General features: G+C 66.2%; 45 protein-coding genes (1 of these 45 cut by a window edge). 16 read left to right on the forward strand and 29 right to left on the reverse strand.

The window, feature by feature from the left end:
* Window positions 1-275 precede the first annotated feature (275 nt).
* The 11 genes from JOF55_RS21045 to JOF55_RS21095 all read right to left on the reverse strand — a co-directional run bounded on the left by JOF55_RS21045 (window position 276) and on the right by JOF55_RS21095 (window position 13,766).
* Window positions 276-2,093: an IucA/IucC family protein gene (locus JOF55_RS21045; RefSeq protein WP_310277186.1), complete on the reverse strand. Its 1,818-nt coding sequence runs from the start codon at window positions 2,091-2,093 to the stop codon at window positions 276-278.
* Window positions 2,090-2,683, reverse strand: a complete 594-nt coding sequence (locus tag JOF55_RS21050) for a GNAT family N-acetyltransferase (protein ID WP_310277189.1) — start codon at window positions 2,681-2,683, stop codon at window positions 2,090-2,092. The genes JOF55_RS21045 and JOF55_RS21050 overlap by 4 nt, the downstream gene beginning before the upstream one ends.
* Window positions 2,680-4,005, reverse strand: coding sequence for a lysine N(6)-hydroxylase/L-ornithine N(5)-oxygenase family protein (locus JOF55_RS21055; RefSeq protein ID WP_310277192.1), 1,326 nt, complete (start codon window positions 4,003-4,005; stop codon window positions 2,680-2,682). The genes JOF55_RS21050 and JOF55_RS21055 overlap by 4 nt, the downstream gene beginning before the upstream one ends.
* A gap of 28 nt (window positions 4,006-4,033) precedes the next feature.
* Window positions 4,034-5,575 (reverse strand): pyridoxal phosphate-dependent decarboxylase family protein, encoded by a 1,542-nt coding sequence (locus JOF55_RS21060; protein ID WP_310277195.1) that lies wholly within the window; start codon window positions 5,573-5,575, stop codon window positions 4,034-4,036.
* A gap of 373 nt (window positions 5,576-5,948) precedes the next feature.
* The gene (locus JOF55_RS21065) at window positions 5,949-7,313 is read right to left on the reverse strand and encodes a 2-hydroxycarboxylate transporter family protein (RefSeq protein ID WP_310277198.1); all 1,365 of its coding nucleotides are present in this window, start codon (window positions 7,311-7,313) and stop codon (window positions 5,949-5,951) included.
* A gap of 94 nt (window positions 7,314-7,407) precedes the next feature.
* Window positions 7,408-8,274, reverse strand: coding sequence for a hydroxymethylglutaryl-CoA lyase (locus JOF55_RS21070; protein WP_310277201.1), 867 nt, complete (start codon window positions 8,272-8,274; stop codon window positions 7,408-7,410).
* Between the two features lies 1 nt (window position 8,275).
* On the reverse strand, window positions 8,276-9,505 hold the full coding sequence (locus JOF55_RS21075) for a CaiB/BaiF CoA transferase family protein (RefSeq protein WP_310277204.1): 1,230 nt from the start codon (window positions 9,503-9,505) through the stop codon (window positions 8,276-8,278).
* 165 nt (window positions 9,506-9,670) lie between these two features.
* Complete coding sequence (locus tag JOF55_RS21080) at window positions 9,671-10,336, reverse strand: IclR family transcriptional regulator (RefSeq protein ID WP_310277207.1); 666 nt, start codon at window positions 10,334-10,336, stop codon at window positions 9,671-9,673.
* A 67-nt stretch (window positions 10,337-10,403) separates the two neighbouring features.
* Window positions 10,404-11,678 carry a dihydrolipoamide acetyltransferase family protein gene (locus JOF55_RS21085; protein WP_310277210.1) on the reverse strand — a complete coding sequence of 425 codons (1,275 nt, stop codon included), beginning with the start codon at window positions 11,676-11,678 and terminating at the stop codon, window positions 10,404-10,406.
* Complete coding sequence (locus JOF55_RS21090; RefSeq protein ID WP_374727573.1) at window positions 11,675-12,646, reverse strand: alpha-ketoacid dehydrogenase subunit beta; 972 nt, start codon at window positions 12,644-12,646, stop codon at window positions 11,675-11,677. Before JOF55_RS21090 ends, JOF55_RS21085 begins: the two co-directional genes overlap by 4 nt.
* A 16-nt stretch (window positions 12,647-12,662) precedes the next feature.
* Entirely contained in the window at window positions 12,663-13,766 is a 1,104-nt protein-coding gene (locus JOF55_RS21095) for a thiamine pyrophosphate-dependent dehydrogenase E1 component subunit alpha (protein WP_310277216.1), read from the reverse strand.
* A gap of 134 nt (window positions 13,767-13,900) precedes the next feature.
* On the opposite strand from JOF55_RS21095, the gene JOF55_RS21100 reads away from it, so the two are divergent.
* Window positions 13,901-14,341 carry an Lrp/AsnC family transcriptional regulator gene (locus JOF55_RS21100; RefSeq protein ID WP_310277219.1) on the forward strand — a complete coding sequence of 147 codons (441 nt, stop codon included), beginning with the start codon at window positions 13,901-13,903 and terminating at the stop codon, window positions 14,339-14,341.
* Between the two features lie 68 nt (window positions 14,342-14,409).
* Entirely contained in the window at window positions 14,410-15,039 is a 630-nt protein-coding gene (locus tag JOF55_RS21105) for an L-threonylcarbamoyladenylate synthase (protein WP_310277222.1), read from the forward strand.
* 66 nt (window positions 15,040-15,105) lie between these two features.
* Here JOF55_RS21105 and hrpB read toward each other — a convergent pair whose 3' ends face one another.
* Window positions 15,106-17,586: an ATP-dependent helicase HrpB gene (gene hrpB, locus JOF55_RS21110; RefSeq protein ID WP_310277225.1), complete on the reverse strand. Its 2,481-nt coding sequence runs from the start codon at window positions 17,584-17,586 to the stop codon at window positions 15,106-15,108.
* Window positions 17,587-17,689: 103 nt separating this feature from the next.
* Window positions 17,690-19,108 (reverse strand): amidase, encoded by a 1,419-nt coding sequence (locus tag JOF55_RS21115; protein WP_310277228.1) that lies wholly within the window; start codon window positions 19,106-19,108, stop codon window positions 17,690-17,692.
* Window positions 19,109-19,237: 129 nt separating this feature from the next.
* Here JOF55_RS21115 and JOF55_RS21120 point away from each other — a divergent pair, with 129 nt between their 5' ends.
* A complete protein-coding gene (locus JOF55_RS21120; RefSeq protein WP_310277231.1) occupies window positions 19,238-19,594 on the forward strand; it encodes an Lrp/AsnC ligand binding domain-containing protein in 357 nt (118 codons plus the stop codon).
* Window positions 19,595-19,695: 101 nt separating this feature from the next.
* Here the strand turns inward: JOF55_RS21120 and JOF55_RS21125 are convergent, their stop codons facing one another.
* The 6 genes from JOF55_RS21125 to JOF55_RS21150 all read right to left on the reverse strand — a co-directional run bounded on the left by JOF55_RS21125 (window position 19,696) and on the right by JOF55_RS21150 (window position 27,138).
* Window positions 19,696-21,270, reverse strand: coding sequence for an amidohydrolase (locus JOF55_RS21125; protein ID WP_310277235.1), 1,575 nt, complete (start codon window positions 21,268-21,270; stop codon window positions 19,696-19,698).
* 227 nt (window positions 21,271-21,497) lie between these two features.
* A complete protein-coding gene (locus JOF55_RS21130; RefSeq protein WP_310277237.1) occupies window positions 21,498-22,958 on the reverse strand; it encodes an APC family permease in 1,461 nt (486 codons plus the stop codon).
* Between the two features lie 244 nt (window positions 22,959-23,202).
* Complete coding sequence (locus JOF55_RS21135) at window positions 23,203-24,492, reverse strand: flavin monoamine oxidase family protein (protein ID WP_310277240.1); 1,290 nt, start codon at window positions 24,490-24,492, stop codon at window positions 23,203-23,205.
* Between the two features lie 10 nt (window positions 24,493-24,502).
* Window positions 24,503-24,817, reverse strand: a complete 315-nt coding sequence (locus tag JOF55_RS21140; protein ID WP_310277243.1) for a cupin domain-containing protein — start codon at window positions 24,815-24,817, stop codon at window positions 24,503-24,505.
* 269 nt (window positions 24,818-25,086) lie between these two features.
* Complete coding sequence (locus JOF55_RS21145) at window positions 25,087-26,046, reverse strand: AraC-like ligand-binding domain-containing protein (protein ID WP_445352016.1); 960 nt, start codon at window positions 26,044-26,046, stop codon at window positions 25,087-25,089.
* Window positions 26,047-26,214: 168 nt separating this feature from the next.
* On the reverse strand, window positions 26,215-27,138 hold the full coding sequence (locus JOF55_RS21150; RefSeq protein ID WP_310277249.1) for an AraC-like ligand-binding domain-containing protein: 924 nt from the start codon (window positions 27,136-27,138) through the stop codon (window positions 26,215-26,217).
* 203 nt (window positions 27,139-27,341) lie between these two features.
* Here JOF55_RS21150 and JOF55_RS21155 point away from each other — a divergent pair, with 203 nt between their 5' ends.
* Both JOF55_RS21155 and JOF55_RS21160 read left to right on the forward strand, forming a co-directional pair.
* Complete coding sequence (locus JOF55_RS21155; RefSeq protein WP_310277252.1) at window positions 27,342-28,865, forward strand: GMC family oxidoreductase; 1,524 nt, start codon at window positions 27,342-27,344, stop codon at window positions 28,863-28,865.
* A gap of 51 nt (window positions 28,866-28,916) precedes the next feature.
* A complete protein-coding gene (locus tag JOF55_RS21160) occupies window positions 28,917-30,353 on the forward strand; it encodes an aldehyde dehydrogenase family protein (RefSeq protein WP_310277255.1) in 1,437 nt (478 codons plus the stop codon).
* A gap of 79 nt (window positions 30,354-30,432) precedes the next feature.
* Here JOF55_RS21160 and JOF55_RS21165 read toward each other — a convergent pair whose 3' ends face one another.
* On the reverse strand, window positions 30,433-31,071 hold the full coding sequence (locus JOF55_RS21165) for a TetR/AcrR family transcriptional regulator (RefSeq protein ID WP_310277259.1): 639 nt from the start codon (window positions 31,069-31,071) through the stop codon (window positions 30,433-30,435).
* Between the two features lie 309 nt (window positions 31,072-31,380).
* Between JOF55_RS21165 and JOF55_RS21170 the strand changes: the two genes are divergently transcribed.
* Window positions 31,381-32,835: an APC family permease gene (locus JOF55_RS21170; RefSeq protein ID WP_310277262.1), complete on the forward strand. Its 1,455-nt coding sequence runs from the start codon at window positions 31,381-31,383 to the stop codon at window positions 32,833-32,835.
* Between the two features lie 37 nt (window positions 32,836-32,872).
* Complete coding sequence (locus JOF55_RS21175) at window positions 32,873-34,843, forward strand: primary-amine oxidase (RefSeq protein WP_310277264.1); 1,971 nt, start codon at window positions 32,873-32,875, stop codon at window positions 34,841-34,843.
* Window positions 34,844-34,953: 110 nt separating this feature from the next.
* Here JOF55_RS21175 and JOF55_RS21180 read toward each other — a convergent pair whose 3' ends face one another.
* Window positions 34,954-35,499, reverse strand: a complete 546-nt coding sequence (locus tag JOF55_RS21180; RefSeq protein ID WP_310277267.1) for a MarR family winged helix-turn-helix transcriptional regulator — start codon at window positions 35,497-35,499, stop codon at window positions 34,954-34,956.
* A gap of 139 nt (window positions 35,500-35,638) precedes the next feature.
* Here JOF55_RS21180 and JOF55_RS21185 point away from each other — a divergent pair, with 139 nt between their 5' ends.
* Both JOF55_RS21185 and JOF55_RS21190 read left to right on the forward strand, forming a co-directional pair.
* Complete coding sequence (locus tag JOF55_RS21185) at window positions 35,639-36,601, forward strand: MBL fold metallo-hydrolase (RefSeq protein ID WP_310277271.1); 963 nt, start codon at window positions 35,639-35,641, stop codon at window positions 36,599-36,601.
* Between the two features lie 34 nt (window positions 36,602-36,635).
* A complete protein-coding gene (locus JOF55_RS21190) occupies window positions 36,636-38,297 on the forward strand; it encodes an FAD-dependent monooxygenase (RefSeq protein WP_310277273.1) in 1,662 nt (553 codons plus the stop codon).
* A gap of 82 nt (window positions 38,298-38,379) precedes the next feature.
* On the opposite strand, the gene JOF55_RS21195 is transcribed toward JOF55_RS21190, so the two are convergent.
* From JOF55_RS21195 to JOF55_RS21210, 4 genes are all read right to left on the reverse strand, one after another.
* A complete protein-coding gene (locus tag JOF55_RS21195) occupies window positions 38,380-39,516 on the reverse strand; it encodes an MBL fold metallo-hydrolase (protein WP_310277276.1) in 1,137 nt (378 codons plus the stop codon).
* A 188-nt stretch (window positions 39,517-39,704) separates the two neighbouring features.
* Window positions 39,705-41,465 carry an FAD-dependent oxidoreductase gene (locus JOF55_RS21200; protein WP_310277279.1) on the reverse strand — a complete coding sequence of 587 codons (1,761 nt, stop codon included), beginning with the start codon at window positions 41,463-41,465 and terminating at the stop codon, window positions 39,705-39,707.
* Complete coding sequence (locus JOF55_RS21205) at window positions 41,462-43,411, reverse strand: maleylacetate reductase and hydroxyquinol 1,2-dioxygenase domain-containing protein (protein ID WP_310277282.1); 1,950 nt, start codon at window positions 43,409-43,411, stop codon at window positions 41,462-41,464. Before JOF55_RS21205 ends, JOF55_RS21200 begins: the two co-directional genes overlap by 4 nt.
* A gap of 161 nt (window positions 43,412-43,572) precedes the next feature.
* A complete protein-coding gene (locus JOF55_RS21210) occupies window positions 43,573-44,445 on the reverse strand; it encodes an AraC family transcriptional regulator (protein ID WP_310277285.1) in 873 nt (290 codons plus the stop codon).
* Window positions 44,446-44,699: 254 nt separating this feature from the next.
* Here JOF55_RS21210 and JOF55_RS21215 point away from each other — a divergent pair, with 254 nt between their 5' ends.
* Window positions 44,700-45,719 (forward strand): 1-aminocyclopropane-1-carboxylate deaminase, encoded by a 1,020-nt coding sequence (locus tag JOF55_RS21215; RefSeq protein WP_310277288.1) that lies wholly within the window; start codon window positions 44,700-44,702, stop codon window positions 45,717-45,719.
* A gap of 136 nt (window positions 45,720-45,855) precedes the next feature.
* Here the strand turns inward: JOF55_RS21215 and JOF55_RS21220 are convergent, their stop codons facing one another.
* On the reverse strand, window positions 45,856-47,715 hold the full coding sequence (locus JOF55_RS21220; RefSeq protein ID WP_310277290.1) for a DUF8508 domain-containing protein: 1,860 nt from the start codon (window positions 47,713-47,715) through the stop codon (window positions 45,856-45,858).
* 498 nt (window positions 47,716-48,213) lie between these two features.
* Window positions 48,214-49,536 (reverse strand): alkyl sulfatase dimerization domain-containing protein, encoded by a 1,323-nt coding sequence (locus JOF55_RS21225; RefSeq protein ID WP_310277293.1) that lies wholly within the window; start codon window positions 49,534-49,536, stop codon window positions 48,214-48,216.
* A gap of 296 nt (window positions 49,537-49,832) precedes the next feature.
* On the opposite strand from JOF55_RS21225, the gene JOF55_RS21230 reads away from it, so the two are divergent.
* The gene (locus JOF55_RS21230; RefSeq protein ID WP_310277296.1) at window positions 49,833-50,477 is read left to right on the forward strand and encodes a TetR/AcrR family transcriptional regulator; all 645 of its coding nucleotides are present in this window, start codon (window positions 49,833-49,835) and stop codon (window positions 50,475-50,477) included.
* Window positions 50,478-50,527: 50 nt separating this feature from the next.
* Here JOF55_RS21230 and JOF55_RS21235 read toward each other — a convergent pair whose 3' ends face one another.
* Window positions 50,528-51,592 (reverse strand): Lrp/AsnC family transcriptional regulator, encoded by a 1,065-nt coding sequence (locus tag JOF55_RS21235; RefSeq protein WP_310277299.1) that lies wholly within the window; start codon window positions 51,590-51,592, stop codon window positions 50,528-50,530.
* A 55-nt stretch (window positions 51,593-51,647) separates the two neighbouring features.
* Between JOF55_RS21235 and JOF55_RS21240 the strand changes: the two genes are divergently transcribed.
* A complete protein-coding gene (locus tag JOF55_RS21240; protein ID WP_310277302.1) occupies window positions 51,648-52,901 on the forward strand; it encodes an MFS transporter in 1,254 nt (417 codons plus the stop codon).
* Window positions 52,873-54,141: an amidohydrolase gene (locus JOF55_RS21245; protein WP_310277305.1), complete on the forward strand. Its 1,269-nt coding sequence runs from the start codon at window positions 52,873-52,875 to the stop codon at window positions 54,139-54,141. The genes JOF55_RS21240 and JOF55_RS21245 overlap by 29 nt, the downstream gene beginning before the upstream one ends.
* Before the next feature lie 63 nt (window positions 54,142-54,204).
* Here JOF55_RS21245 and JOF55_RS21250 read toward each other — a convergent pair whose 3' ends face one another.
* Window positions 54,205-55,566 carry an MFS transporter gene (locus tag JOF55_RS21250; protein WP_310277308.1) on the reverse strand — a complete coding sequence of 454 codons (1,362 nt, stop codon included), beginning with the start codon at window positions 55,564-55,566 and terminating at the stop codon, window positions 54,205-54,207.
* A gap of 264 nt (window positions 55,567-55,830) precedes the next feature.
* Between JOF55_RS21250 and JOF55_RS21255 the strand changes: the two genes are divergently transcribed.
* The 3 genes in view from JOF55_RS21255 to JOF55_RS21265 are tightly spaced (at most 32 nt apart) and all read left to right on the forward strand, a layout consistent with a single transcriptional unit that may run on beyond the window.
* Window positions 55,831-56,700, forward strand: coding sequence for an MBL fold metallo-hydrolase (locus JOF55_RS21255; protein ID WP_310277311.1), 870 nt, complete (start codon window positions 55,831-55,833; stop codon window positions 56,698-56,700).
* A gap of 32 nt (window positions 56,701-56,732) precedes the next feature.
* Entirely contained in the window at window positions 56,733-57,548 is an 816-nt protein-coding gene (locus JOF55_RS21260) for an IclR family transcriptional regulator (RefSeq protein WP_310277313.1), read from the forward strand.
* A 9-nt stretch (window positions 57,549-57,557) separates the two neighbouring features.
* Window positions 57,558-57,671: the 5' end (the start) of a LacI family DNA-binding transcriptional regulator gene (locus JOF55_RS21265; RefSeq protein ID WP_374727320.1), read on the forward strand. It continues 1,029 nt past the right edge of the window; only the first 114 of its 1,143 coding nucleotides appear in the window; it begins with the start codon at window positions 57,558-57,560; the stop codon falls past the right edge of the window.

Genomic DNA, 57,671 nt, shown 5'->3' on the forward strand with positions numbered 1-57,671 from the left:
GTCGAGAGAGGTGGAATCCGCCGACCGACATATGCTCCACATCCTGTGATCCCAGCACAACCGACCATGCTCGTACCCCCCGTGGGTTGTGCTGAGGTCACCTTCTCGTACGTGATCTTGCCGTCGAAGATCATACCGCAACGGTTTGCGAGTTTTCCGGCACCGTCGAAGCACCCTCCACGGCCGCGGGACCGACGACGGACCCTGCTGATGAGTTGACTCCGAAGTGTGTGGTGTGACCGCCCTCTCTTCATTGCTGGAATATTCCACCAATGTTATTGGCGTATTCCACCAGTATCGTCTTCTCGTCTCGATTCGGAACCTGGAGCGAATCGGGCGATCGGGTTGTCCAGCCTGCCGACCAACTGGAGCGCTCCGGACGGGTCCTGAAGGTCGACCATCTGACTGCTGTCCCGTAGCTGCAGGCGGTTGAGGCAGGACAGGTCGAACTGCTCGGCGAACAGGTCGTAGCGTTCGAACTGCTCGGCCAGGTGGGGAACGGACTCCTGGTAGTCACGGACGCACGAGGCCACCGTGAACCAGAAGGTTTCCTCGTCCATGGCTCCGTCCGTGACCAGAACGGCACTGAGGAACCGGAAGAAGCAGTCGAAGACGTCGGTGAAGATCGACAGCGTGTGCAGGTGCTCCGGAACCTCCGCTCGGATCCGTTCCACCTCATCGGGCAACGGTGTCTGCCTGCTCATCACCGCCACTTCCTCGCCGATGTCCTTGAGGAGGACGCGCTTCGGCACTCCGTGTTCGAGGACGAGGATCACGTTCTCCCCGTGCGGCATGAACACCAGTCCGTAGGCGTAGAAGCAGTGCAGCAACGGCGCTAGATAGGCGTCCAGGTACTTTCGCAGCCATGCTTGCGGAGACAGTCCCGACTCGGCGATGAGCCTGCCGACGAAGGTGTCGCCCGCGCGGTCGACATGCAGCAGCGAGGCCATGGTGGCCGGCCGCTGACCCGGTTCCAGGAAAGGGGTCGGGCTTTGCCGCCACAGCGCCGCCAGCATCTTCAGGTAGGGTGATCCCTTGGCGGCGGCGGCTTCGTACTGCTCGGGGTGGTAGCCGAGCGCGGCCTTCTCGCGGAGGACGTCCACCGGATATTGCCGGAGAACCTCGTCTTCGGCGAACAGATCGCTCACCCAGTCGTTGATGGCCGGCGTGGCCTTCATGTACTCGGTGGACAAGCCCCGCATGAATCCCATGTTGAGCACGGAAAGCGATGTCTTGACGTACGAGCGCTGCGGGTTGCTGATGTTGAAGAAGGTACGAATGGACTGCTGCGCCAGGTACTCGTCGTCGCCGGTGCCCAAACACACGATATCGCGCCGCGCCACATCCGCGGCGAAGGTCACCGAAAGCTTGTTGTTCCACTGCCACGGATGCACGGGGATCAAGTGATACTCGTTCGGGTCGAGCCCGAACTCGCCGATGCGGGCGGTGAAACCGGCCAGGGTGCTCGTGTCGAGTTCGGAGCGGATCAACTCGTCGTAGCCCAGTCCTTCGGATGCGGAAAACGTCGAGCGATCCTGGTGCACCGCGAGCCAGATCAGCCGTACGGGCGTGGCCGCTTCGGGCGCGTAGGAAAGGTACTCGCTCACCCCGAACCCGATTCGTCCGCTGTTGGCGAGGAAACAGGGATGCCCTTCGGCCATGGCCGCCTCGATCGTTTGGAAGTCGGCCCGGGCGAGGTCGGCGGCAGGGCGCTCCGGCAGCGAGAGCTTGAACGCCATGCTGGCGAGAGTGCTGCTGATCTCTTCGAGGTACAGCGGTAATGTGTCCACGCCCAGGGTGCGATGGAAATCGACCATGAACTCGAGAGCGTCCAGGTGCTTTTCCACGCCGTCCTTGGTACGGGCGAGGCTGTCGGGGTCGACCTGCCAGTGGTTCAGAGCCAGTTTCCTGGCCGAGAACAGGTACTCGCTTCGTTGGTCGTCGCTGCGTAGGCAGTAGTGCCCCGGAGCCGGCTCCTCGGGGGAAAGCAACCTCTCATGGGAGAATTCGGCAATCGCCTTGCGAACCAAGAGTCGGTTTGCCCGATCCCAATACTGCGGGGCCAGGTGCGGCGGAGTGCTGTCGGAGTTCATGAATCCACGTCCTCGTTCGATTTCTGCTCGCTATGGTGGGATTTCCGGTACTGCTCCCGGGTGCACGTGCTGAGGTAGGCATCCTTGTCCCGCAGTGAGACCCGGCTGATCACCCGGAACCCCACGGCTTCGTTGAGTACGTGGACCGGATGGTTGCGGACGTCGGGCTCGACGACGATCCGCTCGTTGGACGGGTCCGCGAAGAGATGCTCCACCACGGTCCGCAGCACGGCGAGGGTGAACCCGTGTACCGGGTGTTCGGTGGGAGCGGTGAGGAAGTGCATCCCGATGTCTCCGGGGGCCGATTCGTACACCTCGGCCACTTCGCAGTTCGCGGGATCGTAGGTCTCGATCAGAAAGGCCGGTTGCCCGGCATGGCAGCCGAGAAAGGCATCGTGCCCCGTCGTGGCCGCGATGTCCCGGAACATGGATTCGACGTCGGCGAGCTGTGCTGCCTGCATCATCCAGAACACGGACTTGGGATGGGTCAGCCAGCCGTACAGCAACGCGAGGTCGGTGGGCAGTTCCACCCTGCGCACCGTGAACTCGCCGAGCGCCGGATCGGTGCGGCGGAACAAGCACTCGCTCATGCTCGGCTCACCTCGTCTTCGCGGGGATGGCCGAGGGGAGCCCCGAACTCCTGAAAAGCGATCGCGTCCTCCACGGGGTAGTATTCGCGTCCGAGCATTTCCCGGATGAGCACCGAATTCCGGTATGCCCCCATGCCCAGATCCGGAGCGACGAAACCGTGGGTGTGGGACTCGGCGTTCTGGACGAAGATCTCGTTTCCCGCCGTGTCGATGCTGTAGTTGCGCCCGACATCGAACCGTCCCGAGCCGTCCCGGGCGATTCGTTCCGCTACGGGATCCAGGAAATCGGGAACCGCGTAGGTGTGTCCGGTGGCGAGGACCAGTCCCCGGGTGGTGTGGGTGAAGTCCCGCTTCTGCTCCTCGTGGCGCAGGTCCAACGTGTACTGTCCGGTTGCCTCGTCATATCGGGCACCGGTCAGCGCGGAGTTGGTCATGAGCCTCGTCGAGCACGAGCGGTCCCGGTTTTTCAGATACAGCAGGTCGTAGATTGCGTTGATCAGATCCGAGCTGATCCCCTTGTAGAGCGGTTTCTGCGAGGCCAGTAGCTGGTCGCGGGTGTGCTCGGGCAGGGAGTGGAAGTAGTCGGCATACTCCGGGGAGGTCATCTCCAGCGTGAGCTTCGTGTATTCCAGGGGGAAAAACCGTGCAGAACGGGTGATCCACGTCAGCTCGTAACCGTACTTGTCGATGTCGGTGAGCAGGTCGTGGTAGATCTCGGCTGCGCTTTGGCCGCTTCCCACGACGGTGATGCTGCTTCGCGACTGAAGGGTGGGTTTGATTTCCAGGTAGCGGGAGCTGTGCACTGCCGCACCGGCGGGCAGGCCGCGGCAGGCTTCGGGGATGTGTGCGGGAGTCCCCGTTCCCAGGACCAGGCGACGTCCGCGGAGGGTGTGGCGCTGTCCCGATGGCAGGACCCGAGCGTGGACGATGTAGGACTTGTCGTCGATGTCGTACTCGATCTTGTCGACGTGGTGGCCGAACCGGACGCTTGTGAGCTGATCGGCCGCCCACCGGCAGTAGTCGTTGTATTCCGACCGCAACGGATAGAAACTTTCCCGGATGTAGAACGGATACAGACGTCGGGATTGCTTCAGGAAGTTCAGGAAGGAGTACGGCGAAGTCGGATCGGCCATGGTGACCAGGTCGGCCAGGAACGGTGTCTGTAGCGTGCTGCCCTCCAGCAGCATCCCTCCGTGCCAGTCGAAGTCCTGCTTTCTCTCCAGGAACACGCCGTCGAGTTCCGCCACCGGCTCGCTCAGACAGGCGAGACCGAGGTTGAACGGCCCCAGGCCGATCGCGATGAAATCGTGCGTCGTGGACAAGACGACCTCCAAACTGGTGAGACGGGAGTCAACTCGCTCGGGAGTGGCCGAACTCCTGTGGAACGTGGCCGGTGAGGTATTCCTCGGCGTGCTCGGCGAGGAGGTCGAGGACATGGGATATGTCGTTGACCGAGGTCTCGGGATTGAGCAACGTGAACTTCAGGTGGTTCCTGCCGTTCACGGTCGTGCCTGCCACCACGGCTTCACCGGAGTCGAACAGCGCTTGCCGGGCGTGCCGATTCATCCGGTCGCACAGTTCGGGATCGATCTCCTCGGTCGATACGTACCGGAACACCAGCGTGCTCAGCTGTGGCTCCGCAGCGAGTTCGAAGCGGGAGTCGGCGGCCAGGAGTTCCCGGGCTTCGGACGTTCGGTCCAGGACTTCGTCGAACAGCCCACCGAGAGCATCGGGTCCCAGGACTCGCAGCGTCATCCAGAGTTTGAGCGCGTCGAAACGCCGGGTGGTTTGCAGGCTTTTGTCCACCTGGTTGGGTGTGCGTTCCGCATCGGTGTCAGCGGGATTGAGGTAATCCGCGTGATACGTGATGTGGCGCAAGTGCGCCGTGTCGCGGACCAATATCGCGCTGGAGCTGACCGGTTGGAAGAAGGACTTGTGATAGTCCACGGTGACCGAATCCGCGCGCTCGATACCGGCAAGTAGTTCTCGGTGGCTGGAAACCAGCAGACCGCACCCGTAAGCGGCGTCCACGTGCAGCCACACCCCGTACTGCGCGCAGAGGTCGGCGATGCCGTGCAGGGAATCGATGCTGCCGAAGTCGGTTGTTCCCGCGGTGGCGACCACCGCCATCACGACGGCGTCCTCGGCGCTGCATCGCGCAAGCTCTTCGGCCAGGGCATCCACGCGCATGCGGCGACGTTCGTCGCACGGTACGGACCGCACCGCGTCATGGTCGAGACCCAGTAGTGCCGCGGATTTCGCGATGCTGAAGTGGCTGCACTCGGAAGTCAGCACGCGAAGCCGGGAAAGAGGCACCGTGTGGCCGAGGTGGTTCGTGCCGCTCTGCGCCTCGCGGGCCTCGTCCCGTGCGATCGCCAGTGCCTGCAGGTTGGACTGCGTCCCTCCACTGGTGAAGACACCGTCGGAGGCATCCCCGAGTCCGATGCGGTCCGCTGTCCATCGGATCATCCGCTGCTCGATCAGTGTCGCGCCTGCGCTCTGATCCCAGGTGTCCAGCGACGAGTTGATCGCCGACAGGATCGCCTCACCGGCCACTGCGGGAATCACCACGGGGCAGTTGAGGTGACTGAGATATCGCGGATGGTGAAAGTACACCGCATCGCGGAAGTAGATCTCCTCGAGCTCTTCGAGGGCCGTTGTCGTGTCCCGCACCGGCTCGTCGAGATCGATCGCCGAGACGCGCTTGCCCAGTGCGGCAGCGGATGTACCGGTGTGCGGACGATCGACCTCGGCGAACGTGCCTGCGATCCGTTCCACACACCGGTGCAGCGAAGCGCTGTACTGCCTCAGGTTCCGCTCGTTGAGCAGGTGTTCCGAACCGTCGGTGCCCGGACTTTCGTGATCCGAGAGCCGACGCGGGGGAGAAGTCATGCGTGTTCTCCATCAGTGCAGGACGCCAGTTACTTAGGAGAGGCTAACCTTATTGGATCAAGACGAACAATGTGACCGTGCTCATTCGAACTCCAGTGCGAATGAGCACGCGGATTGGGTGCTCGACCCGCTGTGCCTCTCCCTGCCTCGGTATTTCGAGGTCGATCGAAATCCCGGAGGGGCGTGCCGCGCCTGATCGACGGAGTCCTTTTCGGACACTCCTGGTGACCGGGTCGGCCGCAGGAAAGTCCTGGTGGCGGCCATGGTGGCGCAGGGCCTTCAGGGAGCGATTGCCGGTCCCTGTCTTCGGTAAGGCACCCCGTCCTCGTGGGAACCTCCGCGGTGCGGGGTTCCCACGAGGACGGGGTGCTGGTCACAGGATGGGAACCAGCAGTGAGGCCAGCAGGAGGGTGACCACCCCGCCGAGGCGGGTGCTCAGCTGCGCGAAGGGCATCAGGTGTAGCCGATCGGCGGCGCTGAGCACGGAGACGTCACCGCTGCCGCCGGTGTCGGCCATGGCCAGTCCGGGTGTGATGGAGGCTTCGACGAAGTTCATCTTGAGCAACCACCCGAGCAGACCGGCGACCACACCCGAGATCAGCACGGCACTGGCGGTCAGGAGCAGGAACAAGGGGTCGCGCAGAGCCGTGAGGACTTCTCCGATCTTGATGTAGGAAATGCTGACGCCGACGAGTAGGGTGGGGAGCCATGCGGTGGTTGCCAGGTCGTTCCAGGAGGAGGCGGCCTCCTCGAGTCGCGTGGGCAGCAACCTGAATATTTTGATCAATGCTGCCAGGATGATCGTCCACGCGAATTCGTGGATTCCGGGAACGAGGTCGCCGAGGAGGTTTCCGGCGACGAACAGGACGCAGGCTATGATCAGTCCTTGGGCCAGTGCTGCGAAGTCTCCGGTGCTGTGCTTCTGGGGGACTTCGAGGTCTTTGTCTCCGGTGAAACGAAGTAGTTGACCGTGGCCGTTGAAGCCCGCGAAGAGCTGTCGCCGTTTGCCGAGGCCGTTGTAGAGACCTGCGATGAGGATGCAGAAGATGTTGGCCAGCACGACGGCAGACATCAGACCGGCCAGGTAATTTCCGGGGGTTCCGCCGAATTGTTCGGCATACATTTCCGACATGGGAATGGCGCCGATCCCGATTCCACCGCCCATGGTGGGGGCGGCGATGTAGAGCAGGGCTTCGCGGAAGCCGAATCCGATGAGTGCGCCGAGCGCTCCGGTGCTGAAGAGCGCTAGGCTGATACAGCCGAGCAGTGGGAGTACGAATCTGGGACCGGCTTTGAGCAACAGTTGCCGCGGCATACCCAGCACGCTCCCGGTGATCAGGGAGACGACGAAGAAGTCGAGGAAACCGGCCTCGGTGGTGAAGGTTGTGACCACGTCGATCACGGATTGGGGCAGAACCTGCAAAAAGACCAGCACGGCCGGGACGAAGGTGCACAGGATGGTCGGCAGGCCGAAGTCCCGGATCACCGGAAGCAGATTGCCCAGCCACATCAGCAGTCCGCCGAGGAGCATCGCCGTGGCGAAGCCTGCGACCATGGGCACTGCCAGGTTGTCCGTGAGCGCGCCGGCGAGGACGATCGCGAGGGCCGTCAGGAACAGTGGGCCGGGTAGTCCCGCGATGGTGCCGATTCGGCTCGATCCGTGGGTGTCTGCGGGTGGGTGCGGTGGTTGGACCGTGGTGGATTGGCTCTGGGTGCGATTCGAATCGGAAGTGACCATAGCGCGTCCTTGAGCAATAGGTGGCTTCATTGATGATTCAAGAGCCGATTTCGAGAAGAGATCCGCGCATGCCGGACGGACTGCTGACGGTCGGTCAGGTCAACGTCCGGGCGCGGGTGAGAGCCTGCTTCACCAGGGTGATCGCGTCTGCAAGCGCACTCTCGTCGATCCCGGTGGGAATGCCACGGGAGTGCAGGTGGGCCACCAGGTCCTCGGTGGCGATGTTGCCGTGCGCGCCGGGGGCGAAGGGGCAGCCCCCGTAGCCGCCCGCGGCGCTGTCGAATCGTGTGATGCCCAGCTCGAGTGCGGCGTCGACCGTGCGCAGGGCCTGGCCGTGGGCATTGTGCAGGTGCAGGGAGAATTCGGTGTCCGGGTGAGTCGACCGCAGTACGTCGAGGGTACGCACGACCTGCTCCGGAGCGGCGGTGCCGATCGTGTCGGCCAGGCCGATCCGGGTCACGCCGAGCTCGGTGAAGCGGCGGGTCAGCGGAAGCAGGGCCTCGGGGGCGATCTCACCGTCGAAGGGACAGACGAACGCGGTGGCGATACCGGCGGCGAAGGTCACCGACGGGTACTCGGCGACCACATCGGCAACGTCGGCGAGGGCGTCGTCAACGCTGCGTCCGGAGTTGGCCTGGCTGTGTCCCTGGCTGGCCGAGGTGACCACAGTGATTTCCTCGGCTCCGGCCGCGGCGGCGCGGGCGATGCCACGGGCGTTGAGTGCCAGCGCGCTGTAGCGCACCGAGTCTTTGTGCGGCAGGGCGGCAACGAGTTCTTCGGCGCCCGACATCTGCGGGACCCGGTTCGGGTTGACGAAGGAGGCCGCTTCGATCGAACGGAGACCGGCCGCAGCCAGTGCCCCGGCGAGGGCGAGGCGGTCGTGGACCGATACCACGACGGGTTCGTCCTGCAGGCCATCGCGCAGCACCACGTCGGTGAGGATGACGGCGGTTTGGTCCATCTCAGATCACCTTCCGGTTGCGCAGCTCGCCGAGTTGTTCGGCGGTGTAGCCGAGCAGGCCGCCGAGGACGTCCTCGGTGTGGGTGCCGAGTTCGGGGCCTGCCCATCGGAGCTCGCCGGGTGTGCCGGGCAGCCGCGGAACGATGCCGGGGAAGCGCACCTCTTCCGGTTCGCTGTCGACGGCGATCTTGAGCGGGCGGAGCATGTCGCGGGCCCGGTAGTGCTCGTCCTCGGCGATCGCGCGGGCGTCGTGGACCGGCCCGGCCGGAACGCCGGCGGCGCTGAGCAGCTCGACGGCTTCCGTGCCGGTGCGCTGGGAGGTCCATGCGGAGATGGCGCCGTTGAGTTCGGGCTCGCGGGCATCACGGGCGTCCCCGTTGGTCAGCTCGGGATCGTCGCCGAGGTCCGCGCGTCCGATGGCGGTCATGAGTCTGCCGAACACGCCGCTGGAATTACCCGCGATCACCACCGACCGGCCGTCGCTGGTGGGATACACCCCGCTCGGGACGACACCGGGCAGATTCCCGGCGGTGCGCTCGCGGACCACGCCGTAGGCGTCGTAGTCGGGGATCAGTGACTCCATGGCCATGAACACCGACTCGTACAGGGCGACGTCAGCGACTCGCGGGCCTTGGTGCTCGTGGCCGCGCGCCTTCGCGAGCAGCATCATCAGTGCTCCGATGGTGCCGTAGAGCCCGGCGAAGGTGTCGCCGATAGGGGCGGCCGGGCGCACCGGTTCGCGGTCGGCATGGCCGGTCACCTGTCGAAGCCCGCCGAAGGCCTCGGCCACGCCACCGAAACCGGCACGGTCCTTGTACGGGCCGGTCTGGCCGTATCCCGAGATGCGGACCAGCACGATGTCCGGGTTCGCGGCGGTGAGTTCCTCGGGTCCGAGACCCCAGCGCTCCAGGGTGCCGGGACGGAAGTTCTCTACCACCACGTCGCAGTGCCGGGCCAGATCCAGGGCGATGGTGCGGCCCTGCTCCGTGTGCAGGTCCACGGTCACCGAGTGTTTGTTGCGGGCAATGGTGCGAAACATCATCGAGGTGTCACCGCGGCTGCGCCGCCACCCGCGCAGCTCATCTCCGGTGCCGGGCCGCTCGATCTTGACGACCTCCGCGCCGAAATCGGCGAAGATCCGGGTGGCGAACGGTGCCGCGATGAAATTGCCGAGTTCGAGTACCCGAATACCGGCGAGCGGAGGTGGACCTTCCTCGGTCTCCTCGGTCATAGTCGACCATCCTTTTATCAAATAATGATAATTGGTGCTCATTTAACGAGAAGAAGAGTAGGTTCGCCGCCCATCGGGCACAAGGGGGTGTGCAAGATCAAGAGTGATGCAGATCCCTAGATCGATTCAGAAAAGCCATTCGGCAAAGCCGATTCAGCACGTTGATCAGCCGGCCTGGAGAACCGTCTCGATGCGTTCGGCGGCGGCGACGACGGCATCGCCGAACTGGTGCCCCGGTCCTTCGGTCTGCACGCGGGACACCGGTGCGGACACCCCCACCGCGGCCACCACCTCACCGTGCAGCCGCACGGCAGCGCTCACCGAGCACAGGCCCGGGGTGCGCTGGGAAACGCTTTCGAACCACCGGCGGTCAGGGTGGTCGGGATCGAGCGGGTCGGCCCCGGTGAGCACGCGCGCGGCCGATCCGCCCGCTGTCAGCGACAGCACCGAGCCGACCGGCAGCGAAGCGCGCAGCTCCGCCTCGGACTCGACGCTGACCAGGCACAGTCGCTGCTCACCGCGCCGAACCCAGACCTGGGCGCTCTCCCCGGTCTCGCGCCGCAGGTCCTCCATGACGGGGCCTGCGGCAGCGACCAGCGCGGAGGAGGCGAAACGCCAGCCGGTGTGGTGGCGGCCGTCGCCGTCGCGGCGCAGCAGCCCGTGCTCGACCATCGCAGCGACCAGCCGATGCGTGGTCGGAACCGCCAGCCCCAAGTGACGAGCCAGCTCACTCGAACCCATCGGCGTGCGCTCGACCGTGTCGAGGATCGCCACCGCCCGATCCAGCACGCCGACACCCGTCACCGAGGTCACCGACTCGTCCTCCGCCATGGCAACGAAGATAGTCCCTCGCCCACGACTCTCCTCGATCAGGCGGAGAACTGCCCGGCAGCTCCGGTCACAGATCGCCCAGTAGAGCCGCAGGCCGCTCGACGCAGTCGGCAACGAAGCGCAGGAAACCGCCCGCGGTCTCGCCGTTGCACACCCGATGGTCGAAGGCGAGGGTGAGTTGGGTGAGCTTGCGGATGGTGAGCTCACCCTCGACCGCCCACGGTCGGTCCATGATCCGGCCCATGCCCAGAATGGCGGCCTCCGGGTGATTGATGATCGCCGCGGATCCGTCCACGCCGAACACGCCGTAGTTGTTGACCGTGAACGTGCTGCCGGTCAGATCCGACGGTGCCAGCGCTTCCTCGCGTGCGGCGGTGGTCATCCTGGTCAGTTCCGCCGAAAGCTGCCTGCTGCTGTGCCTGCCCGCGTCGCGAATCACCGGCACGAGCAGCCCGCGCGGGGTCTGCGCGGCGACACCGAGATGCACATTCGGGTGCACGAGGATCTCGGAACGCTCGGTGTCCACAGCGGAGTTCAGCGTGGGGTAGCGCTGCAGGCCGAGTACGCAGAACCGGGCAAGCAGGGCGAGCACGCTCACGGGCTGCTGCGAGTCGGTCGCGTTGATCTCCGCGCGGAGGCGCAACAGCTCGGTGGCGTCGACATCGACCCAGACCGTGGCTTCGGGAATCTCCCGCCGAGAGCGCGAGAGCCGCTCGGCGATCGCCCCGCGAACACCGGTCAGGGGGATGCGTCCGGTCCCGTCGCCGTCCGCGGGAAGGGGCGACGGCGAAGTGGCTGCGTTGATCGCGGCCTGCACATCCGAGCGCAGGATGAGCCCGTCACGGCCGGACCCGGTCAGGGTGGCCGGGTCGATGCCGTTGTCGCGGGCCAACTTGCGCACCACGGGCGAGATCACAGCAGGCCGGGGAGGCGGTGTCCGCTCGGGCTCCGGCGCCGCGGCCGGTGCCCGCTTTCCCCTCCGTCGGCGACCGTGTCGCCCCTGATCCCCGGCGGTGCCGTAGCCGACGAGCACGTTGCCCGAGCCGGTTTCCGGTGTCGCCACGCCGGGTTCGTCGAACGCCGCATCCGTCGTTTCGTCGGCACTGCCGCCGACGGAGATCAACGGTGTCCCCACCGCGACGACCTCCCCGACGGCGCCGTGCAGAGCGGTGATCACGCCGGCGTGCGGGGTGGGCACCTCCACCGACGCCTTGGCGGTTTCCACCTCGACCACCGGCTGGTCCACCCCGACGGTGTGACCGACTTCGACCAGCCACTGCACGATCTCGGCCTCGGTGAGTCCCTCACCGAGATCGGGCAGCCGGAACTCGTGCGTGCTCACCGGTCCTCCTCCCACTGCAGGTCTGCGATCGCGTCCAGGACCCGGCCGGTGTGCGGCAAGTGGTGCTCCTCCAGCTTCGGCGAGGGGTAGGGGATGTCGAAGCCGCCGACCCGCGCCACGGGGGCTTCCAGGTAATGGAAGCATCGTTGGCTGATGGTCGCGGCGACCTCAGCGCCGTAGCCGCCGAACACGGGGGCTTCGTGCACGACGACGGCACGGCCGGTCTTGCGGACGGAGGCGCAGACCGTGTCGGCATCGAGGGGGCTCAGCGAGCGCAGGTCGACGACCTCGACCTCCCGGCCCTCCTCGGCGCGTGCGGCCTCCGCGGCCTCCATGGCGGTGGTCACCATCGGCCCGTAGGCCAGCAGCGTCACGTCGGTACCCGCACGGCGGACGACGGCCCGGCGCATCGGTTCGGTGACCGCGGGCAGCTCCACCTCGGCCTTGGTCCAGTACCGCCGCTTCGGTTCGAGGAACACCACCGGATCGGAAGCGGTGATCGCCTCCTGCAGCATCGAGTAGCCGTCGGCGGGGGTAGCCGGGCTCACCACGGTCAGGCCGGGCGTGTGGGTGTAGTAGGCCTCGGAGGAATCGCTGTGGTGCTCCACACCGCCGATCCCGCCGCCATAGGGAATCCGAATCACCATCGGTAACTCGATCTTCCCGCGCGTGCGGTTGCGCAGTTTTGCCACATGCGAGGTGATCTGCTCGAAGGCGGGGTAGGCGAATGCGTCGAACTGCATCTCGACCACGGGCCGCAGGCCGTACATGGCCATGCCGACCGCGGTGCCGACGATCCCGGCCTCGGCCAGCGGGGAGTCGAAGCAGCGCTGCTCACCGAACTCGGCGGCCAGGCCATCGGTGATCCGGAAGACTCCGCCCAGCGCGCCCACGTCCTCACCGAAGACGAGCACGTCCGGGTCGGCACGCAGCGAGTCGCGCAGTGCGGCGTTGAGCGCCTGCGCCATGGTCACCTGATCCACCTCAGACCTCCTTCTGCTCGGATGCCAGTTCCTCGGCGAGCAGGTTCGCCTGCTCCCGCAGTCCGGCGGTCGGTTCGGCGTAGACGTGCGCGAACAACTCGTCCGGGTCGATGTGCACATCGGTGCCGAGCTGGGCGCGCACGTCTGCGGCGAGGCCTTCGGCCTCCTCGTCCACTGCCGCGGTGGATGTCTCGTCGAGCAGACCGGACTCGCGCAGCAGCGCGGTGAGACGGTCCAGTGGGTCGCGCTCGTGCCAGGCTCGCACCTCGTCGCCGGGGCGGTAGCGAGTCGCGTCGTCGGCGTTGGTGTGCGCGTCCATGCGGTAGGTCGTTCCCTCTACAAGGGAGGGACCGTTTCCGGCGCGGGCCTCGGAGAGCGCTCGCGCGGTCACGGCGTACACCGCGGCCGCGTCGTTGCCGTCCACGTGGTGGCCGGGCATGCCGTAGCCGACGGCCTTGTGCGCCAGGGTCGGTGCCTTGCTCTGCTTGGCCAGCGGCACACTGATCGCCCACTGGTTGTTCTGCACGAAGAACACCACCGGCGCGCCCCAGACCGCGGCGAAGTTGAACGCTTCGTGCGCGTCGCCCTCGCTGGTCGCCCCATCGCCGACGAACACCAGTGCCGCGGCATCGTCTCCGCGCAGGCGGGCGGCGTGTGCCAACCCGACGGCATGCAGCGCGTTGGTGGCAAGCGGCGTGCACTGCGGTCCCGCACGGTACCGATACGGGTCGTACCCACAGTGCCTGCCGCCGCGCAGCAGCTCCAGGACCTCCACCGGCGGCACGCCGTGCGTCACCAGTGCGACGCTGTCGCGGTAGGTGGGAAACAACCAGTCGCGGGATCCCACCGCGTGCACGGCGCCGACTTGGCACGCCTCCTGGCCCGACGAGGACGGGTACACGGCCAACCGGCCCTGCTTGGTCAGCGCGGTGGCCTGGCGGTCGAACCGTCGCCCGATCACCATGCTCCGGTGCAACCCGAGCAGCACATCGGAGGTGGGCAGCCCGAATCCCGCACCCTCCACCGGAGTGCCGGACTCGTCGACCAGCCGGATCGGTGTACCGCCCGGCAGCAGTTGCTGCGGATTCAACTCAGTCGCGGTCATGACCGAATGTTCGGTTAATGTGGAGTCAATCGTCCAGATTCAGCTCGAATATCGAGACGAATGGTGCCCAATCGCCGCGAAAAGAGGACCGATTGTCGAAAAATTGGGGTAATGAGGTTCCCGGCGCTGGACACATGGCCGTCCGGCTCGACGACACCGACCGCAAGATCGTGGAACTGCTGCAAGCCGATGGGCGGATGTCGATGCGCAAGCTCGCCGAAGACCTGCACATCTCCCGGGCGAACGCGTACACGCGCCTGCAGCGGTTGCAAGACGAGGGCGTGATCGTCGGTTTTCAGGCCGTGGTCCATCCGGAACGCCTGGGCTTCACCATCGCCGCCTACATTGCCGTGAAACTCCGGCAGCGCTCCTGGCACGGGTTCGCCGAGGGACTGGAGAGCGTTCCCGGGATCGAACAGGCAGCGATGATCGCAGGCGAGTACGACGCCGTGCTGCTCGTGCGCGCCACCGACGCACGGGTGATGCGAGACGTGGTGCTCGAACAGTTGCAGGCGATGCCCGAGGTCCTCGGCACCCAGACCATGTTCGTCCTCGACGAGCGGCCGTCGGGCTGAATCGCACACTTGCTCGGCACCAGCGAAGCGCGCGCTGTGGGACGTGTCGGTCCGGCTAGGCTCGGCCCATGGCGAAGTATTTCGATGTGCATCCGGAGAACCCGCAGCGGCGTGCGATCGGCCGGGTGGTCGACATCGTCCGTGCCGACGGACTGATCGCCTATCCGACGGACTCCTGTTTCGCCCTCGGATGTCAACCGGGCAACAAGGACGGGATCGACCGGATCCGGTCGATCCGCGACCTCGACAATCGACACCACTTCACGCTGGTGTGTCAGAATTTCGCGCAGTTGGGGCAACTCGTACACATCAACAACCCGGTTTTCCGGGCGCTCAAGGCATCGACTCCGGGCAGCTACACGTTCATCCTTCCGGCGACGAAAGAGGTGCCGCGCAGGCTGCTGCACCCCAAGAAGAAGACCGTCGGTGTCCGGATTCCCGACCACGTCACCGCGCAAGCACTGCTCGCCGAACTCGGCGAGCCGCTGCTGTCGAGCACGCTGCTCCTGCCCGATGAGGACGAGCCACTGACCCAGGGCTGGGAGATCAAGGAACGACTCGACCACGTGGTGGACGCGGTGGTCGATTCCGGCGACTGCGGCACCGAACCCACCACGGTGATCGACTTCTCCTCCGAGGTGCCCGAGATCCTCCGCCGCGGAGCGGGCGACACCGCCCGGTTCGAAGAGCCGCAGTGACGGCCGTGGTGGTCTCCTCGGCGGTTGCGGAGGTCGGTGCTGTGCGCTCCTCGCCGTCCCGGCCGGTCAGCCGCTGCGGCCGGGGCGGCTCGGAGACGCAGTCAGCGGATTGTCCGGCCAGGCGTGCTTCGGGTATTGGCCTCGAAGGTCGGCGCGGACCTGCCGGTACCCATTGCTCCAGAAGGACTCCAGGTCACCGGTGACCGCGGCGGGCCTGCCCGCCGGGTCGAGCAGCCGCATCAGCACCGGAACGCGGCCCTCGGCGATGGTGGGCACGCTCGTCCAGCCGAAAACCTCCTGCAACCGCACCGGCAGGGCCGGTTGCTCCCCGCCGTAGTCGACCCGCACTCGGGCACCGGAGGGTACTTCGATGCGGTCCGGGGCGAGCTCGTCGAGCCGACCGGCCTCCGGCCAGGGCAGGAGGCGGCGCAACGCTTCTCCGGCGTCGAGACGTTCCAGGTCGGATCGAGTGGCCGCGGCGGACAGTTCGGGTTCCAGCCATATCTCCGCCGCGGCGAGCAGGTCGGCATCGCCGGTGGCGGGCCACGGATCGCCGAACTCGTGGTGCAGAAAGGCGAGTCGCTGCCGCAGCTGCTTGGCGTCTTCGTCCCAGTGCAGCAGACTCGGTCCCGCGGTGCGCAGACCCTCGAGCAGTGCTGCCCGTACCGCGCTCGCCCGCGGTGTTTCCAGTGCTTTGTCGGACAGCACGATCGAACCCAGGCGGCGAACGGTGCGCGCACGGACGTCTCCGTCGTGCCAGTCGATTTCGTCGGTGGTGGACAGCAGGTCCGGTGCGGCCTGCTCGGCGAGTCGCTGGTCGGCGCGTGCGGCCAGCCGGACGAACCCGTGAGCGCGGCTGGGGTCGCGCTCGGCGACCGCGATGGCCAGCCATTCCGACCCGGCGAGTCCCTCGGACGTGGGCAGGCCCGACGGGTCCTCGCGCACTTCGGAGCGGGGGAGCTCCACAGCGGTCCCTCCGGACATCAGATACACGCGCGAACGGGGTGAACGGCGGCGGGCCAACCGTTCGGGGTGGGCGAGAGCCACCACCAGAGCGTCATCCCCGGAATCCGGAGGATCCTGCGGGGTGGGCACCATCCCTTCCAGGCGCCGCACCTCGCGCCGCCAGCGCTGGGAGCCCGAGCCCTTGCCACGGAGTTTTCGCAGAGCCGTGGCGAGTTCGGTGTCCTGGGCGAGACCGTCGTCGTCGAGCAGTGCCACGACCTCGGCGGCAGTGCGGCGACCGGCGCTCGCGCTGCCGTCCAGCAGTGCACGCGCCAACCGCGGGTGCAGCCCGAGCTCGACCATCCGCCGTCCCCGCTCGGTGACCACCCCGTTCGCATCCAGGGCGCCCAATGCTGCCAGTACCTCCTGGCCTGCTGCCAGCGGACCCGCCGGGGGAGCGTCCCACCAGCGCAATGCGCTGCCATCCGGGGTTCCCCAGCAGGCCAGTTCCAGGGCGAGCCTGGTGAGTTCCGCGGTGCGGATCTCCGGCTCCGGGTAGTGGGCGAGCACGCTGTGCTCGTGCTCGGGCCAGCACCGATAGGTGTGGCCGGGTCCCTCACGTCCGGCGCGCCCGGCTCGTTGCTCGGCGATCGCCCGCGGAGCGCGTACCGTGACCAGCCCGGACAATCCGCGCCGGTGATCCACGCGGGATACGCGGGACAACCCGGAATCCACCACCGTCCGCACCCCCGGCACGGTGAGGCTGGACTCGGCGACCGCGGTGGACAGCACGACCCGCCGCCGTGTTCCCCGGTGCAGGGCGATGTCCTGCTCGCCGGTCGGGAGTCGTCCGTGCAGCGGTAGTACATCGACACCGGAGACATCCGCGAGCAGTTCGCGAGTGCGTGCGATCTCCCCGGCGCCGGGCAGGAACGCGAGCACGTCCCCGTGCTGCTCGTCCAGCGCGGTCCGCACGGCACGTGCCACGGTGCCTTCGATTCTCTCTTTGCGCAGCGGTGCGAGATGGCTGGTGGTGACCGGATGAGTCCGTCCGTGCGCGTGCACGACCGGGGCCGGGGCCTCCTCACCGAGCAGGTTCGCCAGCCGGTCACCGGCCACCGTTGCCGAGGTGGCCAGGACCCGCAGATCCGGCCGCAGCCCGCCACGCGCGTCCAGCAGCAGAGCCAGCAGGAGATCCGCGTCCAGATGCCGTTCGTGGCACTCGTCGAGGATGACGGCGTCCACCCCGGAGAGCTCGGGATCGGACTGCAGCCGCCGTACCAGCAGCCCGGAGGTGACCACCTCGATGCGTGTGTTCGCCGACGAGCGTCGCTCACCGCGCACGGCGTAGCCGACACGGTCGCCGACGCGTTCGTCGAGAAGCTCGGCCATGCGCGCGGCAGCGGCCCGGGTGGCGAGCCTGCGTGGCTCGGCCACCGCCACGCGCAGCCCTCGTTCGGCCAGTGCCAACGGCACCAGACTCGTCTTGCCGGTACCGGGAGGGGCGATCAGCACAGTGGTGCCGTTGCGGTCCAGCGCCTCGCCGATCTCGTCGAGAACGGACCGGACCGGCAGGTCGGGCAGCTCGGGCAGGGCATCCATGGCCGAAACGGTATCGCCCGGCCGGTGATGAGCGCGGTCACCGTGAGCAGGGTCCGAAGCCTCGGCACCGGTTGTGGGATCCGCGTGGCCACCGGGACAGTGGTCATGCACCGAGGTCCGGATGTCGGTTGGTGAGCTTCGTGGCCTGTTCGAAGGCGTGCCCGACCTGCAGGACTGTGAAGTCACCGCGGTGCGGGCCGACGATCTGCAGACCGATGGGCAATCCCTCGGGGGTGAATCCGGCGGGTACGGAGAGCGCGGGGCAACCCGTGGCGGATACGAAGTAGCACGAACGCATCCAGTCCAAGTAGGACTCGCAGGGGACGCCGGCCACTGATCGGGGGTATTCGAGTTCGAGGTCGAAGGGAGCAACCTGGCTTACCGGGAGGAGCAGGATGTCGTACTGCTGGAAGAACACCCGCATTCGATGGAACAGCTCGGTGTGCAGCTGTTCCGCACGCGCGATGTCGGTGCCGCGGAGCAGGCGTCCGGTATCGATGTTGTCCACCAGGCTCGCCTTGAGTCGATCACCGTGGTGGTCCCGGAGTGAGCCCAGACCGAGGTCGAACTCCCAGGCGCGTAGCGTTCGAAAAACTTCCTCCGCACCGGAGAAGTCGGGGCATGCCCGCTCGACGGTGCAGCCCAGCTCGGCGAGATGTTTCGCCGCGGGTTCCAGCGCGGTGCTCACGGCCGGATCCACCGGCACGGTGCCGCCGAGATCGGTCGAGAACGCGACACGCAGTCCGGTGAGATCACGGTCGAGGGAGTCGGCGAAGCGGGCTCCCGGTTCTTCCAGTGCGATCGGGCTGCGGTTGTCGGGTCCCGCCAGCACCGAGAGTGTCAGGGCCGCGTCTTCGACGGTGCGCGCCATCGGTCCCTGGACTCCCATGGTCGTCCACGCTGCCTGGGTGGGCCAGCTCGGCACGCGTCCCGGTGAGGGACGGAATCCGACGACATTGCAGAAGGAAGCCGGGTTGCGCAGCGATCCGCCCATGTCGCTGCCATCGGCCACGGGATGCATTCCGCAGGCCAGTGCCGCAGCCGCTCCGCCGCTGCTTCCACCGGCCGATTTGCTCGGGTCGTAGGGGTTGGCGGTGGTGCCGAACAGGGAGTTGAAGGTGTGCGATCCGGCGGCGAACTCCGGGACGTTGGTCTTGCCGATCGTGATGGCTCCTGCGGTCCGCAGCCGTTCGACGACCAATTCGTCCTGGTCGGCAATGTTGTCGGCGTACAGCGGTGATCCGAAGGTCGTGCGGACATCCGCGGTGGCGTGCGTGTCCTTGTGCGCGATGGGCAGCCCGTGCAGCGGCCCCACGTCGACCCCCGCAGCAAGACGTTCGTCGGCCGCGTGTGCTTCCTCGAGTGCGCGCTCGGCGACAAGGGTGACCACCGCATTGACAGCGGGGTTGGTCCGTTCGATTCGGTCGAGATGCGCCTCGACCACTTCCCGCGCCGAGAGTCGGCGTTGCCGGAGGAGCCCGGTGAGCTCTGTCGCCGTGCAGTAGCAGATGTCCGTGCTCACTGGATGCCTTCCTGCAGTGGGTCTCGGGGTGCGTGGTGGTGCTGCCGACTCGCCGGAGAGACTGCACGTACTGCCTCTTATGGGCAATAGGTTCTCGACAGATGACGAAAACAGCTACAGACTTGGCGCATGTTGAACGAAATCGCGCAGGAAGGCGGAATCGACCAACTCGACCGACGTGTCATCGGTGCGCTGCAGCCGGATGTTCTGGAGCTTCCTGTCGAGGCGTTGCTGTGGATCAAGACCAGGCCCGACGAGGTCGAGTCGACCGGCCGGGCCCTGTTGACGTCCCCGCTGGTTCGCTATGCGGCCGCGATCACCGGCGAGTACCAACTCGTCGCCGACATCACCGTGGCGAGTCGAGCCGCACTTTACGAATTCGTCACCGCGGGCGAGTGGCTGTCGGGAGTGGAACTCGTCGAGACATGCCTCGTCGTCAGCGGACTCAAGCGCAGCGGTGTCACCTCTGCGAGCACCCTCGGGTGAAGCTGTTCTCCCGCCGCGCTGGAATCATCGGTCAAGGGTCGATGTCGAGGAAATCTCCTTCCTGGCTGTGGGCGTGCCGGTGGAGCCGTTCGGTGATCTGCCTATGGCGACTCCTCCCGATACACCGTCCTTCCCTCGAACAAGGTGCGCAGGACACGGGTTTCGCCGATCTCGTCGGCAGGCACCTCGAAGATGTTGCGGTCCAGCACAATGAGATCGGCGGACTTACCGACTTGCACGCTCCCCTGTCGGTTGGCACGGCCGATGACTCGGGCGCCACCGAGTGTCATCAACTCGACGGCGGTGGCCAGATCAACCGCCTCCTCACCCCGCTGCAACATGCCTTGCAGGGCGGGAAAGAGGTTCGGATTCGCGGTGATGATCCAGTCGGAACCGACCGTCATAGTTGCCCCGGCCCGCAGAATGGAGCCGAATTTGAACCCGTTCTGCAGCCCGAACTCCTCGATGTGCCAGATCGCCGGCGACATCTCGGCAACCACGTTGAGCTGCGGGAAGCGTGCGTAGTCCGCGTCGTTGATGAACGTGCAGTGAGCGATTTCATGGGTGGGGCCGTTCGCGCCGTTGACCTTTCGGACGCCCTCGAAGGCGTCCAGTGCTGCATGGACCGACCCCTCCCCGGCACAGTGGATCTTGACCGAGAGGCCCTCCGCATCGAACCGGCGAATCAATTCGAGCAGCTGCTCGGCGGGCACGAGGAGATTGGCCTCGTCGACCGTACCGTCCTCATGGAGATCCACCTGCGTCATGTGGGGCGGGAGTGGAGCACCGTCCAGCCAAATCTTGACGAAGTCGGTGTGCACATGCTTGCTGGCGGTGGAGGAACGATCGGCGATGGAGCGGTCGAGTTCGGCAGCGGTGGCCATGCCGAATCCTTCCTCTCGCCACGGCAAGTGGGCCGCGACTTGCAGATGTAGTTCACCGGCCCGCTCGAGCTCGGCGAGGGCATGCAGAGCCTGAGGAGAAGCGGATGCTTCCTGGGCCGAAGTGATCCCGTATTGGTGGCAGGTCGCGATTGCCCACCTGAGCGCCTCGCGGTAGGTGGACTCGGGGTAGTCCGGGATGGCTCGCATGACGGGCCACCGCGCTTGCTCGACGAGTTCGCCGGTGAGTTCCCGGGAACCGGGGCGTCGGATGAGTCGGCCGCCCGGTGGATCCTGTGACGCCTCGCTCAGCCCGGCCAGCTCGAGTGCCTTGGAGTTGACCAGTCCATGATGGATCGAGTAGTCATAGAGAAATACCGGTCGATCCGGAAACGACTCGTCGAGGAATCGGCGATCGAGTTCACCGTCATCGAAAGCCTGTGGCAGGAACTCACCGCCCACGACCCAGGGCTGCTCCCCCTCGGCCGCTGGTCCGGAGCAGTGGCATTCGGTCAGGTCACGCACGATCTGTTCCGGATCGGAAGCCGGGGAGAGCCGACATTCGTACTGGAACTTCAATCCGCTCGCCAGGAGATGGATGTGCGCATCGTGCAGCCCGGGCATGACCATGTGCCCTTCGAGATCGATGATCTCCGCCTCCGCCGGGGATACGGACCGGATCTCCTCCGTCGACCCCACCGCAGTGAAAATCCCCTCTTCGACCAAAACGGCCTCGGCCCAGGGGAACTTGGTGTCGACCGTGTATATTTTTCCGTTGATCAGTGCTACCGACATCGATTACCTCCACTTTCGGTTTGGAAAGGCCTTGTGCGATGACGAAGATTCCCCTTCATCTCAGGGCTGTATCGTTATCTCATCGGCCAACGGATTCATCTCTGCGTGGCGGCTCATCCCCGGCTGAAGAGTAGCTCGCCCGAGGTAGGCATCAAGTCACCGAATGTCTCTTCTCGGTGGGTTTCTCCGGTATTTGCGCGCAGCCTCCTGTACTGGTGTTTCCTCGCTCATGATGCCTCATGTGCCTTCTCGGTCGGGGAAGCTTCGGGCATTGCAGGAGTGTGCTCTCGGAGTCGTAGCGAGCCGCGGTCCTGGACAACTCGTCGGTAGCCGAACAAGGCGATGCCCAGCGATAGCAGTGCAATACCGATCGCCACCTCTTTGGGGCCGCCGTGGTGGCTCAGACCGGGATTACTGATGCCCACGGCCAGGAGCATGGTGTTGAACAGCGCGACGCCTGTAGCGATCGGGATCCAGCTCCGTCCCAGCTTGATGTCTCGTGGCCAATGCGGACGGTCTTTACGCAGGAGCAGGAAACCGATGACGGCAAGGGTGATGGCCAGGATATAGCCCAGATTGCTTGCGATCAGAATGGCGACCGGATCGCCGACGAAAGCCACGATCAGAATGTTGACCACCATCGTGACCCACAGGGATCTGCTGGGAACACCGTTGCGGTTGAGCTGGTCGAACTGCTTGATGGTCATGTCCTGCTGGGCAATGCCATACAGTGCACGGCCGGCGTCGGCCGAGGAGGAGATCATGCTCAAGAACAAAGCACCACACAGCACTGCGGTGACGACACCGGAGAGACCTGGCAACAGTTCCTGAACAGCCAGGATTCCATACGAGGTCGGATTGTTGGTGATGGTCGCTTCACCGAGCTTGCCTGTCGCTGCCAGCGGAACGATGGTGTATGCGGCGACCATGAACAGTGCGATGGATGTCAGGGCCCGTGACGTATCGTGCGTGGTGTCCCGGTACTCGGGGGCGAACGCTGCACATAATTCGGTGCCGTAAATGGCCCAAGCGGACACGTACAGCCACACTACGATTGTTTTCCATCCACCATCGATGTGCGAGGTGAGTTCCGCACTGTTCCAGCCGCCGGTGACGAACGGGCCAATCGCCAATGCCGCCAGTACCACGATGAAGGCCGCGCCGATCACCTGGTTGAAACGCACGGCAACACGGATTCCCGATACATTCAGCACGATACACGCGATGACGGCGGCGACAGCGATGGTGTGCGGAAGCCCGAAGGAAACATCGCCCACGGTGAACAGCGTCCAGGTCGCCTCGGTAAACCACTGAGCCTGGATGAGCGAACCGATGGTGAGTCCGACAAGAGCGAGTACCAGCGCCCAGCCGCACCAGTAACCGAACGCTGCCAGCGGGCCGATCGGAGCGAAATAGCGCTTCCAGGCTTCGGACGCGTACATCGCGACACCACCTGGCTTTTCCGGGAACATCGCCGCCATTTCAGCGAAGAGCTTGTTCTGTAGTAGAGCGACGGCGGCCAGTGTCGCACAAATAAGTACTGCTGGAACCGTACCGACCGCTCCGATCACATTGCCGACCGAGATGAAAAGGCCTGATGCGACAGGAAGGGCCAGCATAAATCCGTGGTGCCAGCGAAGTGACTTCTGTAGTCGATTATGTTCATCGACAAGGTTGCTTTCTGCCATGTTCGGGTTCTTCCGAGGAGGAGGTTCTCCGGGTGGTGGTAATGAACGCTGACGATGTTTGTCCTTGGTCGAAGCCGTTCACGCCGATAATGCCGATGGATTTCGGGCCATGAGCTGTCGCGGCAATGTGCTGACCGGCGACTTGGCGATGTGCTGGGTGCAGCTTCGGCCATTGAGCCGAATTCGGCATGAGGGCGGCGTGGCCCTGATGTCCGTACGGAGTGGCCACGCTGCCGCGCATGGTTCAGTGTGCGGTCGTCAGGCGGCGTGCGACGTGCAAGCCGCTCTCGATGGCACCGTCGATAAAGCCGGCCCAGCCGGTGCCATAATCACTTCCGGCAAGGTGCACCCGGCCATCGGGACGCTGCAGGTCACGCATGTATCGGGTGAGTTGCCCCGGACGCAGCATCGGCCAGGTTTCTCCTGAGTACGGGTCGGCCACCCAGTCATGGCCCGCTACATCGACGATGTCGAGATCGGGCCGCCACAAGTGCAGTGCCTCGGCGATACCGTCCTTGTCGTCCGGACGCAAGCGTGACGCCTGTGGGCCGAAGGCGACGAGCAGCGTGTCACCGTCGACGGTGTATTCGACCTGGGAAAAGGTGAGTGGTTGCTCGGAGGGGCCGAACATGAGGAACGGATCGTGCTCGCCACGGACCCGGATCCACACCTTCATACCTTGAGACGCTTGACCTTCTTCGGCAGCCGCCTGTTTCGTCGCGGACAGTCCGGGCTGAAAATCGATCGTCGACAGCACGTTGAGGGGGAGCGTGACCACGACCTCGTCGGCGAGGAACTCCTGTTCCGATGCGGTGCGTACACGGGCACCGTCGCTGCCGTGCTTGACCGTCGTGACGACCGTGCCGAGCTGAATCTCGGCGTTGCCGTCCTCGGCGATGGCTCGGGCAAGAGCCTTGGTGCCGTGCTTGATCTTGTACGTTGCGCACGCCTCGAACAGCAGTTGCCAGTCTCCCGAGGCAGCCGAGCACCAGCGAAGTGCCTGTGTGAGCCCGCCGGTCTCGGCGGGAGCATTGAAGTTCAGCGACCACATGGCACGGACAAGCTCGTCTTCCTCGGGGGGTAGGTCGAGCTCGTCGATGCGGTCGTTGATCGACTTCTTGTCCAGTTCATCGAGGTCATCACGCAGCAGTGGTGCATAGGGCTGATCGAACCACTCGCGTGTGTCGGCGACCGAGCGTTTCATGCCCGGGTCGAACAGGCCGAACAGTTCGTCCGGGCTGCCTTGATGTACCCGGCCCCGGCTGTACCAGTAGGCGTGTTCGGCGGTCGGTGTCTGCGAGATCTCCAGACCGTAGCGGGTGATCTCCGACCACACGTGCGGTTGTGCCCAGTGAACCCAGGTACCACCCAAGTCCAGACCGCGGCCGAGTCGCTCGGTGGTCCAAGTGCGCCCGCCGATGCGGTCCCGGGCTTCGAGGATCAGTACGGACGCTCCCCGCCTGCGAAGCTCGCGTGCGGCTGTGAGGCCTGCGAATCCGGCTCCGATGATGATTACGTCATAGCGTTCGCTCATGGTGACGGCCTCAGGCGTGGATGAACAGCTTGCGGAAGGGCATCCGGAAATGCCAGGTCGACTTGACGCCCTGGGAGTATGCGGCGATGTCGCCCGGGCGAAGGTCGACCGATTCGCCATCCTCGGTCGTAATGGTCACCGACCCCTCCAGCACATGGATGGTTTCGGGCTTCTCGAACTCGTAGGGCGTCTCCTCGGGAAGTTGCCCTGGCAGTACGCGCCAGATACCGGACACACCCGGCGTGATCCAGTGCACTTCCCCTGCCTTGGTGCCGTCCATGAGGAACGGCTCGAAGCTCTCGGTGTCAGTCGTTGTCTTGTACATCGGGATTCTCCGTACTTCTGGCCGGAACGTACTGCGGCTTTCGTTGCTCCAGCACTCGCTGGTCGACGCGTATACGGACGGTGAACGCGTGCCGACGTGCGTTTGTCGTCGCAGTGAACGAAAGGTGCCGCATGTGCTGGTGAGCACATCATGCAGCAAATCGCCGGAGGTTTGTTGCCGTGTACTGCACGGAAACTTGCCGAAGTCTGCACAGGCACTGGGGCGTCGATCAATCGGCGACAACGGCTGCCGGACACGGGCCGGTCAAGTCACGCGTGCCCGGGGGCACCGCCGAATCGGATCCGGTATTCGCGGGGTGAGGCTCCATACGCAGCCTTGAACGACCGGCTGAAATGTGCTGCGTCGAGAAAACCCCACCGCGCGGCAAGAGCGCTGACCGGCTTGCCGCGCTGGCTGTGATCGGCCAGATCGCGACGGCACCGTTCCAAGCGGCGCTGTCGGATATACCGCGCTACGGTTGCCTGTTCGTTCTCGAACAACTTGTACAAGTATCGCACCGAGATGCTGTGTGCCGCGGCGATTCGATCCGGACCGAGTTCGGCATCGGACAGGTGCTGTTCTATGTACGCTTTCACGCGCAGGAGCAATCCTTGTCCGACTGTGTCCCCATCGTCCGATCGTGCTCCCGAGAGGCTGGAGAAGAGCGTGGTAAGCAGGTCGATCGTGTGATCGGCCATCCGTTGCGCTGTGGGGGTCGGTACTTGGTCGGTCTGCTCGGCCAGAGACACCAGATACGGTGTGACGATCGCCCCGACCCCATGCCGCCCCGAGATACGCCGAGCGGTCAGCTCGGCCAACACTGGTGACGGCAACCTGAGCAATCCCCGGGGAAACATGAGCGCCAGCATCCGAAACGAGTCGTCGAACGCAAGTTCGAAAGGGCGGGTGCAGTCGTACAAGGCAAGATCGCCGGGTGTGAGTGCGGCCTCGCGACCATCTTGGGTTACCACGCAATAGCCGCGAAGCTGTAGCCCCACCTTGTAGTAGTCCCTGTCGGCGAGGCTGATCATGTGCGGCGAGCGTTGCACGAGCTGGCCGCTGGCCCGGACGTCCGACACTTCCACCTCCCCGAGCATCTCGGCACGCAGTAGCCCCGAGAATTCATGTGCGGCAGAGGTCACCTCGAACGGCACGAAAGTGCTGGAGACCAAGTGCCGCCACCAGTCCAGACGTTCAGCGGGTGCTACCTCTGATGTCCGAGCAACCACGGCCAAAACTCTTACCTCCCGGCCTCGCTGACATTGCCGACCCTGTGGACTCACGTTCCCGCGGGGATACGTGTAAGAGTTTGGCGGAACGGATCCGGTAACACCACCGTTGCCGCGCGGAACGCGGTGGATCGGTGGTGCATACGTGGTCGTGAATAGCGGAGCTTCCTAGAGCAATCCGGCTGTCCGCCGGATTTGCGTCGGGGTCTCGTCGAATTCGGTCTTGAGGCTGCGGCTGAGGTGCTTGGCGTCGAGGATGCCCCAGCGTGCCGCGATGGCCGCCGGTGTGTGCTGAGCGAATGCGGGGTTGGCGAGGTCGGCTCGAATTCGTTGCAGCCGTTGCTTGCGGACCCACGTTGCGAGATTGATGCCCGCGTCATGCGCGAGTTTGTGCAGGTAGCGTACCGAAATGTGGTGAGCCGCGGCGATGGAGCGCATGCTCAGGTCCGGGTTCGCCAGGTTGTCCAGGCAGTACGCCTCGATCCGTTGGAAGAGTGTGCCGGTGGAGTGCCGCTCGTCGGGCGGTGTCCCGGCAAAAGCCGAAGTGATCAGGGAAATGAAGGCATCGGTCAGGTGTCGGTGGGCCGTGGTACTGACTTCCGTGGCCAGCGAGCCGCTGAGTTCGGTGAAAAAGGTGCCGATCAAGCGCTGGGTTCCTGCGTCGGCGGGAACGGGACGAGCGGTATGGGAGCGGAACACATCGGTGTGGGCGGCCCAAACGGCGCGGGGTATCCCGGCGACGATGATGTCATAGGGCTCCCAGAACCGGAGTTCGTACGGTCGGGTCGTGTCGTAGGCGACCATCCGGCCCGGCTTCAGGGTGCACCGCTGATCGTCCTGTTCGACCCCCGCCCGCCCCGTACGGTGCCAGGACACCTTGATCAGTTCCGGATCGTCCGAGCGGATCAACTCCCGATCCCGTCGTACGGTCACGGCATCGCCGACGATCCGGGTGAAAATCAGCTCGCCGACACGCGTCGTGCGGAAGTCGCCCCGATAAGGGCCTGGTGCGGTGGTGCTCATGCGTAGCGGCGCGAAGGCGCTGGAGGCTTGTGCTTCGAAGCGTTCCAGGTCGGCCAGGGCCGCGGTCATCCCCTCACACATCCCTTCGCTGAGGCACGCCGGTTGATTGCAGGATGTTATCTCCGCCACCGCGACACGGCAATGACCGAATGATCGGTCAGCCTCCGGTGCGCGAACTGGTGCCGCTCGGTGCACGGGATGGAGACCGTTGCGGTTGCGTTCTGCCTAGTGTCACGACGATCCACACCAACGTGGGGCAGGCAGGAGGGTGTATGTCCAGGGAAAGGACCGAGCACGACTATGTGGTGGTCGGTGCGGGTTCCTCGGGAAGCGTGCTGGTGCGCAGGCTGCTGGATGCCGGGCACAGTGTTCACCTGATCGAGGCCGGTCCCGCCGACGAGGAGCCGAACATCCACAGCCCGCAGGGGTGGCCGATGATGTTGGCGGGGCCGCTGGACTGGTCGGTGATGACCGCTCCGCAGCAGCACGCACGCGATCGCCGCCTGTTCTGGCCGCGCGGCAGAGTTCTCGGTGGTTCGAGCTCGTTGAACGGGATGATCTACATCCGCGGCCACCGCAGTGACTACGATTCGTGGGCTTACCACGGTTGCCCCGGATGGGACTGGGACAGTGTTCTCCCGCTGTTCAAGCGCTCGGAAGATCATGCGGACGGGGCAAGCGAGTGGCACGGTGCGGGCGGGCCCTTGCCGGTTTCCCGGATCGCGGAACCGCATCCCACTGCCGCCGCTTTCGTCGAGGGTGCGATCGGTTTGGGGCACGAGCACATCGACGACTTCAATGGCGAACGCATGGAGGGCGTGGGATTCAACCACGCCACGATCCGCGGCGGCAGGCGAATGAGTGCCTGGCAGAGCTTCGCCGCCCCGGTGCTGGGGAACGCTCGTCTGACCGTGACCACCGAGGCTCTCGTGCATCGTGTCGTGACCGAGGGGGAGCGGGCCGTCGGTGTCGAGTACGAGCACGGCGGTGAATTGCACACCGCCCGGGCCGGTGCCGAGGTGGTGCTCTCCGCCGGAGTCCTGGGATCGGCGCACCTGCTGTTGCTGTCGGGTATCGGCCCTGCCGAGCATCTTGACCAGGTCGGGATCTCCGTGCACACCGATTTGCCCGGCGTGGGGGAGAATCTGCACGACCACCTGCTGGTGAGCAACATCTACGAGTCCACCGGGCCATTACCGCAGGGAAAGGCGAATCTGCTGGAAAGTCAGCTGTTCGCCAAAAGCGACCCCCGCATGCCGGTTCCGGACCTGCAGCCGCTGTTCCTGCACCTGGTCTACCCGGCCGAGGGGTATCCGCAGCCGGAGCACGGTTACACCATCGCGCCCGGTCTTGTGCGTCCGCTCTCGCGCGGCACGATACGGCTGGCTTCGCCAGATCCCGCAACGCCTGCTGTGGCGGACCCGAACGTCCTTGCCGAGAGGCAGGACCTCGAAGCCCTGGTGGATGCGGTCGAGATGTGCCGGGAGATCGGGGCTTCGGCCGCGTTCGACGAGTGGCGCAAGGCCGAAGTCGCCCCCGGCCCGCAGGCGCGCACCCGCGATGACCTGCGTGACTACGTGCGTCGGGCCGTCGGTACATATCACCATCAGGTGGGGACGTGTCGGATGGGCTCCGATTCGGAGGCGGTGGTGGACCCGAGCCTGCGCGTGCGCGGAGTGTCCGGGCTGCGGGTCGCCGATGCCTCGATCATGCCGTCGGTTCCGTCGGGCAACACCAACGCACCGTCGATCATGGTCGGGGAAAAGGCCGCCGATCTCCTGCTGCGCACTTCTTGACCCCGCACCGGTGCCTCCGGTCGCGCCTGCTGCCATCAGAAAGGAATTGTCATGAAAACCGACATGTTCATCGGCGGCCAGTGGATTCCGGCCGCGTCGACTTTTTCCACGGTGAATCCGGCCAACGGGGAGATCATCACCGAGGTCGCGGATGCCACCCCGAGCGATGTGGATCGCGCGGTGCAGGCAGCCTCGGAGGCGTTCCGGTCTTCGGAATGGGCGGAGATGCTCCCCGCTGCGCGGGCGAAGCTGTTGCTGCGCCTCGCCGACCTGCTCGAAGAGCACGCGGAGGAGTTCGCTCGCTTGGAGACCACCGACCAGGGACAGCCACTGGCGGTCAGTGGCGGCTTCTCGGTGCCCAACGCCGTCGAGCACTTGCGCTACTACGCGGGCTGGGTCACCAAGATCACCGGCATCACCGCGCCGCTGTCCTGGCCGGACGTCGACTACCGGACCCGGCGCGAACCGCTCGGCGTGTGCGGGCTGATCACGCCGTGGAACTTTCCCCTGATGATTCTGGTGTGGAAGCTGGCGCCGGCCCTGGCCACGGGCAACACCGTGGTGATCAAGCCGGCGGAGCAAACACCGCTGACCACGTTGCGGCTGGCCGAGTTGGTCGAGCAGGCCGGCGTGCCCGCAGGGGTGGTCAACGTCGTCCCGGGTGGTTCGGGGGCTGGTCAGGCACTCGTGCGCCATTCGGAGGTCGCCAAGATCTCGTTCACCGGCTCGACCGAGGTCGGGCGCGAGATCAGTGCCGAGGCCGGGCGCTCGCTCAAGCGGGTCTCGCTCGAGCTTGGTGGTAAGGCCCCCAGCATCATCGCCGCCGATGTCGATATCGACGCCGTTGTCGAGGGCAATCTGATGGGTGGCCTGCTCAATTCCGGTCAGGTGTGTGCGGCCTACACTCGGTTCTATGTGGACAGCAAGCGGGCCGACGAGTTCGCGGAGAAGCTGAGCGGTGCGGCGAGTTCGATGAAACTCGGGTCCGGTCTGGACGAGGCCACCCAGCTCGGGCCGTTGGTCTCGGCCGAACAGGTCGAGCAGGTCGACCGTTACGTCGGGGTCGGCAGAAATGAGGGAGCCCAGCTGCTCACCGGCGGCAAGCGCCCGGACGGGGACCTGGCCGACGGTTTCTTCTACGAGCCGACCGTGTTCGCGGGGGTCACCGATGACATGCGCATCGCACGGGAGGAAATCTTCGGTCCTGTGCTGTCGATCCTGCCCTATGACGATCCCGAGGAACTCGCGGGGAGGGCCAACGACACCGACTACGGGCTCGCGGCGGTGATCTGGTCGCGCGATATCGGCACGGCCAACCGGCTGGCCAAACAGGTCCGGGCCGGTACGGTCTACATCAACATGCCCCCCGGCCTCGACGCGGCAGCGGCCTGGGGCGGGATGAAATCCTCCGGGACCGGGCGCGAGATGGGTTGGGAAGCCATCGAGGCCTTCACCGAGACCAAGAGCATCTGGACCAACCTCGGCTGACCGCTTCCTCGTCGGCGGGTCGGGTGACTCGCCGACGAGGGATTCGTCGATGCGGCCGGATGTGCGGGGGCTGCGTGCCTCAGCGGTTGTCGCTTGTCGCTGCGGAGCCTGTACGGATGTCGTCCTGCACGGGGAGTGGTCCGCCCAGAATGCTCTCCAGCATCTCCACTTGCCGGTCCGGTGTGGTGGAGGCAGGCGCCATCAGCACGTTGACCTGCAGCCCCATCATCGCAGCGAGAAGTTTGTCGGCGATCCGTTCGTCCGGCTCGGCAAGAGTGCTCTCGCCGCTGTCCCGGTTCTGGCGCAACCAGGTGAGCATGCGGCTGCGCCATTCCGCCATCGCGGCTTCGTGCAGCGCGGACATCTCGGGGTTGTGGGCAGCGCGCCCCCAGAAGCTCACCGCGACCCGGGCTTCGTCCACGCGCTCGTCGTCCATCGGCATGATCTCGCGGCAGAGTCGGCGCAGGGCGGTCAGGCCATGGGCCTCTCCGATGGCTGTTGCGGCCCGCCGGTTCGTCTCGTCGAAGATGTGCTGGTATGCCGCCATCAGCAGCTCGTCCTTGTCCCGGAAGTAGTGGGCGAGCGCGCCGTTGGCGACTCCGGCTTCCGCGGCGATTTCGCGCATGGTCGCTGCTTCGAGCCCACTTCGCGCCGTGATGCGCAAGGCCGCACGGATGAGCTCGCGACGTCGCGCGTCGTGGTCGACGAGTCTCGGCATGATCTCCTGCTTCGCGATGGTGGCACCGGGTTGTTGCGCTGTTCCCGGATATCGGTGCTGTGGACGATGCGGGAACAGGGGGCGGGTGCTGTTGATTTTTTTCTACGGACGTCCGTAGAATAACCGACACATGAACCGGATCACACAGCCGACTCGGGCCGGGCGGATCCCGCCGAGCACGTCCGGTTGCGTGGTTCGAGCGCGACTGAGTTCCTGACGTCGCAGAACCAATTCATCGACCGGGTGAAGTCGTGGCCGTCGGCGCTCGCCTTGCCCGTTTTCCTTGTCAGTTCGGTGAAGGGACACGACATGACAGGTGCATCCGATGCTTCTCTCGCGGAGGCCGACAGAACCGCTTCCGGCTCCGAAGGATTGCGGGGAGCCATCCGTGCGCCGGGCATCGTCTTTCTGGTGATCGCCGCCTCCGCCCCGCTTACGGCGGTCGCGGGCGCCTTGCCGGTCGCGATCGGCTCGGGCAACGGGCCGGGAATTCCGGCGGCCTACCTGGTGGCGACTGCGGTGCTGCTCGTATTCAGCGTCGGTTTCACCGGTATGAGCAGGTATGTCGTCAGCGCAGGAGCTTTCTACGCCTACATCGGCAAGGGGTTGGGCCCCTCCGCGGGGCTGGGGGCAGCGGGTGTGGCCCTGCTGGCCTACTCCGCCATCCAAGCCGCGATTTACGGTCTTGTCGGAGCCACTCTGGCTGATGCCGTGGCAGCATATGGCGGTCCTGCATTGCCGTGGTGGCTCTACAGCGGCGTGCTGGTCGCCGCAGTCGGCGTCCTCGGTTACCGGAGCATCGAACTGGGTGCGAAGGTTCTCGGGGTCATGCTGGTGCTCGAAACCGCGATCATCGCGGTCCTCGACGCAGCGGTCCTGATCCAAGGTGGTGCGCAGGGCATTTCCGTCGTCTCGTTCACCCTGGAGGCCTTTTTCACCGGAGCACCGGGTATCGGCCTCATGTTCGCGGTGGCCTCGTTCATCGGATTCGAGGCCACCGCCATCTACGGTGAGGAGGCGCGCGACCCCAAACGGACGGTTCCGATCGCCACCTACGCGGCGGTGGTGCTGATCGGCGGGCTGTACACGGTGTCGAGCTGGGCCGTGGTTCTGGCCTTCGGGCCCGGACAGGTGGCAGCGGCCGCCACGGCCGATCCCTCCGGACTCGTCCTCACGGCCACCGGGACCTATCTCGGGCCACTTGCCGTGGACCTGATGCAACTGTTGTTGATCACCAGTCTTTTCGCCGCACTGCTCGCCTTCCACAACGCGATCGCGCGTTATCTGTTCGCTCTCGGCCGTCAGGGTGTCGGGCCTGCCGTATTGGCTCGGGCACACTCCGAGCACGGCTCCCCGCACGTCGGCTCTGCGATGCAGACCGGCAGTGCCGTGCTCATCGTGGGCGTATTCGCGGTCGCCGCCGCCGACCCGGTACTGCAGATGTTCTCGTGGATGTCCGGGGTGGCAACGCTGTCCGTCCTGCTGCTGATGACGCTGACCAGCGTTGCCATCTTCGCCTTCTTCGGACATTCCCGTGTGGACCAACGGTGGTGGCACGCTCGGATCGCCCCGGCACTGGGCACGGCCGGGTTGTTGTTCATGACCCTGCTTGTCCTGGTGAACTTCCCCGTTTTGATCGGCGGATCGGTCACCCTGGCAGTCGCATTCATCAGTGTGATCGCCGCCGCTTTCATCGCGGGCTTCGGGATCGCCCGATACTGGCGTACCCGGAAACCGGACCGGTACTCGCTTCTTCGGACCTGACCACACATCCCGCGACACGCACTCGAGGAGGAGAACAATGATCGACCAAGCCACCATCCCGACGACGGCGAAGCACCCGCTCGACCGTCTGCAGCCGGAAGAAATGCGTACCGCACGCAAGCTCCTGCACGAAGAGGGCGTGACAGGCCCCTCCACCCGGTTTGCCTATGTGGCACTGGACGAGCCCCCGAAGGCAGAGGTGCTGGCTTTCACCGATGGTGATCCGGTGCCGCGGCGAGTCAAGGCGCTGCTGGTGGATGTCGACACGGGCCGCGTGACCGAAACGCTGGTATCGGTGACGGAACTGTCCGTGGAATCGGTGCGCGAGGTCGACGTGGTTGCCGAGGGGCAACCGCCGATTCTGGGTGAGGAGTTCGAGGGCGTCGGAGAGCTCGTTGCCGCCGACGAGCAGTGGAAGGCCGCACTGGCCAGGCGGGGCATCACCGACCCCGCCCAGGTGTGTGCGTGCCCGCTGTCGGCGGGAGTGTTCGACATCCCGGGCGAGGAGGGCAGGCGCATGATGCGCGTTCTCGGCTTCCTCCAGCACCGCCCGGAGGACCATCCGTGGGCGCACCCGATCGACGGACTGGTCGCCTACGTCGACCTGATCGAGCGGAAGGTCGTCGAGGTCATCGACCACTCGCTCGCGCCGATTCCGGCCGAGGAGGGCAACTTCGACGACCCGCGCCAGATCGGCCCGGCCCGCACCGACCTGCGACCGATCGAGATCACACAACCGGAAGGACCGAGTTTCCACGTATCCGGTGACGTGGTGACCTGGCACAACTGGACGTTCCGCGTCGGTTTCGACGCGCGGGAGGGACTGGTGTTGCACCAGATCTCCTACCGGGACGGTGACCGGCAGCGCCCCATCGTCTACCGGGCCTCGGTCGCCGAGATGGTCGTCCCCTACGGGGATCCGAGCCCGGTGCGGTTCTGGCAGAACTATTTCGACGCCGGCGAGTACTTGCTCGGTAAGCAGGCCAACTCGCTGCAACTCGGCTGCGACTGCCTCGGCGAGATCCACTACTTCGACGCGGTCGTCGCCGATGATCACGGTGCGCCCCTCACCATCGACAACGCCATCTGCATGCACGAAGAGGACTACGGGGTGCTGTGGAAGCACACCGACATCTTCACCGGTTCCCGGCAGACGCGGCGCCAACGCCGCCTGGTGATCTCGTTCTTCGTCACCGTCGGCAACTACGACTACGGCTTCTACTGGTACCTCTACCTCGACGGCACGATCGAGCTGGAGTGCAAGGCCACGGGGATCGTGTTCACCTCCGCCCATCCCGGTTCCGGACATCGGTGGGCCAGTGAGGTCGCGCCGGGACTCGGGGCACCGTTTCACCAGCACCTGTTCGGCGCCCGCCTGGACATGATGGTCGACGGAGTCACCAACGCCGTGGACGAGGTCGAGGTCCGACAAGTGCCGGTGGGCGAGGAGAACCCGTACGGCAACGGCTTCACGTATACTGCGATCCGACTGCCCTCGGAGGCTCAGGCGGGACGAGTTGCCGACAACTCCGTGGCGCGGAGCTGGCACGTGACCAATCCGGAAGTCACCAATCGGCTCGGCCGCCCTGTCGGCTACGTGCTGTACCCGGAAGGGCAGCCGACGTTACTGGCCGACGAGGGTTCCTCGGTCGCTCGCAGGGCCGCCTTTGCCACCAAGCACCTGTGGGTTTCCCGGTACCAGGCCGACCAGCGCTGGCCCGCAGGTGAGCACGTGAACCAGAACGCGGGTGGTGCCGGGTTGCCCGAGTACACCGCCGCCGATCGTTCGATCGATGGTGTCGACCTCGTGCTGTGGCACACCTTCGGCATGACGCACTTCCCGCGCACCGAGGACTGGCCGATCATGCCCGTCGACTACTGCGGATTCACCCTCAAGCCCTGTGGATTCTTCGACCACAACCCGACGCTGGATGTGCCTGCCGCCACCGCAAGTCACTGTGCCGATGGCATGGCGCCGGGCGACGGGGACACCGTGGTTGCTTCGTAAGCGGTGCCGTGGCACAACGGCTCAATTGGTAAAATATTTGATTAACTGAAGAGACTGCTGAGGAAGCGCACAGGGCGAGGAGAGGTGTGCGCTTGTTCGTTTCAGCTGCTTCAGCTGCGCCGTTTCGCCCCGGCGTCGCTCGCGCCGAGGGCGAGCTTCTGAAGCAGTCCGATCAGGATGGTGCGCTCGGGTTTGCTGAGGGTGTTCGCCCATGCTTGCTCGCGCTCGTTGTGGGCTCCGAAAGCTTCGGCGATGGCTTCCCTGCCGGGTTCGGTCAGCGTGATGTGGACGGAGCGGCGATCGTGCTCGGCCTGTCGTCGGGAGGCCAGCCCGTCTCGATCGAGGGTGTTGACCAGGGAAGACACCGCGGCGCGGCTCATCCCGGTCAACTCGGCGATCTTCTTGGCTTCCAAGGGGCCGGTCAGCCAGAGCACGAACAGCACGCGGAACCCCGGCCAGGACCATCCGCGCGGGCGATGGACCGACGATTCCAGGTCGTAGACCAGTGAACTCGTCACCCGGTGCAGGGTGAGTACCAGGCGCATCGCCACCGGGTCGATCTCGTCGACTTCCTGGTCGACACGGTCGATGGCGTAGTCGACGAAGGACAGGAAGTCCAGGTTGGCGGCGCGCTCGTCGGCGGGGTCGGTACTCATGGTCTCCAGGTTAAGGCTTGCGGGGTTGGGGGGCCGGTGCGGATTTTTCGTGCTCCCCCCTTCCGTCCGAGTCGAGTTTGCTCTAGTGTTCTCTATCACCATATTAGTAAAAGATTTGATTTAATTTTGAGGAGGGATCGTGTCCGCAAAGCCGTTCGCTTCATCGGGAGACCTCACCGCGAAGGAACAGACACTGGAAGTCCTGGCAGACGGTGTCTACGCGCTGACCGCAGAAGGGGATCCCAACGTCGGTGCGATCGAAGGAGAGGACTTCCTCGTCTGCTTCGAAGCGCTGGCCACACCGGTCGCGGCACGGGAGTGGCTCGCGCGGCTGCGGGAGCACACGGACAAGCCGATCAAGTATCTCGTGCTCAGCCACTACCATGCGGTGCGCGTGTTGGGGGCCAGTGCCTTCGAGGCCGAGGAGATCATCGCGCACGACAACACGCGCGCTCTGGTGGCCGAACGCGGCAAGGAGGACTGGGAAAGCGAGTTCGGCCGGATGCCGCGGCTGTTCACCGAGCCGGACTCGATCCCGGGCCTGACCTGGCCGACGCTGACATTTTCCGACCGGTTGACCATTCCACTCGGCGGCAATCGCGGTGATCTCGAGTTGCTCCACTGCGGGCGCGGGCATACCGAGGGCGACATCGTGGCTTGGCTGCCGCAGCAGAAGATCCTCTTCGCCGGAGACCTGGTGGAGGCCCAGGCCGCGCTGTACACCGGGGACGCCTTCCACCGGGAGTGGTCGTCGTCGACGCTGGACGCCGTGGCCGCGCTGGAGGCCGAAGCACTGATCGGTGGTCGGGGAGCGGTCGCCGGAGGACGTGCCGCGGTCGATGCGGCGATCGGCCAGACCCGCCACTTCCTGGACGTCATGATTCGCGAGGTCGGGGCGGTGCAGCAGCGCGGTGGCACGCTCAAGGAAGCCTTCGACGCCGCACATGCGGCACTGGTCGACCAGTACGGGCAGTGGCCGATTTTCGAGCACTGCCTGCCCTTCGACGTCTCCCGCCTGTGGGACGAGCTCTCCGGCATCGAGCGCCCCGTGATCTGGACCGGCGAGCGCGATCGTGAGGTCTGGGACCGGTTGCAGAGCTGAATCGGGCCGTGCTCGTGCGTTGACGGGAGCTGAAATGAACACACGACAAGCTGCTCCTGAACCGGTGCTGGTGCTGGGTAACGGGCCGGTCGGTCAGACGGCGGCTCTCCTGCTGGCCCGGTGGAACGTTCCGGTGGTGCTGCTGGACCAGCGGCCCGAACGTGACCCCGTGGGATCCAAAGCCATCTGCCAGCAGCGCGATGTGCTGGATATCTGGGAGTCGGTCGGGGCGGGGAACCGGATCGCCGAGGAAGGCGTCACGTGGACCACGGCACGGACGTTCTACCGGAACGAGGAACTGTTCAGCTATTCCTTCGACGATCCGGGGCAGGCGCACTTTCCGCCGTTTGTCAACCTGTCCCAAGCCCGCACCGAACAAGTGCTGGACGAACGCATCGCTGCCGAACCACTGATCGATGTTCGGTGGGACCACGATGTGGTCGGTCTCGAGCAGCATGCCGGGGGAGTGACCCTGACATGCTCGACGTCCGGCGGGCAGGCGGTCGTGGACGGCAGCTGGGTGCTGGCCTGCGCCGGTGCCCGCGGAGACGCCGTGCGCGACATGCTCGGCGTCACCTTCGGCGGGCATTCCTTCGACGACCGGTTCCTGATCTGCGACATCCGCACGGACATGCCGGACTGGGCCGACGAGCGGCGCTTCTATTTCGACCCGTCGTGGAACCCGGGCAGACAGGTGCTCATTCACCCGTGCCCGGATTCGACGTTCCGGATCGACTGGCAGGTGCCGGCTGACTACGACCTCAAGGAGGAATACCTCAACGGGGCCTTGGACGCCCGGATCCGCCGCATCATCGGGGACCGGCCGTACGACATCGTGTGGAAGTCGCTGTACCGATTCCACTCCCGGGTGGTCGACCGGATGCGGGTGGGACGAGTACTGCTTGCCGGGGACTGCGCCCATCTGGTGTCCCCGTTCGGCGCGCGGGGTCTCAACTCGGGTGTTCAGGACGCGGAGAATGCGGCGTGGAAACTCGCATTCGTCCTCCACGGCTGGGCCGACGAGGCGCTGCTGGACAGCTACCACGACGAACGGCATGCGGCAGCACGGGAAAATCTCGAGGTCACCGGCGCGACCATGCGCTTCCTGGTACCGCAGAATGATCGGGATCGCCTGCGGCGAGAAGAGATTCTCGACCGGGCCTGCACGGATTCCGGCGCGTGGCCGGAGGTCGATTCCGGGCGGCTGGCCGAACCCTACTGGTACTCCGGCTCTCCGCTGACCACACTCAGCGACACGCTGCCGAGAGCCGCTCGGCCACCACGGGGCAGTGCGCCACGGCCGGGACCCGGTGTGCTGGTTCCGGATGTGCCGATCGCTGCTTTCGGCAAGGGCTCCACTCGGTTCCGTGAAGTTGCCAGAGGCGGATTCCTGCTGCTGGCGTGCGGAGACATCGACGAGAGGGTGGTGCGCCAGGCCGCCGCGACCGTCACGGCGGCTCCGGTGCGCCTGCTGCATCTGGACCGGGTCGATCGCACCGGAGCTCTGGCCGCAGCCCTGCAGCCGAGCTCGGACGAGTTGTGGATCATCCGCCCCGATGCCCACATCGCAGCGGTGGTGCCGAACCCGGACTACGACACCACCACGAGTGCCCTGTGCCGAGTGACCGGTGAACCGCTCGCTCCGGCACCACGGCGACCGGAAACCGCTCCGGCACCGGACTTCGCAGGAGGATGACGATGGTGCCTGATCACCGGGTGGAAGGGGTACCGCCTGACCTTCCCCCGGTGGACAGGCTCCTTCCCCGGCGGGACGGCCACTAACCGACGGGAATCCTGTCCAGGTCGTTACCGATGAGCACGCGGCCGTCGAATCCACGCTGTGCCTGCTGACGCCATCGTGCATCGGACACCGAGCTCGGTGGAGCCGGTGCGAGATGGCTCAGCACAAGGGTGCCCACTCCTGCTTTCCGGGCGATGGAGCCGACTGTTCCCGCGGGAGTGTGCGACTGTGTGAGGTGGCTGATTTTGTGCTCCGGCGTGCCGTTCTCCTTGTACCAGTCGATATCCAGGGCCTCGTGTACGAGGACATCGGCGCCGGTGGCGAGCTCGACGACATTGTCGCTGGCTGCTGTGTCACCGGAGAACACGATCGAACCGCGGTCGGTGTCGAACCGGAAGGCGAACGAGGGAAACACCGGGCCGTGCGGCACCAGGACTGCCGACACGGAAACACGGTCGTCTTCGGTCACGGTGAAGGGTTTCATGGTGGGAGCGGGCCGGTGGATCGGGTCGGCGCCCACCGGTGGCAGGGAGATCTCGTGCAGGTCGATGAGACTTCGGATGTCTGTGATGCCGGTGTCCCGCAGGAAGACGTTGCTGCTGTAGGCGAATGCATGATGAGAATGCTCGGTGAGTTCGGCGAGTCCGGGCGTGGGATCTTCCGGTGCGATCGTCGGTGCCTGCTCGGCCGTGCCCGACCGGGACAGGCGCCCTGCGGGGCCGGGGCCGAAGACACTGACGGGGGAGAGAATCCCGTCTCCTTCTGCCGCGTCGTTCGGGCCGAACCCGGCGAGCAGGAAGAAGTTGTAGTAATCGCACACGTGGTCGGCGTGCAGGTGCGTCAGAAAGATCGACCGCAGGTCACGGAATTCAAGCTCTGCGTTCTTGTACTGCGTGGCCGAACTCCGCCCGCAGTCGATCACATATGTCTGTCCGTGCACGCTGAGCACGCTCGAGATCCCGGTGCGCCCGGGATGGATCGGGGGACCCGCGGCGGTTCCCAGCAGGGTCAACTCCACGCCGTTGCGGGACTGTCCGATACTGCCGGAGAGCGAGGTAGCACCGCCGGCACAGCCTGCCCCGAGCAACGAGGCTCCGCCCATCGCGGTGGCCGCCAGCGACCGGCGCAGCATGGCTCTGCGTGGCATATTCGTGTTGACGACCGAATTGTCCATGATTCGCCGACTCCCATTCTGGTGACGGGTTTTCAAGGCACGCGACAGCGTGCTGGTCTTGCTGAAAAAAGAAAGAAAAGCAGTGCAGCCGGGGAAATGAGCGAAAAAAGGTTCTCGGAAAAGTGTTTCTTCGGCTGGTTTTCGGGATTCGCTCGGGGATCGGGCTTCCCCGAGCGAACCGCGTTGCTTCAGGGATGCAGGATCGCCGTGAGTGCTCGATGCAACTCGTCGTGTGCTGCTTGCTGCGTGTCCGGCGCGGAGATTCGCCGCCAGGCGATGTAGCCGTCGGGGCGCACCAGCAGACAGCCGGGCTCATCGATCTCGCAGACACGACGCCAGTCGCCGTAGGCGTCCCGCGCCTGCCGAGTGCCGATCCGCACCAGTCGCAGCGGCAGGCCCAGCCGATCGCGGCAGTGCTCCACCGCCGAGGACCACGCGGTACCGGACAGGCCCGTCATCACGCTGAACTCCCCTTGGCCGACCAGATCCAGCGTGGAAACTCGCCTGCCGTGCTCCTCGACCAGCCACACGTGCGGCAACTTGGCCCCTGGCCGGGTCGTGGGCTGGTGATGCAGCTCGGGATCCCGCAGCCAGGATTCCTCGCTGCCGTCGTCGAGCACGGCCGTGGAACGGTAGCGCTGGTTGAACTCGACCCCGTGGGCGTTGAACTCGTAGTTCTTCAGCTCGATGGCCTCGGTCAGGGCGAGGCGGCGTTTCTCGCCGTCGGTGCTTTCCTCCCGGCAGGCCGCCAACCCCTGGGTGATGCCCTCGTCGTCGCTGCCTCCGGCGATGCCCAGTGCCTCGAAGATCGGCCCGAACTGATCCCGACTGAGGTTGGCGCGCTCCACGATCTGCCGCCCCACCGGCGCCCGCTCACTGCTGTAGGTCTCCAGCAGCTCCGGGCCCGCCTGGCCGCGCAGGACCATCGCCAGTTTCCAGGCCAGGTTGAACGAGTCCTGCACGGAAGTATTCGAGCCCAGCCCGTTCGATGGGGGATGGCGGTGCACGGCGTCACCGGCGCAGAACACACGGCCCGAGGAGTACCGGGTGGCGTAGTTGTGGTTGACCGTCCACAGTGATCGCGAGGTGATGGTCACCGGCACGTCCGCATCACCGACGAGGTCGTGCACGATATCGCGTGCCTGTTGCTCGGTCAGTTCATCCGGTGGATCATCGATGTCGTATCCCCAGGTCAGCAGCCACTTGTGCCAGGGCCGCACCATCCGCACCAGTCCCATGCCGATACCGCCCATGTGCGCACCCGGCCGCATCACCCAGTACAGGACGCTCGGCCGGTGCGCGACGTAGTGGGACAGGTCGGCGTCGAAGACGATGTTCATGCTGCCTGCCTTGCCCTCCTGCCCGGCGATGGGCAGGCCGAGCTGCTCGGCGACCCGGCTGCGGGCCCCGTCGGCGCCGATGAGGTAGCGGGCCCGCACGGTGAACTCGTCGCCGCGTACCCGGTCCCGCAGCCGCGCGGTGACCCCGTCGGCGTCCTGCTCCAGGTCGAGGAACTCGGTGTCCATGCGCACCGTGGCCCCGCGCGAGGCGGCCCGGGTGACCAGGATCGGTTCGAGGTGGGTCTGCGGCAGGTCCAGCATCGTGCACGGGCTGGCCGCGCTGTACTCGGTGGCCGAGGCTTCCCCGGTCCCCCAACTGCGGATCCGGCCGATTTCCTCCCCGGCCAGGGACGTGCACAACACGGTGTCACCCATCAGCTCCGGAGGGGTGCCCTGCTGCTGTGCCGCACCCTCCACGCCGAGATCGCGCAGCACCTCCATGGTGCGCTGGTTGGTGATGTGCGCGCGGGGCGTGTTGGCCACCCAGCCGTACTTGTTGATCAGCAGGGTGCGCACGCCGTAGGTGGCCAGCAGCAGCGCGGCCGCCCCACCGGCCGGGCCTGAACCCACGACGAGGACATCGGTGTCGTAGTTCTGCTCGGTGCTCACTCGTCTTCTCCGTGGTTCTGCTCGTCGTCGGCGGCGATGTGGAAGGTGAACTCCAGCAGGCGCCAGCTTTCGCTCACCGCACGCCCGTCCGGCATGGCACCGTGTTGCCGTGGCATGTCGACGATCAGCTCGTCCTTGACGCCGAACACCGCATCCGAATCCAGATAGGCCCCGCCGGCCACGAAAAGCTGTGTGATCAAGCGCGGACGGCCCGGCGCCATGATCATGAAATGGATGTGTGGGGCCCGGTAGGGATGGCGCCCGACCGCGTCGAGCATGCTGCCCACGGGACCGTCGTCGGGGATCGGGTACTCAGAGGGGGCGATGGATCGGAACGTGAACCGGCCCCGGTCGTCGGTGCGGAATCGGGCGCGCAGCACCGGGCCGTCCAGGTCCGGCAATTGCACGTCGTAGTAGCCGTCCTCGTTGGACTGCCAGACGTCGACGACCGCGTCCGGGACGGCGGCGCCGTCCGTGTCGGTGACCTTGATATCGCCCCACAGCGGCTCACCGGGCAACCCCTGGGAGATGTCGGTTCCGTGCTCGGCCGCCGGGGGGCCTTCGACGTAGAACGGGCCGAGTACCGCCGACGGGGTGGCCTCGGGGGTGCGCGAGTTCGTCAACAGATCGACGGCGCTGGAGACACCGAGCGTATCCGACAGCAGCACGAATTCCTGCCGGGTGTCGCTGCACATCCGGCCGGTGTGGGTGAGGAAGTCGATGGCGTACTGCCATTCGTCCTCGGTGACGTCGTTGTCGGCCACGAAGCGGTGCAGGTGTCGCACCAGATCCGGCAGCAGCTGCCGCAGGCGCGGGCTCGATGCCCGGTCGAAACTGGCGACGACCTGCTCGGTCAGCCGGTGCAGCGCCGCCAGCGGCCGGCCACTCGAAGCCGGACGCTCGCCCGCCCACGCCCGATGCAGCAGCGTCGCGATGCCCTCGGTGGTCAGCTCCCGGGGGTTGGGGTAGGACTTCGCGGTGGCCAGCTCGGCGGCGGTGCCCAGATCCTGCTCGGCCACCCCCAGTTCCCGCAGCGAGGTGGGCCCATCCAGCGAGGTGATCAGGTCGTGCACCCCAGCGGGGGCGTCGTCGGTGCCCAGGGCATCGGCGATACGCCGCATCACCTCCGGCACGGCCGGGGCGTTGTAGGCCATGGCATGGGGCAGCACGACGGTGTGGGTCTCGGCGTGCGGCAGGTCGAACGAGCCGCCGAGGGTGTGGCACAGCTTGTGGTGCAGCCCCATGCCGACCAACCCCAGGCAGGTTCCGGCCAGCCACGCCGCGTGCAGCGCCTCGGCGCGGGCGTCCACATCGGCCGGGTCGGCCACGATCGCGGGCAGGGCACGTCCCATCAGCCTGATGGAGTCCAGTGCCCAGCCGTCGACGACCGGATTGGTCTGTTGCGAGTACAGCGCCTCCACCGCGTGGGCCATCGCGTTGATGCCGCTGGTCACCGACATCGACACGGGCAGATCGAGGGTGAACTCGACGTCGTAGAGCACGGTTTCCGGCAGGATCGCCGCATCCGAGCGGGTCGTCTTGGTGCCCTGCGCGGTCTCACCCAACACCGGAGTGACCTCGGAGCCAGCATAGGTCGTGGGCAGGACGACCTGATCGATACCGGTACGCCATGCTATCGCCTTGGCCAGCCCGATTGTGGAACCGCCTCCGACGGCCACCACGCAGTCCACCGAGTGCTCGCGGACCAGTTCCATGACCTGTTCGGTGACTTCGACGGGAGTGTGCATGGCCGCCCCGTCGAAGCGGACCGCGGCCAGCGATTCCAGTGCCTTGTGCACCCGGTCGCCGAGTGCTGCCAGCGGCGGGCTGCCCAGCACCAGAGCCCGCGTGCGTCCGAGCCGCTCCACCTCCTCGCGCACCTGCGCGCTCGTGCCGTACCCGAACACCACCCGGTTCGGGTTCGTGGCATGGACGAAACTTCTCATCTGGCTGCTTCTCCCACCTTGATGAAGTGTTGTTCAGCTCACGGTGCGTCGAGTATGTGCGAGCCCTGCCTCGTTCTCCTGCAGGTTTCGACTGTGTTGATTGCACGAAATCGGCATCACCAAGCCCGCGGTATGTCAGGTCCGGTGGGCCGGGAACGTGCTCAGCCCGCGCGGCGCATCGCGGCCGGTGTGACGCCGAGGTGCTCGCGCATCGTCCGGGTGAGGTGCTCCTGGTGGGAAAAACCACACCGGGTGGCGATCTCGGCGATCGGCAGAGTGCCGGTGCGCAACAGGTGGCTTGCCTGGTCCAGGCGCAAGTGCAGCAGGAATCGGTGCGGGGGTAAGCCGGTTCGCGCCTTGAATTTGCGGGAGAACTGGCTCACGCTCAGACCGACCAACCCGGCCATGCTCTCCAGCGGGATCGGCTCCTCGAGCTGGGTGCACATCCACTCGCGAACCGTGTCGAACTGCCGGTCGGTCAATGCGGTGCGCTCGGCTTTCGTCGGTTCGGGGAGCCGGACGCGGCTGTGCTTGCGCGCCAGCCGGGCCGCCAGCAGGCCGGCGATGTGGTCGACGTAGGTGCGTGCCGAGGAGTCTCGCTCCCGCAGCACCTCGTCGAGCGAGAGCACGAGCTGCTCCAGCAGCGGATCGTGGTTGCCGAGCACCTCGGCGATCTCCACGGCGTGCCCGCAGGCCTGCCGGATCGCCGCCTGGTCCAGGTACACGTGGACCGTGTCCAGCTCCCCACCGAGTTCGACCGTCAGGTCTTTGCCCGCAGGATGCAGGAAGAATCCTCCCGTGGGCATTCGTCGGGAGGCGGTCAGTCGGGAGTGGCCACGTCGCACGGTCACCGGTCCGCTGCGGTGCAGGATCAGCAGGTGGCTGTTCGCCGCGTCGAAGTCGGCTTGGTAGGGCTGTTCCCGCTGGGTGGATACGTACAGCTTCTCCCAGCCAAGACCGGCGCTGGTTCGCTCGGGTTGTACCCAGGGCAGACGGAGGATGCCGTTCGTATCGCGCAATCCCAACTCCGCCACTACTGCCACTCCCGTCCGCGATGAAGCACTGAGAACACGAAGCCCGTCGTGGGTGGGCCACAGGCTAGTCCGAGGACCACTTCCGGGCAAGACACCGATGCAGCGGGCAGTGCCTCGAGAGGTCACTCGCACATGCGGGAACACCGGGGACGCTCGTCGGCCCGCCCTGTGCTGAACTCTTGTTCCGGGACGTGGCGTCGCAATACGGTCGTCGCGCTGCTTTTCTGCCCGCTCCACGCCCGCAGGAGGTCGATATGTCCCTCGATGCGTTCGACCGTTTTCCCTTGCTGTTCGGTCCGTCACCGGTACACCGCCTGGACCGGGTGACCGCCCATCTCGGTGGCGCCGAAATATGGGCCAAGCGAGAGGACTGCAATTCCGGTATCGCCTTCGGCGGCAACAAGACCCGCAAACTCGAGTACCTCGTTGCGGACGCTCTCGCCCAGGGGTGCGACACGCTGGTGTCCATCGGTGGTGTGCAGTCCAATCACACTCGCCAAGTCGCCGCCGTGGCTGCCCGGGTCGGCCTCAAGTGCGTCCTCGTCCAGGAGAGCTGGGTTGATTGGCCGGATGCCGTGTACGACAAGGTCGGCAACATCCTGCTCTCCCGCCTCAGCGGTGCGGAGGTGCGCCTGGTCGAATCCGAGTTCGGCATCGGTGTCAAGGAGAGCTGGCAGCAGGCCGTGGCCGAGATCGAAGCCTCCGGGGGCAAGCCGTACGCGATCCCTGCTGGTGCTTCCGAGCACCGGCTCGGTGGGCTGGGCTTCGCGAACTGGGCATATGAGGTCGCCGAGCAGGAACGGCAGCTCGACACCTTCTTCGACACGATCGTGGTCTGTTCGGTCACCGGCAGCACCCAGGCGGGGATGGTTGCCGGTTTCGCGGCGCTGCGGGAACAGGGCGGCAGGCCGCGGCGCATCATCGGCATCGACGCCTCCGCCACCCCGACGGAGACTCGTGAGCAGGTGACCCGTATCGCGCGTAACACCGCCGATCTCGTCGGTGTGGGCCCCGATCTCGTCGATGAGGAGATCGTGCTCGATGAGCGTTTCCACGCCGGTACCTACGGCATTCCCGACGAGGCCACCCTGGATGCGATGCGGCTCGCGGCGCGTACAGAAGGCATGATCACCGACCCGGTGTACGAGGGAAAGTCGATGGCCGGTCTCCTCGATCTCGTCTCTCGTGGCGAGATCGATCGCGATTCCACCGTGCTCTACGCCCATCTGGGCGGGCAGCCCGCCCTGAACGGTTACAGCGCCCTGTTCGGCTGAAGTGCCGCTGTCTCGCGGAGTTGCTCGCATCGGTACGTGGTTTCTGCGGCTTCGCGGCTGTCCTCGCCGACCTGATCAGCATCGGATCCGGTGCCCACCGAGCAGCGGGCACCGGATGCTGGATGCATCGGCTCGATCAGGGGAGGTTCAGCCGGACGACTTGCGGATCGTGGTCGGTGGGCCGGGTGGCGAATTCGGCGTTGGTGTGCACGATGTCGAACTCGTAGCCTGCGCTCTCCAGGGAGGGAGAGACCAGCAGGTGGTCGAGTACCTGGGAGTTGCCCTGGTAGAGGTAGGTGTAGCGATCGGAGGCGGGCAGCGTGGCCGGGAGGTCGGTCAGGCCCGCTTCGGTGAGTGCGTCGAGGGTCGGGGAGAACGTGAAGGCGTTGAGATCGCCTGCGACGATGACCCTGGCGTTCGGGTCGATGGCCTCGATCTTGTCGTAGAAGTCGGCCACGATCCGCGCCTGGGCGGTGCGCTTGGTTGCGCTGGGGCGCTTGGGCGGCTGGTAGCGACCGAACAGCGGGTCGTCACCTCCCTTGGAGGTGAAGTGGTTGGCGATGACGAACACCGGTTCGTCGTCGAAGTGGAACTTGCCGATCAGTGGCTTGCGGCTGTTGTCGAAAGCGGGGTTTCCGGGATCGATACGGCCGGGATTGAGGCTCAGTGACACTCGGTCGCCGCTGGTTCCACTGTCGCTGACCTGCACGGCTGTGGTGGCATCACCGTGGGGACCGGGCGCGAAGGACACCCGGTCGGTGCGGAACAGGAATCCGACCCGGATATTGCCTCCCGGCTCACCGCCGCTTTCCCCGTTGACCGGGTCGATCTGGCGGTAGTCGTAGGTGGGGCCGCCTGCGTCGCCGATGGCGTCGATCAGTCTCGACCAGGTCCTGTCGGCATCGGAGGGTCCGTTTTCCGCGCCGTTGTTGTCCTGGACTTCCTGCAGGGCGATGATGCCGGGCGCGGCGAGGTGGGACACGATCTGGCCGGCCAGGGCATCGAACGTGCTCTGCGGGTCCTTGGCGTCCAGGTTCGCCACGTTCATGGTGGCCACGGCGAGTTGTTCGGAGGTGGGCGACTCGGTGGTCTCCCGGGGCAGGGATTCGGAGACCCCGGACAGGGGCCGGGTGAGCTGGAGCTTGAAGTTGCCGAAGCTGTAGCCGAGCACTCCGGTCGCGGGGGCCGAGAAGTGGTCGCCGGTGTTCACGGTCGGTGTGGAGCCGGAGACCACCTTGTCGTCGAGCAGGAGGCGCTCGGGATTGGGGTCGGACTGGCGCAGCACGATGCCGCCCCGGGTGGTGCGCACCGAGGCATTCGCCCCGTCGTCGCCGAGAACGGGAATTTCGCCGTAGGAGTTGGTGGGGCCGGTCGCGACGGCGTTGTCGAGCCGGACGCGCATGCCTTCCATCGACTCGTAGAAGTCGATGCCGTCGTCGGTGGCATCGAATGTTCCGGATTTCTCCACGCTGCCGGTGGCGTCGTCGTCGATCACGGTGCCCGGTGGGATCCGGCCTCCGTCGCCGAGCACGGTCGGGGCGGGCACCGTGGCGGTGCCGAGTGTGGTGACCGAGGGGGAGGTGAGTTCGGTGGTGGTGAGGTTGGCGGTGCTGGTGCCGCCGGGACGGTACTCGCTGACCGTGCCGCTGACCGCGACCACGTCACCGACCTGCACAGCAGGTTCGTGCGAGGTGTGGACGAACAGTCCTTCCGAGGTGGCCGGGTCGGCATCGGGGCAGGGATCCTGGTACCAGAATCCGTTCGCACCGACTGCGGTGACCACGCCGCGGACATCGGTGACCTCGGAACCGTCGAGCGAGGACAGGTGCCGGGTGCCTTGGATGTCACGGATCCGGGTCGCGGTGTCCCCGCAGGTGGCGGCCGTCGCTGCCGCGGGGTTCAGGGTGACCAGCGACAGCGAGGCGGTCGACAGCAACGCGCCGGTCGCGAGAGTGCGCCGCAGCCGGACTCTCCAGGAGGGGAGGGTGGGTTTCATCGCTGACTCCACACGAAAAGAGGGATCGAAAGGGCGAGTGGTGGGAGGAAGATCGACCGACTGCACACGATAGGCAGAGAACCTGACCGGCAAACAAGATGGAGGTGAATCGTCCGTGACCGGCAGGAAAGGAAGTATTTGCGAATACTTTGACAGCGGATGCGCGTAGTGCACAAGATGCTGCGTGTGCAGCAAAAGAATTTCCCCGGTCAATTCTGCTGCGAATTGGTGAACAGGTGGATTTGTTTACCGCCATTCGGTTGATATCACTGCCGAATCGATTCGGTCGTGTGGCCGGACCAAGACGTCGGGTAGCTATTCAGCTGGTGTGCGGGGCGAGTCTTTGCAGGGTGCGCCAGCAGCCGTCTGAGGTGCACCGAAGATCCCTTGCGTAGGCGGCGGGGCTGCCTTGCGCGGGCAAGGCAGCCCTCGGAAACACCGGAACAGGTCGAGTTGCTCGGGTTGAGCGCGCATGCGAAACCGGTGTGAGACCAGGGTCTAAAGAGTGATTCGGGTCGGCCGGGCCGCTGCGGCCCGGCCGAGTGTGGTGGTCACATCGAGCGAGTCGGTGACCGCCTCGGACTCGGCGACGGCCCACCCGTAGACCCCGCGGGCCATGGTCGAGGTGGCCGTGTCCTCCAGTCGACGAAACACCTCCGCGCGGTCGTCGTGCACTGCCGCACCGTCCGGTGCGGCGTCTCCGGCGAGCTGTGCGAGGTGACCGGCCAGCCGCAGCCGTCCGTCCTCGGCAAGGGAGCGGGCCCGGTTCGCGAGCTGCTCGGCGCCGCCGGCGAGGGTGGCGAGCTCGTGGGCCAACTCCGAACGGGGCGCCGGTTTGAGCTGTGCGGGATCGCCACCCCACCAGCCGCCGTAGCGTCGCCACACGGCATGGATCACGAATTCCGGCTCGTCGTAGAGGGGACGCAGGTAGGGTTTTTCCAGCAGCTCGGTCGGCGGGGTGACGCGGTGCAGCACCTCGTCGAGGGTGGCTCCCGTGTTCATGAGCTCGAGAACCTGGTCGTGCAGGGATTCCAGCAGTGCCGCCGAATCCGTCAACGCCTGGCGGATCCGTGCCGCACCCGCGATCGGCAGTCCGTGTCCGGGAAGCAGCAGCTGCGCGTTCAGCTCGGCCATCCATCGCAGTGCCCGCGCCCATTCCAGTGGATAGCGCTGCACTTTCTGGGGATTGCCCGCGTTCGGTGCGGCCCAGGTGAACAGGTCGCCGCAGCAGAGGATCCCGCGCTCGGGCCACCACGCCACGGTGTGATCGTCGGTCTCGGCGAGGACGTGCTGCAGTCGCAGAGTGAGGTCACCGTGCCGCACTTCGGTGGTTTCCCGGTAGGTGACGTCGGGGTAGCGGTACTCGGTGGGCCATACGAGCTCGGGGTCGCGGAACTGGCGGCGGTTGACTGCCGTGTTGTGGCCCGCCGATCGACGGTATCGGTCGAACCGCGCAGGCACGGCCTCGTGCGCGATCACCGTCGGCCGTGGCCGACCCTGGTCCGTGGCTTCCCGGTCGAACGGGTCGAGTCCGAAGACGTGGTCGACGTGTCCGTGCGAATAGATCGCGGTGGTCAGTGGATCGGACCAGCGGTCTCGGACAGCGCGGTGCAGGGAGGTGGCGGTACGGCTCGCTCCGGTGTCGAACAGCACGAGCCCGTCTGCGGTGGGGAAGACGAAGACGTTGCCGAAGGCCGACCACATCCACACTCCGTTCACGACTTCGTGCAAGCCCTCGGAGCGGAGGTCACCGCTGAGGTAAGACTCCGGTGTGGCCACACCGCGCCACACCCGGTCGGCGTAGTCGAGCAGGTCGGTCATGAGGGTCTCTCCTTGTCTCGTGGCCGCATTCACTGCGGGGCGGAACCGGTTTCCCTCGGGAGAGCACCGGTCGTGGCGGGCGACGAGGTTGGCGGTGCTGTCCTCTCGGCTCCTTGTGCTTCCTCGGGGAAAGGGCAGGGCGGAGATCGCCTGCCCAGCTCGAGGGGCAGCTCGCGGATCGATTCCATCGGCTCCCCTTAAGTCGAATGTGCCACACAGTAAGGCAAGTGCATTAATGCGACAAGGCCTTTGCGACAATGGAGGTGCAGTGCGACCACCGGTGTGGAGGAGAGGACATGGCGAGCCCGACCAGGTCGGCACAAGATACGCGCGAGCGGCTGATTCTCACCGCCGAGCGGCTTTTCGCCGAGCGCGGTATCGGCGAGGTGTCGCTGCGGGAGGTCGGTGCCGCAGCCGGTCAGCGGAACACCTCCGCCGCGCAGTACCACTTCGGTAACAAGGACTCGCTGATCGCGGCGATCCTCGACCACCGGATGCGCGTTATCAACGATCGGCGTCTGCGCCGCCTGGCCACGATGCAGGCAGAGGGGCGCAGTGGTGAACTGCGATCGCTGCTGGAAGCATGCATCTTTCCGCTGGCAGGCAGCACGAGCGAGTCGGGCGGTCACTACGCTCGGTTCCTGTCCCAATGCTTCGCCGACCCGCACTTCCGCACCTCTCTGGACTGGGAGAGCGCCACCAGCCTGCGGTTGGTCTGGGCGGGTATTCGCCGTTGCCTGGCGCATCTGCCCGAGTCGGTGGTGCAGGCGCGATTGCGCATGCTCGAGCATATCGTCCTGCCCACGCTCGCGGACCACGAAAAGATCGGGGACGTAGCCGATGCCGACAATCCGGCGCCGTGGACCATCGACCTCATCGACGCCGCAGAAGGAATGCTCACCGCAGCGGTGACCGCCGCGGACAGGGAAAGCCTGCCGTGAGGCGGATCTTGTGACACAGCGGCACGCGATGATGCGGCAGGCGGAATCCGCTACTCACTTTGCCGGAACCCGATCGGCACGTGCCCGACCGTCACCCCGTCGGTGTTGAGCAGCCGACCCATACGTTTGACGGTGTGCAGGGTGACATTGCGCTCGGTGACGTCCAGCTCCGGGAAACGGCGCAGCAACCGCTCTTCCAGGGAAGCGCACTCGGTGGATGACCGCAGCCATGCCGACAGCAACAGGTTGCACTCGCCGGTCACGGCGGCGCACAGCCGGGTTTCCGGCAGTGCCGCCATGAACTGTCCCACCTCGCTCAGTCGGTCGGCCGGGGCGTCCATCCGGTAGGTGGCGATGACGTGCCAGCCCGCGAGCCGCTGGGCGAGATCGCAACGGAAGTACAGTTCGCGATTTCGGATCATGCGGCTCAGTCGTCGCCGTACTGTCGTCTCGCTGAGTCCGGAGTCCTGAGCGAGATCCGCACAGCTGCGGCGTGCATCGGCACTCAACGCGAGCAGCAGCGCCCTGTCGGATTCGCGCAGTTGAGCCGGACGGGACGGCGAGCCCCGTGCCGGGTTGTCCACCAGCGCGGAACGCTGTTGCTGGTCCAGGGCGCGCACCAGCCAATCGCTGCCCTCGCGATAGAAGCGCGTGCCGATGCCGAGTCGTACCGACCGCACACCGTCGAGCCGTGCCAACCCCTCGGAGAGGAACGCATCGAGCGCGGGCAGGTTGGGGGCCACGACGCTCAGAACCAGCTGATGTTCCCCGGTCGTCCGATCGATGCTGAACACGCACGGCCAGGTGCGCAGCCGCTCGGTGAGGTTCTCCAGCGCGTCCGGACGGCAGGACACGTCCACGTATCCGACCGTCGAGACGGGAGGGGCCGGATACGCGGTCAGCCAGGCGAGGCCGTTGTCGGTGAGTCGGTGCCAGCGGCGTGCCGCGGTGGTGGCGTCGAGTCCCAGAGCGGGAGCGATCCGGGTCCACGGGGCGCGCGGACGAACCTGAAGAGCCTCGATCAGAGCCAGGTCCGTCTCACCGAGAACGGCGGAATCCTGCAGCCGGTCGATTCGTGCGCCGGAATCCGGCGAAGTAACGGCGCTGAACGACATGCGGCCTAGTGTGGCCGGATCTTCATGGGACAGGAAGAGCAGGAGGGAGCCTGTTGTGCACAAGACGACACGGATTACCGTGGTGCTGCTCTTCGCGGCTTGGACCGTTGACTACATCGATCGGCTGGTTGTCAATCTCGCCCTGCCCGCGATCGGCGATACCTTCGATCTCGCCCACGGCGAGCGTGGTCTGATCATTTCGGCGTTCTTCCTCACCTACGCCTTGTGCCAGATTCCCGGTGGGTTGCTGGCCGACCGTTTCGGTGGGGTGCGGATGGCCTGCTCGGCCCTGGCGCTGTGGTCGGTGTTCACCGGACTGACCGCTGCGGCGTGGTCGTTCGTCGCTCTGCTGGCGGTGCGCTGCTGCTTCGGTGCGGCGCAGGGACTCTTCCCCGGGGCGGCGCTGAACACGTTGAGCGCGCGCAGCGTGCCGGAACAGCGCATGACGGCGAACGGCTGGATGCAGAGTTCCAACGCCATCGGCGGGTTGCTGGCGGCTTTGCTGGCCTCGGCGCTGTTGACGGCGTGGAACTGGCGGGTCATGTACGTGACGGTCTCGGTGCTGGGTGTGCTGGTGCTGCTGGCGGTCGTCCGCTGGATGCCCGCGCCGTTGCCGCCGGAGCAGACCGGCCAGATGGTGCGGCGGGCTCGCGGGGCGACGGCCGCGGTGCTGCGCTCGCCGGTGATGTGGGGTTTCGCGCTGCTGTTCTTTTCCTACGACGTGGTCATCTGGGGCCTGAACTCGTGGTCGGCGTCGTACCTGGTCGAACAGCGCGGCCTGGAGATCAGGTACGCGGGGCTGCTCGCGATCGCGCCGACTCTGGCCGCCGCGGTGGGCGCGGTGGTCGGTGGTCGGCTCTCCGACCGGTTCGAGGGGAGGCCGCGGAAGATCATCGTCCCGGCGATGGTGGTGGTGGCGGTGCTGCTGTTCCTGCTTCCGCGGACTCCGTCGGTGGCGACCTATGTCGTCTGCGGCACGCTGCTGAGCGGGGCGGCCGGGCTGTGCTACCTGCCGTCCTTCTCGGTGCCGCTGCGCAGCCTTCCCCCGAAGTTGAGCGGTGTGGCCTCCGGAATGATCCTGTTCGGCGGTCAGCTCTCCGGAATCATCACGCCCACCGTGTTCGGCACCGTCGTCGACCACTTCTCGTACACGGCCGCCTTCAGCGTGCTGATCACCGGGCCGGTGCTGGCCATCGTGGCAGTGCTGTGTGTCCCGCAGACCACCGAGCGTTTTCTTTCCCGTTTCCGACACATCGGTACGAACACCAAGGAGGACATCGATGCCCGCGGCGCCGAGCACCGTGTTTGAGACCGGGCTGTCCGAGCACGTCCCGCATTGGCAGGAGGTCTATCGCGATCTGCACGCCCATCCCGAACTCGCCTTCGTCGAGCACCGCACGGCCGCGGTCGTGGCGCGTGAGATGCGCGCCGCGGGCGGCTGGGACGTGACCGAAGGAGTCGGTGGCACCGGCGTGGTTGGCGTGCTGCGCAACGGTGCGGGTCCGGTGGTGTTGCTGCGGGCCGACATGGACGGGTTGCCGGTACAGGAGGACACGGGCTTGTCGTATGCCTCGGCCGAGGCTGGGTGCATGCACGCGTGCGGACACGATGTGCACGCCACCTGCCTGCTGGGAGCCTGCCATCAGCTCGCGGCGCACCCCGATGCGTGGCGCGGGACGGTCGTGGCCGTGTTCCAACCTGCGGAGGAGATCGGCAAAGGAGCCCGCGCGATGCTGGATGACGGGCTGCTGGAGCGCTTCCCGGCTCCGGCGGTGTGTCTGGGCCAGCACGTCGGTCCGTTTCCGGCCGGGGTGGTGGTGACCCGCCCGGGGACGCTGATGGCCGCGGCGGACAGTTTGCGGGTGTCTTTGCACGGTGCGGGCGGGCACGCCTCCACCCCGCATCTCGCGGTGGACCCGGTGGTGCTGGCAGCGGCAGTCGTGATGCGGCTGCAGGCGTTCTCCGCCCGGCAGGCTTCCCGCTCACCGGCGACGATGCTCACGGCGGGGGCGTTGCACGCGGGCACGGCCGCCAACATCATCCCCGACCGGGCCGAACTCCTCCTGAGTCTGCGGACATTCAGCACGCAGGCACGTGAGGAGGCGCTGGCCACTGTGGAGCGAATCGTGCGGTCCGAGGCCGAGACGTTCCAGGTGCCGAAGGAGCCGGACATCGAGCGGTACGACAGCTTCCCGCTCACCGCCAATACCGACGGTGTCACGCAACAGGTGATCGACGCTTTGGACGCGACGGGCGCGCCTGTGCGGACGTTGCCGTCTCCGTTGGCGGCCAGCGAGGATTTCGGGGTCTTCGGCACGGCGGCGGGTTGCCCGTCGGTCTTCTGGCACTTCGGTGGTACCGACACGGCGCTCTTCTCCGCCGAGGACCTGGCCCGCCTGGAGGAGGGCACGTTGCCGCCCGGACTGCCGTCGAACCACTCACCGCGATACGCCCCGGACCCCGCTCCGGCGCTGTCCGCCGGGATGCGCAACCTGCTGGCTGCCGCTGCCGTGTGGCTGTGTCCGGACGGTACCGGCCGGAGTTGCTGAACCGAGCGACGTGCGGCCTCCTCACCGAGGCAAGCTGCAGTCGGTGAGGAGGCCGCCTCGCGCTCACGTTCGTCCGGAACCTGCTTTCATGGTGGTGAGATCGCGAGTGCTGCCTTCGCGGGTCAGCAGGATCGCGGCGGCAGCCGCGGCGAAGGCGAGGATCCAGACGGCTCCGAGGAGCGTCGGGCTGCCTCCGGCGGTGAGCACCAGCCCGGTGGCGATCGCCGGGGTGAATCCGGCGCCCAGGGTGGAGGCGCTCTGGTATGCCAGGGACGCGCCGGTGTAGCGCATGTGCGTGGGGAACAGTTCCGCGGTGAAGGCGCCGAATGGCCCGAAGATGACACCCTGCAGACCCTGCCCCAGCATCACGGCGATGGCGAAGCTCCACACGGTGCCGAGTTCGACCAGCCACAGGATCGGGAAGGCGCAGACAGCGGCACTGATCACTCCGGTGAGCATGACCGGCCTCCGCCCGAACCGGTCGCTGAGCCGGGCGCTGACGATCACCACGAGCAGCATGACCACGGCGGCCGCTGCCTTGGCGTTGAGCACGCCGGTCTTGTCCGCACCCTCGTTGACCGCGTGGGACACGGCCCAGACCGTGACCACTCCGGCCAGGGAATAGACGCTGGTTCCGGCGATGACTCCGAGGAGCAGACTCTTCGGGTTCTTGGTGATGACCTCGAGCAGCGGGATCTTCTTGGCTTCGGCCTTGTTCTGGAGTTCCTGGAACAGTGGCGTTTCCGCGATCTTGAGGCGGATCACGAGACCGACCGTGACCAGTACGACGCTGATCAGGAACGGGATGCGCCATCCCCAGGCGAGGAACTGATCCTGGGGAAGGAGAGTAGCGGCGCTGACCGCGAGGGTGGCCAGCGCCGCACCCGCAGGGCCGCCCATGTTCGCGAAGCTGGCGGCAAAGCCGCGTCGTTTACTCGGGGAGTGCTCCAGAGCCATCAGCATGGCGCCGCCCCATTCGCCGCCCACGGCCAGCCCTTGGAGGATGCGCAGCAGGATCAGCAGGACGGGTGCGATGACCCCGATCTGGGCGGTGGTGGGCAGCAGGCCGATCGCAGTGGTACCCGCTCCCATGGTGACCATGGAGATGACCAGGACGTTCTTGCGCCCGACACGGTCACCGAAGTGCCCGAAGATCGCCCCGCCCAGCGGCCGGGCGAGGTAGCCGGCCGCCAGGGTGCCGAAGGAGGCGAAGGCGGCGAAGCCGGGTCCCAGGTTCGTGAAGAAGACTTGGCTGAACACGATGGCGGCAGCCGTGGCGTAGAGCAGAAAGTCGTAGTACTCGATGAGACTGCCGATGAAGCTGGAGGTGAGAATCCTCCGCATATCCTTGGTGTTGAGGCTCTCGGAGTTCATGTTCTGCCGCGATGGGTCGGGGGACGCTGCGGTCTGCTTGGTCGAAGTCATGGCTGCTGTGTCTGTTCTCTTCCTACGGCGAAGACCGATCCCTGACGAGGGCCTCCGGAGACGTCGAGGTGATCGGCGGTGGTCATGGCATGTCCTGGCAATCAATTCGTGTGGCGCGGACCACGGGTAAGTACGTACAGCGTCACACCGGTCTCGGCGCTTGGCCCACACCGGCATTCCGTTGAACGGAATGCGGGCATGGTGCTGCGGTGACCGAGTCGGCGATGGTTCGGACACGTCGTCGTAGGCAAGGAGGACGGGACGTTGGACACCACCGTGACGCTGACCGGAACGGGCACCCCACTACCGGTGCCGGGCCGTGCCGGGCCGGGAACGTTGCTGCGCTGCGGGCAATTGGCCGCACAGGTCGACGCCGGGCGTGGCACCGTGCTGCGGCTGGCCGAGCTCGGGATTCGTTGCCCGCAGATCGGGCTGCTGGCGCTGACCCACCACCATTCCGACCATCTCGTCGGCATGTCCGATCTCGTGCTCACTCGCTGGGTACAAGGTGGATTCGATGCGCTGCCCGTGCTGGCCCCGGAGGGGCCGACCGCCCGATTCGCCCGCCGGGTGCTCGACATCTGGGACGACGACATCGCGATTCGCAGGCACCACGGTGGTCGCCCCACGTCTCCGGTGGTGGACGTGCGGGCATTCACCCCCACCACGATGCCGAGTACGGTGTGGCGATCCGATGCGGTGGAGGTCTCGACAGTGGCGGTGCGGCACGAGCCGGTGGAGCCCGCAGTGGCCTACCGCTTCGACACCCCCGACGGTGCGATGGTCGTCAGCGGAGACACCCGGGTGTGCGGTGAGGTCGAGCGGCTGGCGCGAGATGCGGACGTGCTGGTGCACGAGGCCTGCCGCAGCGAAGTTCTCCGTGCGCGCGGCAAGGATTACATCGCCGAGTACCACGCCGACACCGTGGAGTTGGGCGCCATGGCCGAACGCGCCGGCGTCGCGACCCTGGTACTCACCCATCTCGAACCCGGCCCGACCACGGCCGAAGAGACCACCGCCTTCGCCGAGGACGTGCGCCACGGCGGGTTCACCGGGCAGCTCATCGTGGGCGAGGACCACACCACGATGCCGGTGGCCTCCGAGCGTGCGAGCAGCGCAGCAGCTCCGGAGTAGCCTGGAGGGGGCAGGGACGACGAAAGGCGATCATGCCGGGCCAAATCCGGGAACCGGGACGCACGGTGACCAGTCGGGTGCTGGCGATACTCGAGGCCTTCGGACCCGACGACACCGACCTGACGCTGGCCGAGCTGTGCCGCCGCACCGGGCTGGCGCCTGCCACGGCGCACCGGATCGCCGGCGAGCTCGTCGCGTGGGGCGGGCTGGAGCGCAGTGGCGACCAGCACTACCGGATCGGACTGCGGTTGTTCGAGATCGGCATGCGCGCTCCGGGCCGATACGGGCTCGGCAGCGTCGCACTGCCGTTTCTGGAGGATCTCTACGAGGTCACCGGCGAGAACGTGCATCTGGCCGTGCGCGATGGTCATCATGCGGTGTACCTGCACAAGATCACCGGTCGGCGTGCGGTCGATACGCCCTCGCGCTCCGGTGGTCGGCTTCCGCTGTACGCCACCGGCATGGGCAAAGCGTTGCTGGCGTTCCTCCCCTCCGAGCTGACCGAGGAGATCATCACCGGCGGGCTGGTCCATTACACGCCGCACACCATCACCTCTCCGGGCCTGCTGCGTCGGGCGCTGACACAGATTCGCCAACGTGGGTTTTCCGTGGCCGCGCAGGAGTACTCACTCGGCACCGTCTCGGTCGCCGCCCCGGTGTTGGCCTCGGACGGGCAAGCGCTCGCCGCCGTCTCGGTCGTGGTGCACAGTTCCCGTGTCAACGTCGCACGGCTCGGTCCCGCCGTACGCACCGCCGCCACGGGCATATCCCGTCGGCTCTCCCCGCCCGATGTGTCGGATGCTTCGGCGGGGCGCGCTAGCCTGGGGTGGTCAACGAGCTCGGGGTGAGGAAGGGCGATGGCGGGATCGGGGCGTGTGACCATTGCCGATGTCGCGCGAGCGGCGTCGGTGTCACCCACGACCGTTTCGCATGCGCTCAATGGTTTGGGCAAGGTCGACCCGCGGACACGG

Origin of the sequence: Haloactinomyces albus (genome assembly GCF_031458135.1) — a bacterium.
Taxonomy (GTDB): Bacteria; Actinomycetota; Actinomycetes; order Mycobacteriales; family Pseudonocardiaceae; genus Haloactinomyces; species Haloactinomyces albus.

Excerpts from the sequence above, each read along its gene's own strand:
- JOF55_RS21160 (WP_310277255.1), top strand. The coding sequence starts at position 28,917 with ATGAAAACCGACATGTTCATCGGCGGCCAGTGGATTCCGGCCGCGTCG.
- JOF55_RS21245 (WP_310277305.1), top strand. The coding sequence starts at position 52,873 with ATGCCCGCGGCGCCGAGCACCGTGTTTGAGACCGGGCTGTCCGAGCAC.
- JOF55_RS21175 (WP_310277264.1), top strand. The coding sequence starts at position 32,873 with ATGATCGACCAAGCCACCATCCCGACGACGGCGAAGCACCCGCTCGAC.
- JOF55_RS21070 (WP_310277201.1), bottom strand. The coding sequence starts at position 8,274 with ATGGACCAAACCGCCGTCATCCTCACCGACGTGGTGCTGCGCGATGGC.
- JOF55_RS21090 (WP_374727573.1), bottom strand. The coding sequence starts at position 12,646 with ATGGCGCAGGCGCTCAACGCCGCACTGCGCGACTCGCTGCGTGCCGAC.
- JOF55_RS21235 (WP_310277299.1), bottom strand. The coding sequence starts at position 51,592 with ATGTCGTTCAGCGCCGTTACTTCGCCGGATTCCGGCGCACGAATCGAC.
- JOF55_RS21215 (WP_310277288.1), top strand. The coding sequence starts at position 44,700 with ATGTCCCTCGATGCGTTCGACCGTTTTCCCTTGCTGTTCGGTCCGTCA.
- JOF55_RS21190 (WP_310277273.1), top strand. The coding sequence starts at position 36,636 with ATGAACACACGACAAGCTGCTCCTGAACCGGTGCTGGTGCTGGGTAAC.
- JOF55_RS21140 (WP_310277243.1), bottom strand. The coding sequence starts at position 24,817 with ATGTACAAGACAACGACTGACACCGAGAGCTTCGAGCCGTTCCTCATG.
- JOF55_RS21060 (WP_310277195.1), bottom strand. The coding sequence starts at position 5,575 with ATGACTTCTCCCCCGCGTCGGCTCTCGGATCACGAAAGTCCGGGCACC.
- JOF55_RS21080 (WP_310277207.1), bottom strand. The coding sequence starts at position 10,336 with ATGGCGGAGGACGAGTCGGTGACCTCGGTGACGGGTGTCGGCGTGCTG.
- JOF55_RS21230 (WP_310277296.1), top strand. The coding sequence starts at position 49,833 with ATGGCGAGCCCGACCAGGTCGGCACAAGATACGCGCGAGCGGCTGATT.
- JOF55_RS21130 (WP_310277237.1), bottom strand. The coding sequence starts at position 22,958 with ATGGCAGAAAGCAACCTTGTCGATGAACATAATCGACTACAGAAGTCA.
- JOF55_RS21050 (WP_310277189.1), bottom strand. The coding sequence starts at position 2,683 with ATGAGCGAGTGCTTGTTCCGCCGCACCGATCCGGCGCTCGGCGAGTTC.
- JOF55_RS21065 (WP_310277198.1), bottom strand. The coding sequence starts at position 7,313 with ATGGTCACTTCCGATTCGAATCGCACCCAGAGCCAATCCACCACGGTC.
- JOF55_RS21260 (WP_310277313.1), top strand. The coding sequence starts at position 56,733 with ATGCCGGGCCAAATCCGGGAACCGGGACGCACGGTGACCAGTCGGGTG.
- JOF55_RS21180 (WP_310277267.1), bottom strand. The coding sequence starts at position 35,499 with ATGAGTACCGACCCCGCCGACGAGCGCGCCGCCAACCTGGACTTCCTG.
- JOF55_RS21220 (WP_310277290.1), bottom strand. The coding sequence starts at position 47,715 with ATGAAACCCACCCTCCCCTCCTGGAGAGTCCGGCTGCGGCGCACTCTC.
- JOF55_RS21120 (WP_310277231.1), top strand. The coding sequence starts at position 19,238 with ATGTTGAACGAAATCGCGCAGGAAGGCGGAATCGACCAACTCGACCGA.
- hrpB (WP_310277225.1), bottom strand. The coding sequence starts at position 17,586 with ATGGATGCCCTGCCCGAGCTGCCCGACCTGCCGGTCCGGTCCGTTCTC.
- JOF55_RS21045 (WP_310277186.1), bottom strand. The coding sequence starts at position 2,093 with ATGAACTCCGACAGCACTCCGCCGCACCTGGCCCCGCAGTATTGGGAT.
- JOF55_RS21170 (WP_310277262.1), top strand. The coding sequence starts at position 31,381 with ATGACAGGTGCATCCGATGCTTCTCTCGCGGAGGCCGACAGAACCGCT.
- JOF55_RS21205 (WP_310277282.1), bottom strand. The coding sequence starts at position 43,411 with ATGAGAAGTTTCGTCCATGCCACGAACCCGAACCGGGTGGTGTTCGGG.
- JOF55_RS21100 (WP_310277219.1), top strand. The coding sequence starts at position 13,901 with ATGGCCGTCCGGCTCGACGACACCGACCGCAAGATCGTGGAACTGCTG.
- JOF55_RS21150 (WP_310277249.1), bottom strand. The coding sequence starts at position 27,138 with ATGACCGCGGCCCTGGCCGACCTGGAACGCTTCGAAGCACAAGCCTCC.
- JOF55_RS21075 (WP_310277204.1), bottom strand. The coding sequence starts at position 9,505 with ATGACCGAGGAGACCGAGGAAGGTCCACCTCCGCTCGCCGGTATTCGG.
- JOF55_RS21195 (WP_310277276.1), bottom strand. The coding sequence starts at position 39,516 with ATGGACAATTCGGTCGTCAACACGAATATGCCACGCAGAGCCATGCTG.
- JOF55_RS21250 (WP_310277308.1), bottom strand. The coding sequence starts at position 55,566 with ATGACTTCGACCAAGCAGACCGCAGCGTCCCCCGACCCATCGCGGCAG.
- JOF55_RS21165 (WP_310277259.1), bottom strand. The coding sequence starts at position 31,071 with ATGCCGAGACTCGTCGACCACGACGCGCGACGTCGCGAGCTCATCCGT.
- JOF55_RS21125 (WP_310277235.1), bottom strand. The coding sequence starts at position 21,270 with ATGTCGGTAGCACTGATCAACGGAAAAATATACACGGTCGACACCAAG.
- JOF55_RS21225 (WP_310277293.1), bottom strand. The coding sequence starts at position 49,536 with ATGACCGACCTGCTCGACTACGCCGACCGGGTGTGGCGCGGTGTGGCC.
- JOF55_RS21095 (WP_310277216.1), bottom strand. The coding sequence starts at position 13,766 with ATGACCGCGACTGAGTTGAATCCGCAGCAACTGCTGCCGGGCGGTACA.
- JOF55_RS21155 (WP_310277252.1), top strand. The coding sequence starts at position 27,342 with ATGTCCAGGGAAAGGACCGAGCACGACTATGTGGTGGTCGGTGCGGGT.
- JOF55_RS21135 (WP_310277240.1), bottom strand. The coding sequence starts at position 24,492 with ATGAGCGAACGCTATGACGTAATCATCATCGGAGCCGGATTCGCAGGC.
- JOF55_RS21105 (WP_310277222.1), top strand. The coding sequence starts at position 14,410 with ATGGCGAAGTATTTCGATGTGCATCCGGAGAACCCGCAGCGGCGTGCG.